This window comes from Pseudomonas sp. CP-1 (assembly GCF_021213715.1).
Classification (GTDB): Bacteria; Pseudomonadota; Gammaproteobacteria; order Pseudomonadales; family Pseudomonadaceae; genus Pseudomonas; species Pseudomonas aeruginosa.
On record NZ_JAJQKY010000001.1, the window covers coordinates 57,672 to 112,671 of the forward strand.

The following is a 55,000-nucleotide window of genomic DNA, read 5'->3' on the forward strand; positions in this document are numbered from 1 at the left end:
ACTCCGGCCGCTCCCCGCTGAACTTCTGGGAATACGACGGGGGTGACTTCCTCGCCCTCAACGACCCGGCACGTGTGTTGGCCGAGGGGAAGTTCGCGAGCGAGCAGCACATCGGCGAAGCGCCCCTGCCGCTGCCTCTGGATATCGATCTGGACCAGTTGGAGCGGGCCTACTCGCTGATGATGTAAGGGAGAGGAACCTTCCGGCTGCGCCTCCACCGAAATCCATGGGGCGCTTCCGATCTTTCCCGGGCTTTAGGCGGGGAAAGCCTGAAAACAGAAAGCCCCTGGCACTGGTTGGTGTCAGGGGCTTTTGCATTGGGATCTGGAGCGGGCGAAGGGAACAGCACCCAATTCCTAACCAGTTGATTAACAACAACTTTCCAACGATGCAAAAACCAAAATGGACTACATCGTGGACTAGATTCTCACACGTCGGTAGCGACCACGTCCAGCCTCGGCTACTAACGTCCAAGCAGATCCAAGCAGGTTCGATGTCATATTGACACCGGGTAGATTGGACGAATCATCATCATCCTTGACCCAAGGCATGAACCCGAACACAGCGCCCTGGTCATCCGTCACCCAGCAACAATCGAATCCGTCTTCAGACTCTTGCACGGCACAACGGCGAGCGACCACATTTTCATTGCTGAAACACCTTACTATCCCGGCAGAACGCCAAGAGCTCCTGATTACTTTTGGCGTTGAGCTTGCGCATCGCGGTCATCTTCTGCGCACTGACTGTCTTGATGCTGCGACGCAGTCGATCCGCGATTTCGGCCAGGCTGTTTCCCTGAACGTAGTAGCGCAAGACCTCGAACTCGCGCGGCGTCAGTGATTCGAAGCGTTCTCGAAGCCCTTGCTCCTGCTGTGAGACGTTCGTCTCCGAGAAAGACGGCGAAGTGTAGGTATTTCCTAGCGACACCAATCGTATGGCCTTGAAGACCTCGGAAGGGTTGTCCTGCTTGAAGACCACGGCTTTGACGCCTGCCTGGTAAAGCGCCTTCACAATCAACGGATTCGACAGCATCGTCAGCACGATGATCTTCAAGCCCACGAACTGCCGCAGCAAATAGCCGATGAACTTAATGCCGTCGCCATACTGCGGATCTGGCATGTGATAGTCGACGATTACAATATCGGGAAGAGACTTCATCAGTTCCGCCACAAGTTCCGTCGAAGAACTGGCAGTGGCGGTCAACGCGACATGGACATCTTGCTTGAGCAGGTCACCGAGCCCCATGAGCACCAGTGGGTGGTCATCCGCCAAGACTATTCGTAGTTTCGTCATGCTTCTCTCAATTTGACCCCAATTCTGCCAACCAAAATCCCGGCTTTTCGAGGCGATTAAAAAAGAGCATCTTGAAGCGCGCTGGCTAACAAATTTTACAACTAGCCAGAACGCGGGCGCCGTCGCGCAAACTTGTGACAAATGTTGCGCTCGCGCGTCCCTTAGTCTCAGAATTTTGTCCTTGCGGTAGGCGACGGGATCAACAACGGCGGAGCTGCAATCATCACTGACGTGCACGCACTCTGAATGGACCGACAAGTCTGATTGATGCCAGTGCGGCCGCTAAACTGCCTGCTCATGACAGTCGAGAATGGAGATTTGTCTGAATGGTAATGGTGATAGAAGCTAGGTTTGCTGATGGACGCGGGGTAGCCAACGCCCTGCGGATGACGTCTGCCCAATGGATGGAGCTTCAAGCGAGCTATCACATGGGTGAATTGCTCATGCCCTGCTGTCCGGCTCCCGCCGTTCCAAAGCTCAGTCCGAACGGCCATCCCTTCTTTGCCCATGCTGGCGGTGCCTGTAGCACCTCCGAAGAGAGCCAATGGCATCTGGCCGCGAAAATCCTGGTACGCAGCGTGCTGGAGAACCTTGGCTGCCGGGCCACCTTGGAGGAGTCTGGAGCCGGAAACTTGGGAGGATGGCAGGCCGACGTTTGGGCGGAGCGCGATGGTGTCAAGCTGGCCGTCGAGATCCAGCGCTCATACCAGTCCTTGCGCGATTATCGCCGTCGTCAGGAACGCTACCGGATCGAGGGTATCAAAGCCTTGTGGTTGATGCGGCGCGACCGCTACATGACCCTGACCAAGAGCATGGCAAAAGAACGCCTGCGCGTAGAGTTTGGAGGCAAATTTCCCCCCGAGGGTGGCATCTGGCCTTGCCTTACGGATCTCCCTGTAGCGCATCTGCAATTGGATCCTGAACCCTGCGTCGGCGGAGCGGGGTTCTTTTCGGCCACCATTCCGCAGTTGCTCGAAGCGGTGCTGACCGACCGCTTCTTGTGCATCGATGGTCTGTGGTGCATCGACAACCTGGACGCCATGCGGCGTATTGCCGAACAATCGCGGGCGCAAGCCGCCACGACGCGTAGCGCGAAGTCCCCGCGGCGTTAGCACCGGCTTCCACGCACGGGCTGTGAGCAGCGCATAAAGAGCCCTACTGGCCTGCTGGGAGTTGCTGCAACCTTGAGTAGCGGAGTGGCGTGGATTGGACCTCTGGCGTCTTGTGCTGATTGCATCCGGCGCAAGTCGTACCCGCCCTGCAGCCCGCCGGCCAGTGATGCTCTTGCCGGTCCAACAAGGAGCTTCTTGCCCCTACGCTGGCGTGGTGCCAGTGGCCCGTGCGTGCGAAAATCCATAGATTCTCAACCGCGAATCGCCGCACTCCAGCCCCGCGCTACGGGCTAGGAACACCCCGCGGCGTGACGACCAAGGAAAGGGACAGGAACGGTGGCACCCAGAGACCCGGTAAAAACGCAGCGCAATCGCCAGATTAACGAACTCACGGCGCAGATAAATGAACTCAAGGAGGACGTCCTTGAAATCACCGGTTATCCCAGCGAGCATTCGTTGAACGCTACTTATGGCGGGAAGCACGCCGAGTACATCGACATCAAGAACGAAGTAATCGATTCGCCCGAGCAGTTCATCGCGCTTTATCTCCGCGGGTTCCTCGAAGTTCTGGAGGGCCTCGGACCTGCCGCACGGCCTGGCAACCCCTATTACGACGCCCACGCGCATATCAAGAACTCCAAGAAGGTGCGTCGTTGGTTCAAGCTTTTCCTCACTCGAACCTACCTGCGTCAGTTCGATGCTCTGGCCCGCAAGCGGCCGGAAGTGGAGGATGCGGAGATATGGATAGGTCAGAAGAATGCGTCCTACGGCATCTTGGTAACCCCCCGGTTCAAGAACGGAGCCTGGGAGAACGACAAGAGTGAAATTCGACATTTCAAACCGAACTACTGGACCATCGGCCACATCCTGCAGACCGGATTCGTGATACCGGATGAGGATGATCGCATGGACTTCCACTCCGTCGACCAATACCTGAAATTTTTCCGCCAGACCTTGGTGCGCAACTCAGGCTCCGAGCATGAAAAGGCGATTGCCAGCCGCTACTGCAATTTCGTGCTCAATAGCGAGAACCCACTGGATGTGCCGCTACTGATTCCAGAGCTGCGCTATGGTGGAAAGGTGGCGCGCCATGAGCATCGCCTCGACTTCACCATCATTGATCCTTTTACCCTGTCAAAGGTCGGATTCGAGCTTTCGCCCTGGTCAACCCATGGCAGGCTGGAGGGCACCCGCGAAAAGACCCAAAAGCAAATCAATGAAGAGGCGCAGGCAAACTTTGAGAAGGAGATGCGCAAGCTCAAGGCCTATTTCCGCAAGCGTGGCATCCCCATCATTGTCTACACAGATACAGACCTGAAGGACCCCGATGCCATCTTTGACGAGATTGCGGCGTACTTGTCTCCCACTCGCAAGGCCAAGCAGTTGGAGTTCCACGCCATGGAGGACTTCCTGGCGTTCAAACCCGGTCGCTAGTGCCCGCACCAGTGTCCTCACCGAACGCGCCACAAGCTGAGGTCCGGCTACTTGCCTTACGGGGTTTCGGCAAATAAGGGCGCTCGCCTTTCGTATGCTTCTCTGACCGCGGAGCAAAGTCCTGTGAAGGCATCGGCTCACTGCACCAGAGAGCCGGCCCAGGCGGCCTTCCTGTCTGTCACAGCGCTTCTGGCGCCGCGCAAAGCGGCTGCAGCACCGCATCCCACGAACGCGGCGGCAGAGGCCGGAGACCGGACATAGTCTGCCTGCCTACGAGAACCTCTGGCTGATACGTCCGGGGCGCTACATGCTCATCGAACCCGTCTTGGTGTCCGAGCCGCTCGACCGCCTGCCCGCTGCCTTTGGCCCATCAACGCCTGGGACCGATATCGAGGGGCACTCTCGCTTCTAACAGGCCAAACCGGCTCTCCCTCGCACCGGTCGGTCCAACGTAAACAATCCGGTCTCTCCAGATTCCTATTGTTTACGGCCGCGGCACGCCTTCTTCCCCACGATCACTCCATTGCTGATCTGACCAGGGGAAGCCTCCCATGCCTGCCACTCGAATCCACTCTACCGCCAGCTGCGTGTGCGTGGTCCTTGCCTCCCTGCTGGCAATGGCGAGCAACGTAGTCGCAGCCCCTCCCGCACAGCGCGAAGACCTGGCAGCCGCCCAACGGCAGCTCGAAGCTCTGGAGCGCATCGTTGAGGATAGTTCGACGGCAGCCTCGGTCGCTCCCGGCGAACGCTATTACTTCGACTACCCCCGTCTGCTCGCTGATCTGGCCCGAGTGCGCGCCGGTATCGAGCAATTCCTCTCTCCCTCCCGTGCCCAACCGCGCGAGCCGGACGAACTGCCCGGTCGGTACCGCGCCGAGTCCCCCTTCCAACCGGAGGAGCGCTCATGACCAACGCACAACTGACCGCATTCCAGGCCAACAGCGGCGTCGCACCTCAGGCCTTGTCGACGGTGTTGCTCGGCGCCGTGCTGGCCGTGCTGCTGCTGTGGGGCGTCTGGGCAATTCGCACCGCCTATGTGGGGTGGGCAGAGAGCCGCATCAATCAACGCCAGTTCCTCGGCGTCATCGTCCGCTTTCTGGCGATGTACGTGGTGCTGACGTACTTCCTGCTGTCTTGATCGAAGGACCTCGTCATGTGGATTCGCCTTTCCCCACGCCAACTCCTGCAGCGCGCTGCAATTGCCGTCAGCCTGACTTCTATGCCGCTGGCATCCGTCGCTCAAGGTCTGCCAGAACTAGAAAACCCTTCGCGTGGCAAGGGCAGCGGCATCATGCAGACGATCCGCAACTACGGGTACGACATCGTGATGCTCGTAGCTCTGCTCGTCGTGGCATCGATGTTCATCGGTGTCTGCTATCACGCCTACGGCACCTACGCAGAGATCCATACGGGCAAGAAGACCTGGGGCCAGTTCGGGCTGACGGTTGCCATCGGCGCCGTATTGCTGGTCATCGGCATCTGGCTGCTGACTGAAGCCACCGGAATCCTGTAAAGGGGGCGTCATGTCCGAACACCACATGGTGCGGGCGGATGGCACCGTGGTCTTCCTGCCCCACCGGCTCAACCGCCAGCCGGTGGTCGTTCGGGGTCTTACTGCGGACGAGCTGTGGATCTGCTGCGGCCTGTCCGGCTCACTCGGGTTGCTGCTCGGCACGCCGCTGTCGCTGCTGTTTTCGACGATTGCCCTCGCACCGACTTTCATCGTGTTGGGCATTGCGCTCGGAATTTTCGTCGGCGGCGGCATTCTGCGCCACCAAAAGCGCGGACGTCCCGATACCTGGCTCTACCGGCAACTGCAATGGCAACTGGCAACGTGGCCGCTGCTGGGAGCCTGGACCGGTGGGACTACCTGCGTACCGAGCTCACCGCGTGGATGAGCGCCACGTCACCCTCTGCCGGAATCAGGCTCTCTGCGGCTACAAGCATCCACTTCGAATTTGGATGGAGCGACAGGGTGAGGCTGCACGAAGCGGCGCTATATCTGCAGATTCAGCATGACAAGCCCTTCCTGGCCCAGTACCGCAAGCAGCGCAAGCGCTCACCACTGATCGACCCGTCCAGCGCAACACCGGGGCAAAACTCGCCACGTCAGTTGCTGCAGGATGCATTGACAAAGGGCATCGAAACCAACAGCCCCCAGTACGCGCGCCTGCCTGCCCCCATCCGCTATCGCGTCACAGGCGCATTAGCCACGTGGCGCTCTTTTCGTCACGGAGCCGGTTCCGACTTAAACCTATCGTCGCTACTTGCCGACGGGGCCATGACAACACTGATCAAGTTCTACGGTGAGATTGTTACCGGGCTGTTCCCAAATGGGGCAGCAGGCTATACCTCGGAAGAATTGGCACTCCAGGGGGTTCATAGCGTCGTGTGGCAGGCGTTCGATGCACGCGGCGGGGTCTTCTACGAACCCAGCGCGTCATTGCACCGATTGCTTGACGCGAGCTACATGGCCGACGACGTCATCATTGGCCAACTTCGGCTACCCGACCAAGCGCTGTGCATCATCCCCGAGCCCAGTCGCTGGACTCAGCCTGGTGGATACGAAGCCATTGTCATTTTCCAAACCGACTCCGCCGTCAATTGCGTGACCTGGACACACGAGAAGAACAAGGAGCGCAGTGTGGTCATGGACATCATCGAACTGTCGCTCGCCAACCCCGAGCGAACAATCCGCGAATTGCTGGACGAGGCCTTCCAAGCGAAGAAGTCCCAGTTCGAACACGTCCTGCAGCACTGGCGGGACGCACTCGACTACGCCATCAAGATGCTGCTCTATCTGGCAGTCCGCGATGCTCATGTCATCCACGATCGAGCCTACAGCGATGCACCCAGAAACTTCGCTGGCCTGGGCAGGCGAAAACGCGAGCAGCGATTGGCGGAGATTGAGGAACTGTATGACCGACATATCGTGGGACCGGCATTGCTGGACGCAATGACGGATCTGTCAGAGCCAGGCACATCTGGGGGGCGTGAGGTATCCAGTCATTGGCGTCGACCGTACTTCAAGATGCAGCACTACGGGCCAGGCTCATCTCAAAGAAGGCTGGTCTTCATCGGCCCCACCATTGTTCGCGCAGACCGGCTCGGCGTGCCGTCGCCGTCACGCGCCTGAAAGGATGCTTCGATGCCCGGCGGTGTGCGCCTATATAGACTTGCCTCCCCGTCGAACTGCCTTGTCAGCCCGGCTCGCTATATTCCTAGCAAGTCCGCCATCAGGACCTCGGGCCCACAGGCATAGCGATCACACCCACTTCCAGTGTGCAACGTTCGCTTTACACATTTCTATCTCTTGGAGCAGAAAACGGACGCTGCTAGTCGGCTACTCTCTTCAATGAGGGCGCATAACAGTTTGTCAAGCTTCCGAGTATCGTAGTTTTCAGACCGTAGTTCTTCTGGAGTTTTATCGAGGAAGGCCTTCGTGTACGTATCCTTGAAATCCAGTGCCCCTTGGTACACCCCTCTTTCCGCTTTGTAATTCGTCCATACGACGGTGGCGGGGCCGTAGTTTTTTAGGTTCAGGTCCAGATAGCACTCAATCGCAGCGGCACGACCATTAATGTCGCATTCTGTAATCCCTTCAGGACCACGAGCGGGAAACTTTCGGAACTCTTCCAAATCGGGCAAGAGTAACGTACGCATATTGTGTGGCAGCTTGAATCGCTGAATTGCTTCGTACGCACCGATCCCCTCGACATCGTTATCAAGGAGGACAATGACTTGATTCTGCACATCAATTTTGGCCAAGCCTTCGGCAAACTTGACCAAGCTGCCAGTACCGGAGAATGGATGGCGTTCACTTACGTCTATGAACCGAAAGAAGTCGGCGACTTCCGGACGCAGCACTTCAATTGCGCGCTTCAATATGTGGACATCGGACGATCCTTCGGTTGCGATTAGGATGGTCTGTTCGCGTCTGGCACAAGGCATGAACTCCGATGCGTCGGCCCAGCCCGCATCAACCAAGTCGCCATAGTTCCAAACCACATTCTGATCCAAGTTGGCAGGATTTTCTGCGAGCAGTCTCAACGCAGCGTAGGGACTTAAAAAGTCGATAAGCCCCCCGAAGTAGCTACGTTCGGAGTAGGCATTCGACGATTGGTCCGGGTTCGCAGGGATGCGCGCGACGCAATCCAAGTCCGCGAATCGCCCTTTTCTCTTTCGCATTCCTCGCTCGTCATATTCGTCAACGAATCGGCCGTCTAGTTCCTGAATCGGAAAGCTGCGCACAAAAGCCAAAAATTCCGAGAAACTTAGAGGCTCCACAATCTCTTGATCTTGATTGTCATAATCGGTCTGGTAGTCTTTCCAGTTCTTTGCCATCTGCTCGTAGATATGGCTGACCGTCTCGATGCGATATCCAAGTAGTTCCAATCTTGGAGCTAGCGTACGCAAAGGTCGCGCAAACACCATTTTTCTATGGCTCGAAGCTGAGTCGGGGTCCTCGTCATCATCGTCGGCCTGCTCAGAATGCAAGCGTTGCCGATCTTGCTCTTGGAACAGAGCGCCATGATCATTGCCTCGGAAGTTCTTGCTCCAATCGACCGAAACATCTCCAACCGTAAGATCAATAATGGTTCCCACTACTGGCTCCTGCGCAATTGCTTGTGTTCATGGCATTCTCAGCATGCCCTAAGGACCGAACTCGGCATACTTACCGACTTCATCCCACGTTCTTGCGAATGACCAGTTCAATCATGGCAAACAATCTGTGATAGAGATAGTCAACCTGTTGGACATCAATGACCGGCTCCTGCCTAACCTCGTGATGGCGAAACAAATGATCGTTTCCAATCCGCGAAAGCTTCTGCGCCTCGTCATCTAACATCGCCCGAAAACGCGGTTCTGTTGCACATTGGTCCAATATCTTGGTGATAGAAGTCAACTTGTCTTTGTCAGCCATGGACTTGATCCGCTCCCACGAGTCGAACAGGCGCTCCAAGGCCTCGCGACGGATCAATGGATTGGGGTCGGAGAATTTCACCCTGCTTTCATTCAGCATGTTGTCTAGCGTCGAATCCCCCGTACGAAAATACGCTCTAGCCAAGGCCTCCCCAATCACGGCAGGTAGCACACGCTGAATCTCGCCATACGCGCTAAGTTTGTAGGCCAGGGCATTTCGCGCAAGGATGAGATTCACTTCCTCGTGAAACTCGGCTCGTCCACTATCTTGGTCAAACATCAAATGATGATGCCGGTAGTAGTCGTGGTACTTTCCGACAGTGATGGGCTTGGCGACCTTTCGCCAGACAAACTCAATGAAGTCGAGCGCAAGCAACGTAGGTGGGCACCAGGGCACCATTTCGCTTCGATAGCTGTTTGGCTCATCCAAGGAGTCCTGCTGGGTCTGCAACGGCCATGAAAGGCCATGAAGCTCGGCCTCAATGGCCCTTTGCAGGCTCTGGACATCGTTGCCACAAACTGCCCCCCCATCTGAGCATTGCTCCGGATAGCTGTGCCCGAAGGCTCCCTTGCTTGCAAGGGCCTCCACCAGCGCAACGATGCCGGCCCATGCTACCGGACACATTTCCTGCTGCGTTCGGGGCCGAGCTCCACGCTCACGGTCACTGAAGTAGTCGGTCATTGGTTCATCCTTGTTCTCGATGGACTTATAGGTCGCACGATCATAGTTCGTGGCAAGTAGCTCGGATATCATCCCGCCATCATAAAAACCGGAGGGAACCGAATTGCCACACCAGATCGCACAATGGACCGAGATTGCCGCTCAGTATCATCGCGGCACGATTCTATTGGGCAATGGAGCAAGCATCGCCGTGTCGCCACGCTTTGCCTACGGCTCATTGCGCGAACACGCCCAGCAAAACGGGCTGCTTACAGAGGATGTGGGCCGCCTTTTTGCTTTCTTCGATACGTCCGATTTCGAGCTCATTCTTCGCCTCGTTTGGCAGGCAACCAACGTCAACAAATCGTTGGACATACCCGACGATCGTACGCATCAAGCCTACTTGCGAGTCAGAGACAGTCTGATTCAGGCCGTTCGAGCGATTCATCCCGAGTACGCCGAGGTGCAAGACTATCTGCCGTCTATGCGTAACTTTCTCAGATCGTTCGACACGGTTTTATCGCTCAATTACGATCTGCTGGTGTATTGGGCGATGACCTATGGGCTAAACCTTCAGGACGGCCATCGCTTCAAGGATTGTTTCGTCGGCAACGCAACATTCGATGATGATTGGCAGAAATTCCGACGCCTCTTGGGAGAGAGAGAACACACTGGTGTTCTATCCGCACGGAAGCTTGGCCCTTTGTCGTGATGCTGTTGAGCAAGAGTTCAAGATCCACGCCGCAGGCGGAAGGCTGTTGCAGACGATCTTGGATAGTTGGCAGAGCGAAGAATACGTACCGTTGTTCGTCAGCGAGGGAACGAAAGCACAGAAAATCGCCTCGATTCGGAGCAGCTACTACCTCTCAACCGTGTATCGGGAAGTGCTGACTTCGGAGCGGCACGCTTTGACGCTTTTTGGCTGGGGTATTGGAGAGCATGACCGGCACTTGCTCCAGCGCATGCGCGACACGGGCATCCAGCGGGTTGCGGTATCGGTGTTCCGCAACGATCAGGTGTACTGCAACTATGCCTACCAGACGATTCAGGATGACCTGCGGCCGATCCAGGATGACCTGGGGCCGATCCAGGTGGACTTCTTCGACTGCGAAAGCCCTGGATGCTGGATTCAACCGATGCCAGAGCAAGGTTGAAGAAGATGGTGCCGCAACCCTTCGACCATGCTTGGTCGAAGGGTTGCCCAGAACGCAGCACGGAAGGTGGCACTAGGAACATACCTTAAGGGAAGGCATTACGAGTGCCCATGCTCAACGAACACGGGTTTCGGCCCATTCGCCCTCTTTGATAGTCGTCGAAACCAGGCTGATCATCCTGTCCAGATTATCGAAGGTCACCGAGTCAATCGCCGAGCGTTTCCGGGAGCCACCACGCGGCGCAACGAGCGCGTGGTAAATGGTCCAGGGCTCTGCGCCCCGATTCACCTTGAGCAATGCCTGGATCAAGGCGTGCTTGGCGGGGTCAAGATGCCAGTCCGGCACGCGCTGCCCACGGTTGCCGATGTTCAATGCCAGCAGGTTGCCCGCTTTGACCTCATAGCTGATCCAGCGGCGGGACTTGCCCGCCAGTTTGGCGAACTCCGCGACGGGGAGATTGTGGGGCGACTCGAAGAGGTCAACCAGCGCCATGCGCTCCCGCTGAACGTCTGAAAGCGCCTCTTCCTGGGCCGCACGTGGCACTGGCACGGCAGGCAGCCTGTGTTCCGATGCCATCACCAACGGCATCGCTTCGGCTGAAGTGCTCACCAGAAGAATCGGGGAGGCATTCGATGACCTGTCCGCAAACGGGCCGGAGTTGGTCCCTGCGGGCTCTGGCACCTGTTCCAGGTGCACGGTAAGCGGAGTGCTGGCAGCTTTGACCTTGTTCTGCTCGAACAGATCGAGCCGGTCAGCCCAGTCCTGCATCATGCGTCGCCGTTGCTCGACGTACTCGGCATGGTTGTAGGTCGCACTGACCTTGTTGGGGTCGACGTGGGATAGCTGTGCATCGACCCACACTTTCGGGTAGCCGATTTCGTTGAGCGCCGTGGACATCGTGGCGCGCATGCCGTGGCCGGTCAGCAGATCCCGATATCCCATGCGTTTCAGCGCACTGTTGAGGGTGTTTTCACTGATGCGGGACTTGATGTCCACGTCACCGTGCAGCAGGTAGCGTTGTGCCGGCTTGAACTCTTCCAACAGGTATCGAACGATTTCGATGGCTTGCACCGACAGGGGCACGATGTATGGCGGGATGTTCTGTGGTAGCTGGCGTTTGCGGCGCATATCGGTCTTGAGCTGCTTGACCACGTTCGCCGGAATGATCCACAAGCCTTGGTCCAAGTCGAACTGGTCGGGAGTCGCCTGCCTCAGTTCGCCTGTGCGCACACCGGTCAGCATCAGGAGCCGAAGCCCCAACTGTGTCCGCAGCCGGCCGCGATACTTACGCACGCGTTGCAGGTACTTCGGTAGCTCGGGCATGCGCAGGAACGGGTTGTGGTTTACCGGCGGCAGCGGCTGGGCCACCACATCCAAGTCAGAGGCAGGGTTCTGCTCAAGGCCGGGCACGACCACCAGCGCGTAGCGGAACATCTGGTTGAACCAGGTCCGGACTTTCTCGGCGACCGACAGCGCCTTGCGCCGCTCGATGTTCCCGATGACTTCGAGCAGGTCTACCCGCCTGATTTCGTAGATGGACCGTTTACCCAGGAGGGGCAGCACATCGTTTGCGAAGATGCGCGGGATCAAGGACTGGGTGGTCTGCCGTCCCTCTTCAAAGGTCAGACCCCGGTGCGCGAGCCATTTTAGGAAGACCGCCTTGAAGGTGTACTCGTTGGTCAGTCGGGCAGTGGCACGCTTGTGCTTGCGATGAGTGTGAGGGTTGGTGCCCTTGGCCAGCAGGGCGCGGGCTTCATCCCGAATGATCCGGGCGTCTCGGAGGGAAAGCTCCGGGTAGGTGCCCAGCGACATTCGCTTCTGCTTGCCAAACCACTGGTAGCGGAAATGCCAGGATTTGCCCCCGCCTGGCGCTACAGCCAGAGAGAGTCCATCAAAATCCGCGAGGGTGTATTCCTTGCCAGTGGCTTTTGCTTTGCGAACGCTGAGGTCGGACAGTGCCATGTTCCAGTTCCTGAATTAGGGTCAGGAACCAGATGCTGATCACGATCGATCCGCACCCCCAGCAACAATCCGAACTCCGCACCGTCCTAAAGATGGACTAAATAATGGACTAAAAAGTCGTGGCTTGGACTGGATTTCTGTGGACGTCACTGGATCGAGTCAGAAGAAAAATTTGTTTATTTTCAACGACTTGAAACGCTCAGTGGACGTTCTTGGAAATCCTTGGATTGATGGAGTGGAGCGGGCGAAGGGAATCGAACCCTCGTCATGAGCTTGGGAAGCTCAGGTAATGCCATTATACGACGCCCGCTCGGACGGCTTTTGCGGCCAGGGCGCCTTTTTACCAGATGCGCGGCGGCAGGTGAAGCCCGGGGCGGGGTTTTTGTTGATTTCGCTGGGTTTTTCCGCCAGGGGAGCGGGGCTCCCCGTGGCGGTGGCGGTTAGCTGGCGAGGGCGGCGAGGGGGACGCTGGCGCCGTTGGGCTGGGGGCGGTAGATCGGGTTGAGCGGCTGCGTGCGCTGCGGGCGGAGGAAGGCCAGCAGGGCGTCCTGGGTCTGTTGCCAGGCGGCCTTGTGCTCGACGTCGATGAAGTGGCCGGCATTGCGGATGGTGTGAAATTCCGCGCCGCGGATCAGTTGGCCGAACTGGCGGGCTTCGTGGGGCGTGGTGTAGATGTCCAGCTCGCCGTTCATGAACAGCACCGGGATCTCGATGCCGGCGAAGCTCTCGGTATAGCTATCGGCGTTCAGGCGCAGCACTTCGCGGATATGGAAGTGCATCTGGTGGTATTCGTGCTCGTCCAGGCTGCTGACGTGGCGGAAGTTGTAGCGCTTGAACAACTGCGGCAGGTAGCGGCCGATGGTTTCGTTGACCAGCTTGCCGACCTGGGTGCGATCGCAGGCGGCGAGGTAGTCGAGGCCGCGATGCAGGTAGTCGAGCATGGCCGGGTTGAGCTGAGGCGAGAATGAGTTGACCACCGCCCTGCGGATCCGTCCGGGACGCTGCGCCAGGGCCAGCAGGGTGGCGACGCCGCCCCACGAGAACGACATCACCACGTCGGCGCGGAAGCGTTCGATCAGTTCCAGCAGGATCCTGGCCTCGCATTCCTTGCTGATCGGCGTGCGGTTTTCGTTATGGGGTTTGGACTGGCCGGCATACGGCTGGTCGTAGAGCACCACGTTGTAATGCGGCTGCAGGTACTTCACGGTCTGGGCGAAGGACGCTGTGGTCGACAGCGAGCCGTTGACCAGGATGATGGTCTGCTGCGCCGAGGGGTTGCCGTAGAACTCGGTGTGAATCCTGTATTGCCCGTGGATCTCGATGATGGCTGTTTCCGGCCTCATGTCGCTTCCTCCTGGAATCGTTCGATGGGAACGCGGCGACCTGCTTGTCGCGGCGAATACAAAATGCTCATGGGCAGATGAAAGCGCCTCCCAATGACAGTTGAATGTCATTCGGATGGATTTAATAAACTTTTAATTTTCAACGACTTACAGGCAAATAGAGTTCGTCCGAAACCCTTTCGGGTCTTGGCGATGCAGCTATTGGCCGGGCAGGAAAGGCCGGCGCCGAAGCGCGGGCAGTCACGCGGGCTTTCTTGGAAGTCGTTTGTGACCGATCGGTCACAACGTGAGCGTCAGTTAAGCAGCCGGCGTGCCGGGCTGCAAGCCCTGTTTCGCTTGTGGATGGGGGAAGAAGGGAAGGAATCCGACGAAATGCCGCCGGGCAAGCGCCGATGCCGCGATTTCGGGGGGCCGGGAAGGAGAGGGGCGGCGCGGCCGCCGCCCCGGCGGTTCACTTGAGCAGGCTGGCGATGACTTCCGGCGTGCGTGCCGCACGTGCCACGGCGCAGCTCTGCGGAGCGAGGAAGCGCGAGGTTTCCAGCCACTTCGGCTGTGGGTAGTAGGCGAACACGTAGCTGCCGCGCTTGAGGGTGTTGATCAGCCGGGCGGCCACGGCCGGGCGTACCGCAGGGCAGCCCTGGCTGCGGCCCAGGCGGCCGAGCCCGGGAACCACCCTGGGATCGGCGTAGGCGGCGGAGTGCATGACGATGGCGCGTTCTTCGCTCTTGTCGTTGAAACCCGGCTCCAGGCCAACCAGGCGCAGCGACTGGCCGTGCTTGCCGGTATAGAGCTGGCCGGTCTGGAACAGCCCGATCGACGACTGGTAGCTGTTCGGCCGGTTGGAGAAGGAGGTGGCAAGGTCATCGCCGCTGTTCTTGCCGTGGGTCACCCACTCTTCGAAGAGCAGCTTGCGGGCCTTCAGGTCGAATACCCAGAGGCGCTTGTCGCGCGACGGCCGCGAGTAGTCGATCACCGTCAGCAGGCCGTTGTCGCCACCCTGGCTCGCACTCGCGCAGGCATAGGCGGTGAGGGCCAGTTCGAGGGTCGGCAGGCTGGCCTGGGGAGCGAGTTTCTGAAGGTCCTTGGCGGAGGGAAGTGACATGGCGAACACCGGCCCGCTGGCCAGTGCGCAAAGGGTGGCGCCCGCCAGGCTCAGCCTGCGCAGGGCGGCACGGAGGAAGGTTGGCATACGAGCAGTATTCCCATCGGTTCAGTGTGGTTTTTACCGGATGAGAGGCATTGTGCTCGATTTTTGAACAACTTGCCGACTACTTTTTAAGCGATTTCGTCGGATTGTTCGGTGTTTCCGTGGCGATCACCGTGAAATCGGAGTCGCTGTGGGTGTCCCGGGTTGAGGCCCAGTCGGTGATCACCAGGGTACTGCCGACGTCCATGGCGCTCAGCATTTCGCGGACGAAGGTCGGGTCCATGCGGATCTTGCCCAGTTGCTCGGAGGGTGTCAGGCCCTGTCCCGGGTTGCTCACCTGGACCACCGACCAGCGCAGGTTCGGCGAGGTCTCGCCGATTTCGTCCAGGGTCGGCTTTTCCAGCAGCGAGAACACTGCCATGCCGGTTTGCGGGCGTGCCGGCAACTGCACCGGTGCGGTGCCTATGCGCAGGCCGCCGCGGTAGACATAGGCGCGCTGGTCGGCGCGGCTGATCAGCACCGACAACGGACCGCGCTCCGCGCCGGGGTCGTTCCAGGCGATCTCTCCGGGCTCTACCGGCAGCGTCACCGGTCGCCCGTCCGCTACCGTCGGCGCCAGCAGGCCGGGGTGGTCGACTTCCTTCGGCGCGCTGCTGGCGTTGGAAATGATTACCGTGGTGGAGCTGAATCCGGTGATGCCGTAGAGCTTCTTGGCGAACGCCATGGGCAGGCGGATGCAGCCGTGGGAGGCGGGATAGCCGGGCAGGTTGCCGGCGTGCAGGGCGATGCCGTCCCAGGTAAGGCGCTGCATGTAGGGCATGGGCGCGCTGTTGTAGAGGTCGGACTTGTGGTCGACGCTCTTTTGCAGGATCGAGAACACTCCGGTCGGGGTCTCCCGGCCCTTCTTGCCGGAGCTGAGGGTGCTGACCCCGATGGCGATACCGTTGCGGTAGATGTAGGCCTTCTGTTCGGTAAGGCTGACCACGATGGTCACCGGTCCCTGCGGGGAAACCTCCGGGTACCAGAGGTACTCGCCGGGCTTCATGCTCTTCAGCCGCGCCTTGATGTCGGCCGGCGGCAAAGGCGCGTTCGCTGGGCTGGCGGGCGCCGCGTGGAGGCTGCCGACGGCGAAGGCCAGCAGCAGTACGGCAAGGGATCTTTTCATCGGCGCTTTCTCTTGCTCCATGCGGGAAAGGCTGTCGCTCCGACAGACGCCATTCAGCTTAGCGTCGCTCGCGACGGCCGGCCAAACCCCTGCGGTCCGGCCTCTTTCGGTGGACAGGCGGCGGGCGGCGGGGTTTCACACCGAACAGATTTCTTCAGCATTCAGGGGGCGCCAGGCACCCGGCGGCAACTGCGGGTCGAGACAAATATCGCCCATGCGCTCGCGGTGCAGGCGCAGCACCTTGTTGTCGAAGTGGCCGAACATGCGCTTGACCTGGTGATAGCGGCCTTCGTGCAGGGTCAGGCGGGCGCAGCGTGGGCCGATCGGTTCGAGCTGCGCGGGGAGGGTGATCAGGTCTTCGAAGCGGAAGTGGAGGCCGGCGGCGAAGGCATCCACGTAGCGTTGGTCGATGGGCGCCTCGGTTTCCACGTAGTAGACCTTGTCGCGCCGGCTGCCCGGCAGGGTCAGGCGGCGCGACCACTGGCCGTCGTTGGTCAGCAGCATCAGGCCGGTGGTGTTGTAGTCGAGACGACCGCCAATGTGCAGGTCGTCGCGCTGGTCTTCCGGGAACAGGTCGAGGACGGTCGGGTGTTGCGGGTCGCGGGTGGCGCTGACGCAGCCCATCGGTTTATGCAGCATGTAGTAGCGCGCCGGCTTGCCAGCCTGGAGCAGCCGCTCGTCCAGTTCCACCCGGCTGAAGACACGCACTTCGTGGGTGCCGTCGCGCACCACCTGGCCGTCCACGCGCAGGCGTCCACCGGCGATCAGCATCTGCGCGTCGCGGCGGCTGAGTTCGGGCAGGTTGGCGAGGAAGCGGTCCAGTCGCATCAGTCGTCGGCGTCGGGCGGCAATAGTTGCGCGCAGCGCGGGCAGAGGCAGGCACGGCGGCGCAGCTCGGCGGGAATCCGCTCCAGCGCGGCCGCATCGATTTCCATGGTGAAGCACCAGCAAGCCTGGGCGGCGCTAGCGGGATCGGCCAGGGTGCAGCGGTTGGATTGCTGGCACAGCGGGCAGCGGCCGGGGTCGATTTCGCTGTTCATGGCGCGGTGGATGGCTGGCGGGTGCCCAGGGTGCAGCGCCCGGCGCGCGGATGCAAGCATCGCGCGCCGGGCGGGGCGTTTCAGCGGCGAACGGCGTTGGTGATCCAGGGCTCCAGGCGCTGGCCGAAGCTGAGGTGCAGTTCCAGCGGCGCTAGCCGGTAGTTTTGTCCGTCGACCTTGGCGAATACCGCGTGCCATTGTCGTGGCACGTTGATTGCGGCGAGGTCGGTACGGCTGATGTAGCCGCCGACCAGCGTCCTGCCTTCGTCGACCGCGGACCAGGGACGCACCCGGCCCTTGACGATGGCGTAGCGCTGGCGCTCGGGGTAGCGCTGGCGCAGGGCGGCCAGGTCGAGGCCAGCGTCGACGATGAACAGTCGGCTGGCCTCTCCCTGCTCATGCTTCAGTTGGTGGCGAGCGGCTTCCATCTGGCTGGACAGCATTTCGTCCTTGGGCAGGGCCTTGCTGCGGGCGCGGGCCTCGGCCAGGCGCTCCTCGGCCAGGCGTACTTCGCGGCGATAGGCCGGGCCGTCGAGCTCCAGGACCAGTAGCACCTGTTTTTCCTGTTGGCGGCGGTAGCGCCGTACGCTCTCTTCGTCGAGCGCGTCCGGGATGCTGAAACCGAGGGCGCGCATCTGCTCGGGCGGCAGCGGGGGCGCGAGGTCATTGGGCGGCTCGCCGTTCGGCGAGCGAAGCTCCAGGCGCAGTTCGACGCCACTGTTCTCTTCGCTCCAGAAGCCGTAGGACCAGTTGCGCTGGAGTTCGCGCTGACTGAGCACCAACTTGCTTTCGGCCTCGCCGGACCGGTTCCAGGCGACGCCACCGAGGGCGGCCAGGTTCGCCGCCAGCAGCAGGAGGCTGCCGGCGACCAGGGCGTTGCGACGGTTGCGATTCATGCGTCAGTCCTCGCGGCGATGCCCAGGGGCGTGCGCAGGCGGCGCAGGACCAGCAGGATCAGCAGGGCGCTGAGGCCGAGCACCAGGAAGAACAGGTACTTCGGCATCGCTTCCCACCACCAGTCGAAGAACTTGGTGTAGAGGAAGATGACGAAGAAGGTGATCCCGGTATTGCTCACGTCGGCCCAGTTGCGTCGCGCGCCGAGCCAGATCACCAGGGCGGCGGCGACGAAGCCGGCGACCTGGTAGAGCCCCTCGATGAGCGCCGACGGTAACGCCAGGTAGCTGCCTGAGCCCCAGTTGGCCAGCACCAGCATCGGCAGGAACAGGCCGAGCAGGGCGAACACCCGGTAGATCACGGCGAAGCCGCTGAAGTTGCGCTGCTCGAAGCACAGCGGCACGGCGAAGATCAGCGCGGCGGCGGGGAAGAAGTTCTCCGGTCGCTCGCCTACGCTCAGCCAGTAGCCGCCGCCCCAGGTGCCGACGCGCGCGGCGATGAAACCCATCACGCAGAGGATCGCCGCCGCCAGCAGCAGGCGGGCGTTGCACAGGTAGGCCAGGAGCAGGGCGTAGAGCGCCCAGGGCACCAGGGCCAGGTCGCTGGGGGTGACGTTGAATATCTGCCCGAGCATGGTCAGGTCGAGGACGAAGCAGGCGAACGCGACCATCGCCGCCAGCTTGCTGAAGTAGCCAGAGGTGTCCTTGGCCTGGACCCAGAGTGTGGCGAAGAACGCGACGAAGGCGCTGCCGACCAGGATCGCCACCTGGGCGACGGTAGGGAACAGGCCCCAGAAGCGATAGAACAGCAGGAACACGCTGGCGGCGAAGGCCAGGGCGCCGAAGAACGAGGCCACCCGCATGCCCAGCGAAAGTTGCTGGCTGCGCAGGTCGTGGTCGATGTCGAAACGGTCGCGGTAGCTGTCCAGCAGGGCCAGGTGATAGTCGGCGAGTTGCCGGGCCTGGGTCGGTTCGAGGCGGAACGCCTGCTCCTGGTCGAGGCGTTGCAGCTCGCGCTGGAACACCAGGATGTCGTTGGCGCGCTGCTGTGCCTGGGCGCGGTCGATGGGTTGCATGCATGCTCCTTGAGCCTTGCCGGCGGTGCCGACAGTCCTTGATCCGCGCACTCTACCGAGAAACGCCGGCGGCGGTCACGCCCTGGAGGGGCCTGTCGTTGGTCGGATTCAGGGAATTTCCGTTTTTCCCTTCGGTCTCTAGTGCAGCCGGGTTGCAACCGCCGCAACCGGCTTCCCGCTCCATCGGGATCTTGTCCAGGCGTGGTTCGGCTGCGTTCTGCGATGAAGGAGAATGCTGATGGTCATGCGATTGATCGGGCTGCTGCCGGCGGCCTTCCTGGGGAGCGGTTGCAGCGGGGGGCCGGGCGCCTGCGTCGAACTGGACTTCGACCAGGGTTACTACGGCTACCATCGCGGCGGCCCGCCCCATTGTCCTCCAGGCCAGGCCAAGAAAGGCTGGTGCTGAGCCCGCTCCCTTTTCCCGAGTCTTCACGTCGTATGCGCGCCTCGTAGCGTCGCCGGTCGTCCGGCTGGCGGCGGGGCCGCAGGAGGCTGCCATGTGGCGCACATTCCTGAGAGTCCCGCTTCTTCTGCTTCTCGCCAGCCTGGGTGGCTGCGCGGTGTATGACTACGACTACGATGACGGCGACTGGCGCCGCTATCGCGGCCAGCCCTACGCCTACGAAGTGCCACGCTATCGCGTCTACGACGATGGCTGGCGTAGCGAACGGCGCTACTACTCGACGCGCTACTACGACCAACGCTACTACCCGGCGCCACGCCGCTACGATGGCCACCGCGACTACCGGCGCGAGCAATATCGCTACCCGCAGCGCCACCACGAATCGCGCCCGGCCCATCGCGGCGAGCGGCATCCGGGCAACTGGCAGCGCGGTGGCCAGCCGCAATGGCGCGGGCATTCTCCGCAACGCTGGCAGCAACACGGTGGGCAGGATCGTCCGCGGCACCGGGGCCAGCAGGGCGGGGCGCCTCGCTGGCGCAACTGAGGTGCGCAAGCAAAGACGGCGCCTGCGGGCGCCGTCGTGCTTTCCAGTCGAAAGTGCGGACCCTCTTGGCGCATTTGCTCGGCACACTCTGCCGATACCGAAACGAGGAGGTTCCCATGAGTCATTTTCTGTCGTTCGCCAAGGGCGCCCTGGCGATGTTCTGGCTCGTCGCGCTGGTCAACCTGGCCTACCCGCTGGGCGAGTTGCATCGACCGATCCTGCTGTTGTCCGGCGTGCTGGTGCTGGTCCATGCCGCCGAGATCCTGCTGCTCAACGGGCGTCTCAAGGCGCGCCCGGCACCTTGGCTGGAGCGCCTCCAGGTGCTGCTGTTCGGCGTCCTGCACCTGCGTAGCCTCGGCTGATTTACCCAGGCTTTACTCTCGCCGCGGGCACCGCCCGCGCGCCGCGCAGTCCGATGTGCAGGTTCCGGAACAGGCAATCCTCCCGCATCCGCAGGAGAGGCCGGAACCGCACAGGAGGCGCCATGCGTCGTTTGCTTTCCCTGCTGATCCTCGTCCTGCCGCTGTCGGCCTGCGTGGTCTACGACCGCGACGACCACCGGCATCGTCCCGACTACCGCTACGAGCGCTATCACGACCGCGACCGTGACAACCGCGGGCGCGACTGGAACCGTTCCTGGCAGGAGCGCCGCGACGACGCTCGCTGGCGCTGAGCCTCAGGTGGCGGCGAAGCGCCGGTCCTGTTCCAGCACCCGCTCGACGAACACTGCCGCGGCCGGCGACAGGCTGCGGCCGGCGCGGCTGACCAGACCGTAGGCGGAGCCCTTGGCGCGGGCGGGCTCGGCGCCGGCGGGCCAGGGCAGCAGCGCCAGGCGGCCGGCCTCGACGTCGGCGGCAACCACGTCCCAGGGCGCCAGGCTGATCAGCTCGCTGGAGCCGACCAGGCCCTTGAGCATCAGCACATCGTCGCACTGTATGCCGAGCGGTTCGTCGCGTTGCAGCAGGCGCGCCAGGTCGCCGCGGACTTCCGCGGGCAGACGCGGGCCGGCCAGCGGGTAATCGGCCAATTGCCCGGCGCTCGGCCGCTCCAGACCCAGCAGCGGATGGCCGGGGCGGCAGAAGAGTACGCCGGGATGCTCGCGTAGCGGGTGGATGCGCAACTGCGGATCGCCTTGCAGCTCGCGGATATCGGCGACGAAGAGTTCGACGGCGTCATCCAGCAGGCGCTGGCGCAGGGTCTGCCAGTCCTCGATGAGCAGTGCGACGCGCACGCGTGGGTGGGCGCTGGAGAAACCGGCCAGTGCCTCGGGCAACAGCCGTGCGGCGGGGAAGGGACCGCCGCCCAGGCGTAGCTCGCCGCTGTCGAGATTGCCCAGTTGGCTTACCGCGTTGTGCAGTGCGCGATGCCCGGCCAGCAGGCGCCGAGCGTGTTCCAGCACCAGCCGGCCGTGGGCCGTGAGGGCCACGCCGCGGCTGCCGCGCTCCACCAGGGTGCAACCCAACTGTCCCTCCAGCGCCTGGATGCTGCGGGACAGCGCCGGCTGGCTGAGATTCACCGCTTCGGCGGCGCGGGCATAGTGGCCGTGCTCGGCGAGGGCGACGAAGTGGCGGAACTGGCGTAGATCGCTCATGCGGACTCCGCATCGAATATCGGCCTGGAATGCATTGGAATTATTGTCGTGCCGCTCGGCATAGTGCCAGCCGAACCTCACAACAATAAAACGGAGCATCCGATGAGCCGTCTGCTCGCACTCCTGGCGCTCGCCCCGCTACTCGCCGGCGCCGCCGAACCCTCCGCGTCCAAGCCGCCCAGCGCCTTCACCGTCGAGGCCCAGCGGCGGGTCGAAGCGGAATTGCCGTTCGCCGACCGTGCCGACTTCGAGCGCGCCGAACGCGGCCTGATCCGGCGCCCGGAGCGGGTGCTCATCCGCAACCCTGACGGCAGCGTCGCCTGGCAGCTCGGTGGCTACGACTTCCTCCTCGACGGCAAGCCTCGCGACAGCATCAATCCCAGCCTGCAACGCCAGGCCCTGCTCAATCTCAAGTACGGCTTGTTCGAGGTTGCCGAGGGTATCTACCAGGTGCGCGGCTTCGACCTGGCCAACATCACCTTCATCCGCGGCGACAGCGGCTGGATCGTGGTCGACACCCTGACCACCCCGGCCACCGCCAGGGCGGCCTACGAGCTGGTCAGCCGCGAGCTGGGCGAGAGGCCGATCCGTACGGTGATCTACAGCCACGCCCACGCCGATCACTTTGGAGGCGTGCGCGGTCTGGTCGAGCCGCAGCAGGTCGCCAGCGGCGCGGTGCAGATCATCGCTCCGGCCGGCTTCATGGAGGCGGCGATCAAGGAGAACGTCCTGGCCGGCAACGCCATGATGCGCCGCGCCACCTACCAGTACGGCACGCAACTGCCCAAGGGGCCGCAGGGGCAGGTCGACATGGCCATCGGCAAGGGATTGGCGCGCGGACCGCTGAGCCTGCTGGCGCCGACCCGCCTGATCGAAGGCGAGGGCGAGGACCTGGTGCTGGACGGCGTGCCGTTCACCTTCCAGAACACGCCGGGCACCGAGTCGCCGGCGGAGATGAACATCTGGCTGCCGCGGCAGAAGGCCCTGCTGATGGCCGAGAACGTGGTCGGCACCCTGCACAACCTGTACACCCTGCGCGGCGCCGAGGTACGCGATGCGCTGGGCTGGAGCAAGTACATCAACCAGGCGCTGCATCGTTTCGGCAGGCAGGCCGAGGTGATGTTCGCGGTGCACAACTGGCCACGCTGGGGCAACGCGGAGATCGTCGAGGTGCTGGAGAAGCAGCGCGACCTGTACGGCTACCTGCACGACCAGACCCTGCACCTGGCCAACCAGGGCGTGACCATCGGCCAGGTGCACAACCGCCTGCGCCTGCCGCCCAGCCTCGACCAGGAATGGTACGACCGCGGCTACCACGGCTCGGTCAGCCATAACGCACGGGCCGTGCTGAACCGCTACCTGGGCTACTACGACGGCAACCCGGCGAGCCTCGACCCGCTCAGCCCGGAGGACTCGGCGGGCCGCTACGTGGAATACATGGGCGGCGCCGAGCGCCTGTTGGAGCAAGCGCGGGCGTCGTACGCCAGGGGCGAATACCGTTGGGTGGTCGAGGTGGTCAACAGGCTGGTCTTCGCCGAGCCGGATAATCGGGCCGCGCGCGAGCTGCAGGCCGACGCCCTGGAGCAGCTCGGCTACCAGGCGGAGAACGCCGGCTGGCGCAACAGCTACCTCAGCGCCGCCTACGAACTGCGCCACGGCGTACCGCGCGACCAGCCGACGATGAAGGCCGGCAGCGCCGATGCCCTGGCGGCGATGGACACCGGCCTGCTGTTCGACTATCTCGGCGTGCGCCTGGACGCCGGCGCTGCGGAAGGCAAGGCGCTGAGCATCAACCTGCGCCTGCCGGACATCGGCGAGAACTACCTGCTGGAACTGAAGAACTCGCACCTGAACAACCTGCGCGGCGTGCAGAGCGAGGACGCCGGGCAGACCGTGAGCATCGACCGCGCCGATCTCAACCGGCTGCTGCTCAAGGAGGTATCGGCGGTACGCCTGGTCTTCGAGGGCAAACTGAAGAGTTCCGGCAATCCGCTGTTGCTGGGGCAACTGTTCGGCATGCTCGGCGACTTCGACTTCTGGTTCGATATCGTCACGCCGGCGGCGAAGTCCGAAGGCTGACGACGAAGGCGCCCGAGAGGGGCGCCTGGTCTTTTCAGTAGGCCACGGTGAAGCGCTGGCGATGATGACGGGGCTGCTCGGCCTCGTCGAGCATGGCTACCGCCAGGTCTTCCAGGGAAATCCGGCTCTCGCCCTTGGCGTCGAACAGGACCTGGTCGCCGCCGAGGCGGAACTTGCCGCTGCGCTGGCCGGGTTCGAGGAGCATCGCCGGGCTGAGGAACACCCAGTCCAGTCGTTGCTCGCCGCGCAGTTGGTCGAGGGCGTCGGCGGCGCCGAGGGCGCCCTGTTTCCACTGCTCGGGGAATTCCGGGCTGTCCACCAGGCGCTGGCCGGGGGCGATCTCCAGGCTCCCGGCGCCGCCGAGAACCAGCAGGCGCGGCACGCCGGAGCGTTTCACGCCGTCGAGAATGGCCTGGCTGCCGGCGGCGTGGCGGGCGCGGAGGTCGGCGCTGCCCCAGCCGCCGTTGAAAGCGCTGATGACCACCTCGTGGCCTGCCACGGCGCTGGCCACCTGGGCCGGGTCGCTGACGTCCGCCTGCACTACGCCGAGGCCGTCGCGCGCCGCCAGCTTGCTCGGGTCGCGGACCAGGGCGGTTACCGCGTGGCCGCGTTGCAGGGCTTCGTTGAGGAAATAGTGGCCGACGTGGCCGGTGGCGCCGATCAGGGCGATTTTCATGCTGCACCTTCCGTTCGAGAAATGCCGCAGAGCGGCGTCGATCAGCATCATCCGCCCTGCGCTTGCCGGGATAAACCGCTGCGAGGGGGATGCACTCGTTAGCCCAGCTTAATAATCAGACCTCCTCGCTGTCGCTCATCAGGGTCAGGCTGCGGGCCACGGCGAGGGCGATGAACAGGACCCCGATCACTCCTTCGCTGCCGGCCAGCAGGCGCGCCAGCGGGTTGATCGCCTGGATGTCGCCGTAGCCCACGGTGGTCAGGGTCACCAGGCTGTAGTAGACGAAGGTATCCAGGCCGAGTGCGCCATGGCTGGCGATGAAGCTGGCCGGCTGCATCTGTTCGACCATGTAGTAGGCGAGAGCGAAGGCCAGCGCCATCTGCAGGTAGAGCGCGCAGAGTCCGTAGAGCAGCTCGTGGGTCACCGGGCGCTCCTGGGTGACGCGGCGGAACAGCGCGGCGAACAGGGTCAGATACAGCAGGATCAGGCTCAGCCCGCGCAGCAGGCCGGGCGGCAGGCTGGAGTAGGGACTGCTGAAGTCCGCAGTGGTGTACAGGGCCAGGCTGAACAGGCCGAAGAAGGCCGTCAGGTAGACCAGCGGACTGCGTCTGCGCAAGGTGTTCATCCCGGCCAGCACCAGCAGCAGGAGGCTGCCGAGCACCCGTGGCTTGGTGCTCGACGGCAGGCCGAGGATCGCCGTGAACAGCACGGTGGAAAAGAACAGCAGGCGGAAACGGTAACGCAGCAGCAGGGCGTTCAAGGCGGGCTCCTCGCATCGTCGAATCGACCAGCCTGGGCGCGGACCCGCCTGCCTGTCTATTGGCCTTGGGTCGGATCGAACAATTTCTGCACCACGGAAAAGTCCCGCTCCGCATAGCCCTGCTTCAGCAACAGGCGGTACAGGCTCAGCGCCAGGCTGCCCATCGGCGTGCTGCTGGCGCTGGCCTGGGCGGCTTCCTGGGCCAGCCCGAGGTCCTTGGCCATCAACTGGGCCATGAAGCCGCCGCTGTAGTCGCGCGACGCCGGAGCGTTCTCCATCACCCCCGGCCAGGGGTTGTAGACTTCCAGCGCCCAGTTGCCGCCGGAGCTGCGGCGCATGATCTCGGCCAGCACCTTCGCCTCGAGGCCGTTGGCCACGCCCAGGGCCATGGCTTCTGCGGTACCGATCATCAGCACCGCGAGGAGCTGGTTGTTGCACACCTTGGCCACCTGGCCGGCGCCGTCGGGGCCGGCATGGAAGATGTTGCGACCCATGGCCTCGAACAGCGGCCGGGCCTTCTCCAGGGCTTCGGCGTCGCCGCCGACCATGAAGGTCAGGGTGCCGGCTGCCGCGCCGGCAGTGCCGCCGGACACCGGCGCGTCGAGCATCGCCAGGCCGCGCTCGCGGGCGGCGGCGTGGACCTTGCGCGCCGAGGTCGGGGCGATGGTCGAGCATTCCAGCACCAGGGTGCCGGGGGCGATGTGCGCGAGCAGGCCATCGTCGTCGAGGTACAGGCCTTCGACGTGCTGGCTGGCCGGCAGCATGCTGATGACCACGTCGGCGCCCTGCACCGCGTCGCGGGCGCTGCGGGCGGCGCTGGCGCCGGCGGCGACCAGGCCGTCGACGGCGCTCTGCACCAGGTCGAAGACGTTCAGCAGGTAGCCGGCCTTGAGCAGGTTGGTGGCCATCGGCGCGCCCATGTGGCCGAGGCCGATGAAGGCGATCTGTTTCATGGAGCTCCTCCTATGGTGGCCGCGAGGCCTCTTGGGGATGCTGTGAAACAGCTTAGACGCTATGGACGTGGCGGGCCCGCGCCCTCCTTCGGCAGAGGGCGGCGCGGCGGATCAGAGCCCCGCCAGCGGATGCTCGCCCTCCCAGGTCGGCTCGAAGTGCGCCTCGATCACCGCCTGCGGGATCGATTCCACCTGCGGCCAATGCCAGTTCGGTGCGTTGTCGCGATCGATCAGCCTTGCGCGTACCCCCTCGGCGAAGTCCGGATGGCGCGTGCAGTTCAGGCTCATGGCGTATTCCAGGCGGAACACCTCGGCCAGCGACAGGTAGCGCGCACGCTCGATCTGCTGCCAGACCAGATGCGCGGTCATCGGGCAGCCCTCGGCCAGGGTCTTCGCGCCACGCGCAAGCAGCGGGTCGGCGTCGTCGCGCAGCGCCACCAGCGCCTGCCAGGCGCTCGCCAGGTCCGGCTGGTCGAGCAGTGCGTCCAGGCGCGGCCGGCGCGGGAGCAACTGGGCCTCCGGCAGTTCGCCGCGGGCCTCGTGTTCGAGGGCGCGAAGCAGGCTGTGAAGTTGCACCTGGGGCGACTCGTTCCAGTTCATCTGCACCAGGCCGGCGAGCAGGGCGTCCTGCTGGTCGTCGAGAAGGAAGCGGTCGGCCAGGTCGAGGTCGAGAGCGTCGCGGGCGTTCATCTGCGCCGCGCTCAGGCCGAGGAACAGGCCGAGCCTGCCGGGCAGGCGGGCGAGGAACCAGCTGGCGCCGACGTCCGGGTACAGGCCGATGCCGATCTCCGGCATCGCCAGGCGGCTGGACGGGGTGACGATGCGAATCCCGGCACCCTGCATCAGCCCCATGCCGCCGCCCATTACATAGCCGTGGGCCCAGCAGATGAAGGGTTTCGGGTAGGTGTGGATGCGGTAGTCGAGGCGGTATTCATCGGCGAAGAAGCGTCGCGCCAGGGCCGGTACCTCGCCGGGTTGCTCACGGCAGGCGTCCACCAGCTTGCGCACGTCGCCGCCGGCGCAAAAGGCCTTGGCGCCGTTGCCGCGCAACAGCACGCAGGCGATGCCGGCGTCTTCGGCCCAGGCGTCGAGTTTCGCCGCCAGGGCCTCGATCATCGGCAGGGACAGGGCGTTCAGGCTCTTTTCCGCATCCAGGGTGGCAATGCCGATGCGGAAGCCATGCAGGCTCGGGCGTTCTTCGAAAAGCACGTTCATGTCGGGGCTCTCGGCTCGGGCGGGCTGTGGCGCAGCCCGCCGGGTTCGATGGGAAGGCTCAGCAGTTGCGCCACTTGGGATCGCGCTTCTCGAGGAAGGCGTTGACCCCTTCGCGGGTGTCCTGGGCGTCGAACAGATCGACGAAGCGCTCGCGCTCCTCCGGCAGCCAGGTGTTCGGCGCGCGTTCGCGGGCACCCTGGATCAGCGGCTTGATGGTGCGGATCGCCACCGGGCTCTGGCGTGCCACCTTGGCCGCCAGCAGCAGGGCGGCGCCGCGCGCCTCGCCGCTGTCCACCACCTGTTCGACCAGGCCGATGCGCAGGGCGGTTTCCGCGTCCACCCGCTCGTTGCAGAGGATCATCCGCTTGGCCCAGCCTTCGCCCACCAGCCAGGGCAGCGCCTGGGTCCCGCCGGCGCAGGGCAGCAGGCCCACCGCGGCCTCCGGGAGGGCCATCTGCGCCTGGCGCTCGGCGATGCGGATGTCGCAGGCGAGGGCGCACTCCAGGCCGCCGCCCATGGCGTAGCCGTTGATCGCCGCGATCGACACCCCGCGGAAATCGCGCAGCGCCTCGAAGGCCTCGCCGAAGCGGCGGGCCATCTCGCGAGCGCGGGCCTTGTCGCCGTCGGCGAACATGTTCAGGTCGGCGCCGGCGGAGAAGAACTTCGGCCCCTGGCCGGTCACTACCAGGGCGTAGATATCGTCGTCGCGGTTGAGGTGCTCGATCAGTTGGCGCAGGCCGATCAGCGAGTCGCGGTCCCAGGTGTTGGCCGGCGGGTGGTTGATGGTGATCAGCGCGGTGTGCCCGTGCTTTTCCACGGTGAGCTTGTGGGTCAGGTCGAAGGAGGAAGCCTTGTAGGGTTCGACGGCAGTGTTCATGAAGTCCCTCACTGGATCATGGGCCGGGGCGTCCCGGCACTATCGGATGCGATGGTTCGCGGCGTTCACAGCAGGCGATCGAGCATGCCGCCCTGCTCCAGCAGGCGGCGGGCGACGATCACCCGCATGATTTCGTTGGTGCCTTCGAGGATCTGGTGCACGCGGGTGTCGCGTACCCAGCGCTCCAGCGGATAATCGTTGAGATAGCCGTAGCCGCCGTGCAGTTGCAAGGCCTCGTTGCAGACATCGAAGCAGCAGTCGGTGGCGAAGCGCTTGGCCATTGCGCAGTACAGGGTCGCCTCGGCGTCGCCGCGGTCCAGCCGATGGGCGCCGAGGCGGACCATCTGGCGGCTGGCGGTGAGTTCGGTGAGCATGTCGGCGAGCTTGAACTGCAAGGCCTGGAAGGTCGCCAGCGGCTTGCCGAACTGCTCGCGCTCCTCGACGTAGCGCATCGACTGCTCCAGCGCCGCCTGGGCGGCGCCCAGGGAACAACTGGCGATGTTCAGGCGGCCGCCGTCGAGGCCTTTCATGGCATAGACGAAGCCCTGGCCCTCCGGGCCGATGCGGTTGCCGGCGGGGATGCGCACGCCTTCGAAGGTGATGGTGCGGGTCGGCTGCGCGCGCCAGCCCATCTTGTCCTCGTTGCGGCCGTAGCGGATGCCGGGCGCGTCGGCCGGCACCAGGAAGCAGGAGATGCCCCTGGCGCCGTCCTCGCCGGTGCGCGCCATGACGATCAGCACCTGGGTGCTACCGGCGCCGGAAATGAAGCACTTGCTGCCGTCCAGCACGTATTCGTCGCCCTCGCGGCGGGCACGGGTGCGCAGACGCGCGGCGTCGGAGCCGGCATCGGGCTCGGTGAGGCAATAGGAAGCGAGCGACTCGCCGCCGATCAGGCCGGGCAGCCAGGCCTCCTTCAGCGCCGCGTCGCCGAACGAGGCGAGCATCCAGGCGGCCATGTTGTGGATGCTGATGTAGGCGGTAGTGGCCACGCAGCCGGCGGCCAGTTGCTCGAAGATCAGCGAGGTGGACAGCCGCGACAGGCCCAGGCCGCCGTCTTCCTCGGCGATGTACAGGCCGAGGTAGCCCTGTTCGGCGGCGGCGCGGATGACTTCCACCGGGAAGTGATGGTCGCGGTCCCAGTCGGCCGCCTTCGGCGCCAGTTCGTGGCGGGCGAAGGCGCGGGCGCTCTCCACCAGCAGGCGTTGTTCTTCGGTGAGGTCGAAATCCATAGGTCCTCGGGTCACTTGAGATGGATGGTCATGTTCGGGCCGGCCGACGATTCGGCGGTCGTCGGTTCATCGTCGAACCAGCGGCTGGTGACGGTCTTGGTCTCGGTATAGAAGCGCACCGCCTGCTTGCCATAGGCGTGCAGGTCGCCGTAGAAGGAGCCCTTCCAGCCGGTGAAGGAGAAGAACGGCAGCGGTACCGGGATCGGCACGTTGATCCCCACCTGGCCGACCTGCACCGCGTGCTGGTAGCGCCGAGCGGCGCCGCCGGAGCGGGTGAACAGGCTGGTGCCGTTGCCATAGGGATTGGCGTTGACCAGGGCGATCGCCTCTTCCAGGGTATCGACCTCCAGGCAAGCCAGCACCGGGCCGAAGATCTCCTCGCGGTACAGGCCCATCTTCGGCGTCACTGCGCGGAACAGGGTGGGACCGAGCCAGTTGCCGTTGGGATAGCCTTCGACCTGGCACTGCGAGCCGTCGAGCAGGCACTCGGCGCCTTCCGCCTTGCCTTCGGCGATCAGGCGCAGCACGCGCTGGCGCGCCTGCGGACTGATCAGCGGACCATAGGCGGCGTCCGGGTCCTGCCAGTGGCCGGGGCGCAGGGCGGCCATCCGCTCGGCCAGCTCGGGAATCCACTCGCGCGCCGCGCCGACGAACACCGCCGCGCTGATCGCCATGCAGCGCTGGCCGGCGGCGCCGCAGCTGGCGCCGACCAGGTTGCCGAGGACCTGGGCCTTGTTCGCGTCGGGGAGGATCACCATGTGGTTCTTCGCCCCGGCGAAGGCCTGCACCCGCTTCAGGTGCGCGGTGCCGGTGCGGTACACGTGCTGGCCGACGGCGACCGAGCCGACGAAGGAAATCGCCCGGATGTCCGGGTGGGTGAGGAGGGCATCGACCTGCTCGCGGCCGCCATGGATCACCTGCAGCACGCCCTTCGGCGCGCCGGCCTCGAGGAACAGCTCGGCGAGGCGGTTGGGTGTCAGCGGATCCTGTTCGGAGGGCTTGAGGACGAAGGTGTTGCCGCAGGCGATGGCCAGTGGGAACATCCACAGCGGGATCATCGCCGGGAAATTGAACGGGGTGATCCCGGCGCACACGCCGAGGGGCTGGATCCAACTGGCGGTGTCGATCTCGCGGGCGACGTTTTCCACCGTCTCGCCCATCATCAGGCTGGCCACGTTGGCGGCGTGTTCGACCACCTCGATGCCGCGCCACACGTCGCCCTTGGCATCGGCGAGGTTCTTGCCGGTCTCCCGGGCCAGCAGTTCGCCGAGTTCGTCGTGGTGTTCCTTGAGCAGGTGCTGGTAGCGCAGCATCAACCGCGCTCGCTCGGGAGCCGGGACTTCGCGCCAGGTCTCGAAGGCGCGCTGGGCGCTGGCGATGGCCTGCTCGATCTCGTCGGCGGTGGCCTTCGGCGCCAGCGCGAGGACGTCCTGGGTCGCCGGATCGGTGACTTCGATCAGTTCGCGGGAACGGCTGCCGCGCCATTCGCCGTCGATCAGCTGGGGGATTGCCTTGGCCATCGTCGCCTCCGCTTCCCGGTGGACCGGGATGTTGTTTTGAGTCGTTATAGCCGGCCGCAAGCCGCCTGTGGATTGACGATCTTGCGCAAGGGATGGACGATCTTGGGATTCAGACTACCGAGTCGCGTCGCCGTGAAGCGTTCCGTACAGACCTCCGCCTGGCCCCTGCCCAACCAGGGGGTGCGTTTCATCACGCCGCCCCGCCTGCGTCGCGCCCTGGCCCGCCATCCGCTCGGCCAGGCCTGCTACCCGCTGGCCCTCGGTTACTACCCGGAGGCACATGGCCACCACATGCAGCGGCGCGCGCCGGACGACCATCTGTTGATCTACTGCCGTGCCGGACGCGGCTGGCTGGAGTGCGCCGACGAGCGCGTCGAGGTCGGCGGCGGTGACCTGCTGGTCCTGCCCAAGGGCCTGGAACATGCCTACGGCGCCGACCCGCAGCGGCCCTGGAGCATCTACTGGGTACATTTCGAAGGCCTCCTGGCGGAGGACTTCCTGCGTCCGCTGGGCAGCGCTCCGCGCCTGCGCCTGGGCATGCAGCCGCGCCTGCTGGCGGAGTTCGACGCGCTGCTGGCGCTGCGCCGCCAGGGCCTCAGCCTGCCGCACTTCATCCATGCCGCGCACCTGTTGCAGGGCCTGCTCACCTCGCTGGCGGTGCGTCCGGCGCGGGCCAGCCTGAAGTCCGGGCGGGTGCTGGACATCGATGCGGTGCAGGCGCTGATGCGCGCGCACCTGCACGACAGCCTCAACCTCGACGAGCTGGCGGCGCAGTTCAAGCTGTCGCGCTTCCATTTCGCCAAGACCTACCGCGCCCTGACCGGCCAGGCGCCGATCCAGGACTTCATCCAGATGAAGATGGCCCACGCCTGCCGCCTGCTCGACGAGGGCGCGCTGGAGGTGCGGCAGATCGCCGAGCAGCTCGGCTACGCCGATCCCTATTACTTCTCGCGGCTGTTCCGCAAGGTGGTGGGCATGGCGCCCAGTCACTACCGGGCGCTGCACCAGGGCTAGTGCTCCGGGCATAATGCTGCCTCCGGCCCGTGGGCCGAGACCGACAAGGATCGTCGATGCGCAAACCCCTATCGCTCTACCACCCCTGGCTCTACTGGCTGCGGGTCTGGCAACGACGTCTCTGGCGGCACTGCCGCTGGCGTCTTGGCGGCCGTCGCTACGTGCGGCTGCCATCGGTCGACGAGCGCCTGCCGTACCGCTACATCAAGCACACCTCGAAGTTGATCCGCCGCCTCGGCGACAGCGACCTCGCCCTGCAACGCAACAAGGTGGTCAACCTGCGCCTGGCGGTGGACTGCATGAACGGCGTGCGCATCGGCCCCGGCGAGTACTTCTCGTTCTGCCGGCTGGTCGGTCGGCCCAGCGCCCGGCGTGGCTTCGTCGAAGGCATGGAGTTGTCCTTCGGCGAGGCGCGCAGCGGAATCGGCGGCGGCATCTGCCAACTGAGCAACCTGATCCACTGGATGGCCCTGCATTCGCCGCTGCGCGTGGTGGAGCGGGCCAACCACAGCTTCGACCCGTTTCCCGACGAGGGACGGATCCTGCCGTTCGGCTCGGGCGCGGCGATCTTCTACAACTTCATCGACCTGGTGCTGCACAATCCGACGGCGGATACCTTCCAGTTGCGCTTCCATATCGCCGCCCACCAACTGGAAGGCGAACTGCTGTGCAGTGCGCCGCGCCCTGTGCGCTACCACGTCTACGAGAGGGCCCAGCGTTTTGTCCGCGACGGCGAGGCAGTGCTGAGGCTCAACGAGATCTGGCGCGACATCCGGGAAAAGGGCCAGGCCGGCACCTTGCTGGCCAGCGAGTGCCTGTACCGCAACCGGGTGCGCGTGAAGTATCCGCTGGAAGAGGCCCGCCTGTCCCGAGATTGACAAGCGCGGCGCGCTTTTCTACGGTTCCGCGGCCACAGGCTGTCGGCGACCTTCTGAAAAAGGCCGGACGACTTTTTCAGTACCGAGACAGGGGGTTCCATGACCGATAACGACGACCGCATCAAGCTCGAGGCGAGCTGGAAGGAAGCGCTGCGCGAGGAATTCGACAAGCCCTACATGAAGCAACTGGGCGAGTTCCTGCGCCAGGAGAAAGCCGCCGGCAAGGCGATCTTCCCGCCCGGGCCGTTGATCTTCAACGCGCTGAACACCACGCCGCTGGAGAACGTCAAGGTGGTGATCATCGGCCAGGATCCCTACCACGGGCCGGGCCAGGCCCACGGCCTGTGCTTCTCGGTGCAGCCCGGCGTGCCGACGCCGCCGTCCTTGCAGAACATCTACAAGGAACTCAACCGCGACCTGAACATCCCGATTCCCAACAACGGCTACCTGCAGCGCTGGGCGGAGCAGGGCGTGCTGTTGCTCAACACCTCGCTGACCGTCGAGCAGGCCAAGGCCGGCTCCCACGCCAATGCCGGCTGGCAGCCGTTCACCGACCGCGTCATCGAGGTGGTCAACGAGCGTTGCGAGCGCCTGGTGTTCCTGCTCTGGGGCAGCCACGCGCAGAGCAAGCAGAAGCTGATCGACCCACAGCGTCACCTGATCCTCAAGTCGGCGCACCCGTCGCCGTTGTCGGCCTACCGCGGTTTCCTCGGCAACGGTCACTTCAGCCGCACCAACAAGTTCCTCGAGCAGAACGGCAAGACGCCTATCGACTGGTCGCTGCCGGACCTCTGACCACTGTCGCCCAGCTCTTCACATGGCGGGCGCCGCTGTGTGCCCTCTGGCCGCGCGCGGAATAAAAAAGCCCGCACGAGGCGGGCTGGAAAACGCCACACATCCAGTGTGGCGGCGTGGCTCGATCAGCCGGCGCGCTTCCTCCAGTAGCGGAAGCACGGCTCGGCGAGGAACAGCACCAGCAATAGCCGCAGCACCTGCAGGGCGGTGACCAGCGGCACCGAGAGCTGCAAGGCTTCGGCGGTCAGGCTCAGCTCGGCGATGCCGCCGGGCATCATGCCGAGCATCAGCGACTGGTGGTCGAGGGTGGTCAGCCAGCCGAGCAACTCGGCGGCGAGCGCCGCGGCGAACATCATCCACAGCGTGCAGACCAGGGTGCGACTGACGAAGGCCGGAGCGCTGCGGAAGAAACTGCGGTTGAAATGGCAACCCAGGGCGCTGCCGATCAGCCATTGGCCGACGCCGCTGGAACCGGCCGGCAGGCCGATATGCAGGTCGAAGCCGAGGCTGACGCTGGCCGCCAGCAGCAGCGGGCCGAGTAGCCAGGGATTGGGTTGGCGCAACTTCTGCCAGCCCAGCGCGACCAGCGCCCCGGCCGGGAACAGCAGGGCCAGCCAGCGCCAGTCCACCGGCGCGGCCTGGTGCGGGCCCGGCTGGCCGCCGCCGAGCAGGTACTGGAACGCCGCCGGCACCAGCAGCACCACCAGCAACAGGCGCAGGCTCTGCGCTGCGGCGACGCGGCTGAGCACCGCGCCGTGGCGCTGCCCGAGGTTGACCATCTCGCTGGCGCCGCCGGGCATGCTGGCGAAGAACGCGGTGGCGCGGTCCTCGCCGCTGCGGCGCATGAAGGCGATGGCCAGTACGCTGGAAAGCGTGGTGGCCACGGCGCCGAAAACGATGATCGCGCTGTGCGCCAGCACTTGCTCGATCACTGCCGGAGTGAAGTGCAGGCCGATGCCGATGCCGACGATCCATTGCCCGCACTTGCGTGCCCCCGGCACTTCGGCCAGCGGCAGGTCGGCCAGGCAGCGCACCAGCATCACCGCCAGCAGCGAGCCGATCATCCACGGCAGCGGCCAGCCGACCAGGCTTGCCAGCCAGCCGCCAAGGGCGCCGACCAACGGCGTCGCCCAGTACAGCCTCCAGGTGACGCGCTCAGGCATCGGCCAGCCCTGTCGTGCGACGGGCCGCGCGGCGGCGCCAGGCGCGGACCAGCGGCAACAGCAGCATCACCACCACCAGGGCCCAGGTCACCAGGCTGATCGGGCTCGACCAGAGGATGCCCAGTTCGCCGTTGGAGATCGACAGCGCGCGGCGCAGGTTCTGTTCCATCAGCCCGCCGAGGATGAAGCCCAGCAGCAGCGGCGAGAGCGGGAAGTCGAGCTTGCGCAGGATGTAGCCGAGCACGCCGATGCCGACCATCAGGAACAGATCGAAGGTAGTCGCGTGCACGCCGTACACGCCGATCCCGGTGATGATCGCGATGGCCGGCACCAGGGCCCAGTTCGGCACCGCGAGGATGCGGGTGAACACACGGACCATCGGCACGTTGAGGATGATCAGCATGACGTTGGCGATGAACAGCGAGGCGATCAGGCCCCAGACGATGTCCGGTTGCTGCTGGAACAGCAGCGGGCCGGGAGTGATGTTGTACAGGGTCAGGGCGCCGATCATCACCGCGGTGGTGCCCGAACCGGGCACGCCGAGCGTCAGCATCGGCACCATGGCGCCGCAGGCCGCGCCGCCAATGGCGGTCTCCGGGGCGGCGAGGCCGCGCATGTCGCCCTTGCCGAACTCGCCCTTGGCGCCGGCCAGCTTCTTCTCGGTCATGTAGGCCACGGCGCTGGCCAGGGTCGCGCCGGCGCCGGGCAGCACGCCCATGACGAAGCCGAGCACGCCGCAGCGCAGGTTGACCAGGAATACGCTGGCGGCTTCCTTGAAGTTGAACATCATCCGCCCGGTGGCCTTGACCGCTTCCTGGCCGTGGTGGGTCTTTTCCAGCAGCAGGAGAATCTCGCTGACCGAGAACAGACCCAGTACCAGGACCACGAACTGGATGCCGTCGGCGAGGTGGATGCTGTCCCCGGTGAAGCGGTACACGCCGCTGTTGGCGTCGATCCCGACGCAGGACAGGAACAGCCCGAGCAACGCCGCCAGCAGCGTCTTCAGTGGCTTGTCGCCGGCCATACCGCCGAGGCAGACGATGGCGAAGACCATCAGTACGAAGTATTCCGCCGGACCGAAGGCGATCGCCCACTTGGCCAGCAGCGGGGCGAACAGGACCATCCCGCAGGTGGCGATGAAGGCGCCGATGAAGGAACTCCAGGCCGACAGCGACAGGGCCACGCCGGCCAGGCCCTTGCGTGCCATCGGGTAGCCGTCGAGGGTGGTCATCACGGTCGAGGCTTCGCCGGGGATGTTGAGCAGGATCGAGCTGATCCGCCCGCCGTACTCGCAGCCCAGGTACACGGCGGCGAGCAGGATCAGCGCGGTTTCCGGCGGCAGGCCCAGGGCGAAGGCCACCGGGATCAGCAGCGCCACGCCGTTGATCGGGCCGAGGCCCGGCAGCAGGCCGACGATAGTGCCGATCAGGGTGCCGATCAGCGCGGTGATCAGGTTGGTCGGGGTCATCGCGACGCCGAAGCCCTGGCCGAGGTAGTTCAAGGTTTCCATCGCGAAGTCCTCACAGCGGCAGGAAGTCGAGAACGCCCAGCGGCAGCGGGACGTCCAGGGCGCGGTCGAACAGCCAGTAGAGGCCGATCCCGAGCAGGCTGGCGGTGATCACCGCGGGCAGTGGCCGGGCGCCGTAGAGAATGGCCATGCAGGAGCCGACCAGGGCGGCGCTGAGGATGAAACCGAGCGCTTCGAACAGACCGGCGAACACCAGCAGCAGGGCGATGCAGGCGAGCACCTTGAGCAGCACGGCGCCGCTCAGCGGCTGTTCGTCCTCGGCGTGGCGGATCGGCGTCGGCCGCACGATCAACCAGGCCAGGCCGGCGCCCATCAGCGCCAGGCAGAGCAGCGGGTAGGCGCGCGGGCCGACCGGTTCGTAGGAAAACGGCGCCTGGTAACGCCAGCCGGCGACCGCCAGGCCGACGCAGGCGAGCAGCCAGAGCCCGGCGAACAGGCGCTGGTACAGGTTGGAACGGGTCATGGGACTATCCTCGTGGCGCGGCCGTGGCCCGGCCGCGCGCGGGCTGGCTTACTGGATCAGGCCGAAGTCCTTGGCCAGTTGCTTGTACTGCTGGACCTGCTGCTTCACGTAGCCGTCGAGTTCCTCGCCGGTCATGGCGAAGGGGAACAGCTCGCGCTGGTCGCGCAGCTTGGCGAAGTCCTCGGAGGCCAGCAGTTGGTCGAAGGCGTTCTTCCACCAGGCGTAGTCTTCGTCGCTGACCTTCGGCCCGAGGTAGAACCCGCGAACTACCGGCCAGACGATGTCGTAGCCCTGTTCCTTGGCGGTGGGGATGTTGGCCATCGCCGCCTCCGGCAGGCGTTCTTCGGAGAACACCGCGAGCAGGCGCATGTCGCCGCTGAGGATGTGCGGCATGGAGTCGGAAATGTCGGTGCTGCCGACCTGGATGTGCCCGCCGAGCAGCGCGGTGGCGATCTCGCCGCCGCCTTCCAGGGCCACGTAGCGCAGGTCGCGCGGATTGATCCCGGCGGCCTTGGCGATCAGCGCGGTCTGCATCCAGTCCTGGCTGCCGACGGTGCCGCCGGAGCCGATCACCACCTTGCTCGGGTCGGCCTTGAGCGCCTTCACCAGGTCGTCGAGGTTCTTGTAGGGCGAATCGGTGCGCACCGCGATGGCGCCGTAGCTGGTGCCGATGGCGGCCAGCCATTTCACCGCGTTCTCGTCGAAGCGGCCGAACTTGCCCTGGGCCAGGTTCAGCAGCGAGCCGCTGGAGAAGGCGGTGATGGTGCCGGCGTCGCCCGGGCGTTGGGCGACCACCGCGTTATAGGCGACCGCGCCGACGCCGCCGGGCATGTAGGTGACGCGCATCGGCTTGCTCAGCAGCTTGGCCTCGACCAGGGCGCTCTGCGCCAGCTTGCAGGTGAGGTCGAAACCGCCGCCGGGGGACGCCGGGGCGATGCATTCGGGACGCTTGGGTTCGGCCACGGCGGCGCCGGCCAGCAGCAGGCCGGCGGCAACCAAGGCGAGGGGACGAAAAGACAGTTTCATCATCATCGGTGCTCCTGTGGAGTTCTTGTTCTGGCTTACCAGATCGGCAGGGTATAGCTGACGATCAGGCGGTTCTCATCGATGTCGCGGGTGAAATTGGAACGGAAGGTCGCGTTGCGCCAGCGGATTCCGAGGTTCTTCAGCGCGCCGCTCTGGAACACGTACTGCAGTTCGGTGTTGCGTTCCCACTCGCGGCCTTCGCCGCTCTGCCCGGCGAGTTCGACATTGTCGCCCTTGACGTAGCGGGTCATGAAGGTCAGGCCGGGAATGCCGAGGCCGACGAAGTCGTAGTCGTAGCGCAGTTGCCAGGAACGCTCCTTGGGGCCGGCGAAGTCGTTGACCTGGACGAAGTTGACCAGGTACGGGTTGCTGCCTTCCAGGTAGGGGAAGGCGTCGTCGCCATTCATTCGCTGCCAGGCCGCGCCGAAGGCATGGTTGCCAAGGCTGTAGGTGAACATGCCGTTGAGCGACTTGTTGTCGATGCCGCCGGCCTTGGCCGAGCCGCTGTCGGTGCTGCGGGCGAAGCGCAGGTCGCTGGTCAGTTCGCCGGGACCGATCGGCCAGCTGTGCAGCAGGCCGACGAAGTGCTGGCGGTAGACGTCCTGCAGGTTGCTGTAGTGATAGCTGGCGGTGAGTTGGTCGGTGAGCTTGTAGTCCAGTCCGCCGAGGTCGAAGTGATCGGCGCTGACCCCGGCGAAGCGGCCGTTCTTGTCGTTCAGCGCGAGGTCCTCGGAGTCGCTGGAGTCGCGGATCTTGGTCTTTTCCAGGCGCCCGGCGGTGAAGCCGAGGTCCTTGATCTCCTTCGAGGTGAGCAGTGCACCTTCGAATATCTGCGGGAAGATCCGCCCGTTGTTCGGTTGTACCGATGGCAGCTTCGGAATCAGCGTGCCGACCTTCAGCTCGCTCTGCGAGACCTTGACCTTGGCGGTCAGGCCCAGTTTCGAGTAGGTGTCCGGCGCGCGGCCGTCGGAATCCTTCGGCAGCAGTCCGGTACCGCTGCGGCCGCGGCCGGAGTCGAGCTTGACGCCGAGCATGCCCATGGCGTCGAGGCCGAAGCCGACGGTGCCCTGGGTGTAGCCGGACTGCAGGTTGAGGATGAAGCCTTGCGCCCACTCCTCGCGCTTGGACTGGCCGGGGCCGTCGCGGAAGTCGCGGTTCATGTAGAAGTTGCGGGTTTCCAGGCTGGCCTTGCTGTCTTCGAGGAAGCCGGCGGCGTTGCCCAGGGGCGCGATGCCGGCGAGCACGACGGCGGTGGTGGTCAGGGTGGTGCTGCGGGACAAACGTACAGACCTTGCGGCCTGCGGCAGGGAAGTCGACATGCAGTGGTCTCCGATTCTTGTTCTTGTACGCCGAGCACCACGCTGCAGGGCGTTTTGGCGGACGATCTGCGCCGTCCATCGACTGATCCTAAGACGCCAAGCTTTCGCCAGGCTTTCAGCAATCCCCGGTGGCAGAGAAGCCATTTACCGGAGGGTTTTCCCCGGTACACTTCGCCTCTTGTGCCCTCATCCGGTGGTGGAGAACCGTCCATGCGCATCCTTCTGGTGGAAGATCATCCGCAGCTCGCCGAAAGCGTGGTCCAGGCGCTCAAGGGCGCTGGCTGGACGGTAGACCTGCTGCAGGACGGGGTGGCCGCCGACCTGGCCCTGGCCAGCGAGGAGTACGCCCTGGCGATTCTCGACGTCGGCCTGCCGCGGATGGACGGCTTCGAGGTGCTGGCGCGCCTGCGCGGGCGCGGCAAGACCTTGCCGGTGCTGATGCTGACTGCGCGCGGCGAGGTGAAGGACCGGGTGCACGGCCTCAATCTCGGCGCCGACGACTACCTGGCAAAGCCTTTCGAACTGTCCGAGCTGGAGGCGCGGGTCAAGGCCCTGCTGCGCCGCAGCGTGCTCGGCGGCGAACAGTTGCAGCGCTGCGGCGCCCTGGTCTACGACCTCGGCACTCGGCGCTTCAGCCTCGACGAGCAGCCGCTGACCCTGACCTCGCGGGAACAGGCGGTGCTGGAAGCGATGATCGCCCGTCCGGGGCGGGTGATGAGCAAGGAGCAACTGGCCGCCCAGGTCTTCGGCCTGGACGAGGAGGCCAGCGCCGACGCCATCGAGATCTACGTCCACCGCCTGCGCAAGAAGCTGGAAGGCGGCGCCGTGCGCATCGTCACCTTCCGCGGCCTCGGCTACCTGCTGGAGGCGCAGGGTGACTGATGCCGGCAGTCTGCGCGGACGGCTGCTGCTGTGGCTGGCCCTGCTCCTGCTGCTGGTGCTCCTGGCGAGCGGCCTGAGCGCCTACTGGAACGGCCGCGAGGTGGCCGACACCGCCTACGACCGGACCTTGCTGGCCTCGGCGCGGGCGATCGCCGACGGGCTCTACGAGAAGGACGGCACCCTGCGCGCCGACGTCCCCTACGTGGCGCTGGATACCTTCGCCTACGACAGCGCCGGGCGGATCTTCTACCAGGTCAACGACATCCATGGTCGGATGATCTCCGGCTACGAGAATCTTCCGGCAGCACCCGCCGAGACCCTGCGCACCGACGACTACCCGGCCTTGGCGAAGTTCTACGACGGCGTCTACCAGGGCGTCGACGTACGCGTGGTGAGCCTGCTGCAGCCGGTCAGCGAACCGAGCATGAGCGGCATGGCGGAGATCCGCGTGGCCGAGACCGAAGGCGCCCGCGAGCGCATGGCGCGCAGCCTGATGACCGATACCCTGTTGCGCCTGGGCGTCCTCGGCGTCGGCGCGCTGGTGCTGGTGTGGCTGGCGGTGAGCGCCGCGCTGCGTCCGCTGGATCGCCTGCGCCGCGAGGTGGAAGAGCGCCAGCCGGACGACCTGCGGCCGTTGCCGATGCTCGAGGTCCAGCATGAATTGCGGCCGCTGGTGGAGTCGCTGAACCACTTCACCCAGCGCCTGCGCAGCCTGTTCGAGCGGCAGTCGCAGTTCATCGCCGATGCCGCCCACGAGTTGCGCACCCCGCTGGCGGCGCTCAAGGCGCGCCTGGAACTGGGCCTGCGCGAGCAGGAGCCGGAAGCCTGGCGTTCGACCCTGGAGACCACGGCGAAGAACACCGACCGACTGATCCACCTGGCCAACCAGTTGCTCTCCCTGGCGCGCATCGAAAGCGGCGCCCAGGCCATCGCTGAGGGTGGCGCCGAGCGTATCGACCTGACCGCCCTGGCCCGGGAACTGGGCTTGGCGCTGGCGCCGCTGGCCTATGCGCGGGGAGCCTCGCTGGCGCTGGAAAGCGCCGGGCCGGTGTGGATCCAGGGTGAACCGACGCTGCTCAACGAATTGCTCAGCAACCTCCTGGACAACGCGCTGGCGCACACCCCGCAGGGCGGCAACGTGATCCTCAGGGTGCTGGAGGGGGGCGTGCTGGAAGTGGAAGACGATGGTCCGGGAATTCCCGCCGCCGACCGCGAGCGGGTCTTCCAGCGCTTCTACCGGCGCGGCGACAGCCCCGGCAGCGGCCTGGGGCTGGCGATCGTCGGCGAGGTCTGCCGGGCGCACCGGGCGCAGATCCAGCTCGACCAGGGCGAACTGGGCGGCTTGCTGGTGCGGGTGCGCTTCCCGGCGGAGTAGGGCGGGCCTATTGCAGCATGCTGGTGGCGGCTTCCAGGGCGCTGGAGAGGTCCTCGTCTTCCTTCATGTCGACGGTCGGTTCGAGGCCGAGCTTGGCGAACGCCGGGATCTGGCTCCAGTCCAGGCGGGTATAGGGATGCTCGCTGCCAAGGTAGCTCTGCAGGGTGGCGACCTGGACCAGGTCGGTATAGTCGGCGCGCGGCGAGTTGCGGGTGAAGTCCAGGTGCTGGCGCGGGACCTCGGCGATCGGCGCGGGGAAATCCCAGGCTTTGAGGATGCGCTCGCCGATCAGCGGATGGATGCGCTCGATCACGTGGCTCAGGCTGATGGAGTCCGACAGCAGCTCGTTGTGATCCTCGGCGTAGGTGAGGATCGGCAGCACGCCGATCTGGTGCACCAGCCCGGCCAGGGTCGCCTGGTCCGGCGCCAGGCGGGTGTAGTGACGGGCCAGCACGTGGCAGATGCCGGCGATCTCGGTGCTCTTGTTCCAGACTTCGCGCATCTTGCGGTCGACCACGTCGGTGGTGGCCTGGAACATCTGCTCCATGGCCAGGCCGGTGGCCAGGTTGCAGGTGTAGTTGATGCCCAGCCGGCTGATCGCCATCTGCAGGTCGGTGATTTCCTTCGGGCTGCGCAGCAGCGGACTGTTCACCACGCGGATGATGCGCGCGGTCAGCGCCGCGTCGTTGCCGATCACCTTGCTCAGGGCCTGGATGCTGACATCCGGGTCCTCCGCCGCCTCGCGGACCTGCAGGGCCACCTCGGGCAGGGTCGGCAGCACCAGTTCATCCTGATCGATGGCGCGGATCAGGTCCTGTTGGACTTTGTCGGCAAGCTTGCTCATGGCATTTCCTTTGAAAACGCAATGGCCGGAGCACGCTCTACGTGCACCGGCCATGGGAATACTGGCGGGCCGTCCGCGGACGGCGAGGCACAGTTTACGGTCAGCGCTGGATTTCGCGGTCGCTGTCCAGCGTGTAAGGCAGATTGAGGAGGACGAGCGGCGCTCCTTCGGCGCTTCCGAGGCTGATCCGGCCGTCGGCGACGGCGTCGTCTTGCAGCACGGCGAGCAATTCCACGCTGTTCTCCGGCGTACGGGCGGCCAGTACCACTTCGCCGACGCTGGTGGAATGGACCGGCGAGAACAGCCCGGTGCCGGGCGCCGGCACCTCGTCTCCGCCCAGCGCCAGGCGATACAGGCGGCGCTTGAGGCGGCCGAGATACTGCATGCGGGCGACGATTTCCTGGCCGGTATAGCAGCCCTTCTTGAAGCTGACCCCGCCGACCGCCTGCAGGTTGATCATCTGTGGGATGAACAGCTCGCGGGTAGCGCCGAACACCTGGCCGACGCCGGCGCGCACCTGGCCGAGCAGCCAATCGTCAAGCGGCGCCTCGCGGCTGTGCTCGCGGAGCGTGGCAAGCACCGTCTCGGCGCGCTGCGCCGGAATCCACAGCTCGACGCGGGCGTCGCCCAGGGCGACGGCGAGCAGGTCGCCGTGGCGGGCGATCCTGCCGCTCTCCGCCGGGGTGTCTATCCCCAGGGCGCGCAGTGCCTCGCTGGCGTCGCGCAAGCCTATGCGGAGCCAGGCCGCGCTCTCGTCGGCAAGGCTGGCCTTGGAGAATACGGCGTATTTCTTCAGGTCCGCCAACTGGGCCTCGAGCAGCTCGCCGGCCATCGCCAGCAGCAGGCCGTCGCCCTCGGGCAGGATGCGGAAGCTCGATAGCAGGCGGCCCTTGATGTTGCAGCGGCCGCCGAGGCTGGAGGTCTCGTCGTTCAGGTAGGCGAGGTTGCAGGTCAGCTGGCCCTGGAGGAACTTGGCGGCGTCCGGGCCGCGGACGGCGAGGATGCCTTCATGGACTAGCGGGGTGTGGAAAGCGGGGTCGGCCATTGCGATGCTGCGCGGTCAGTCAGTCAGGACCGTCATCATAGAACTCGGTCCGAGGCTTGTCAGCGGGCACGAATGCCTGGCGCATCCGCCTTGACGGTTGTCGGACACTTCCGAGGCCGCCGTCGGCATGGGCCTGCGTCCCGCGCGGATACCCTTGGTTTGCCGGGCAATACGACCAAGGGCGGACGCCGGCGGAGCGACGCCTCGTCATCGGGCCGCGCCATTCGAGCGCAACCGCCCTATAATGCCGGGCGTTTTCGAGGAGCCCGAACATGGCAGATGAAACCGAACTGAAACGACTCTACTGGCACAGCCGTCGCGGCATGCTGGAACTGGATGTGCTGCTGGTGCCTTTCGTGCAGGAGGTTTACCCGGGCCTGGACGCCGAGGACCAGGCGCGCTTCCGCAAGCTGCTGGAGTGCGAGGACCAGGACATGTTCGGTTGGTTCATGCAGCGCGGCGAGCCGGAAGACGCCGACCTGCGGCGGATGGTGCGGATGATCCTGGACCGTGTCCAGCCGGATTGAGCCGTTCGAATGCCGCTGGCGGGTCTCTCCGATCCTGCTGGCGGCGAGCCTGGCACTGTGGGCCCTGGCGCTGCTGTCGATCCTGCTGGCGGCGCTGCCGGTCTGGCTGAAGCCGCCGCTGGCGCTGGTCTGCCTGGCCTACGGTGCCTGGGGGCTGTACCGCCAGGTACTGCTGCGCGGCTCGCGGGCCTTCCGTGGGTTGCGCCATGACGAGCGGGGCTGGCAGCTGTGGAGCGCCGGAAGCGGCTGGCAAGCGGTGCAATTGCGCCCTGACAGCCTGGCGCTGCCCTGGCTGATCGTACTGCGCGTGCGCCTGCCGGGCCGCTGGCGCATCCTTGGCTGCTGTATCCCGGCCGATGCGTTGGGCGCCGACAACCATCGGCGCCTGCGTGTCCGCCTGCGCTTCAGTCGCCGTAGATGGGCGGCACCAGGATAGTGTCGCGGGCTTCGGGCAGCAGGTCCGGATAATCCAGCGTGTAGTGCAGGCCCCGGCTTTCGCGGCGCTGCATGGCCGAGCGGATGATCAGTTCGGCGACCAGCGCCAGGTTGCGCAACTCGATCAGGTCGCGGCTGACCTTGTAGTTGCTGTAGAACTCGTCGATCTCGCTGAGCAGCAGGCGCACCCGGTGCTGGGCGCGCTGCAGGCGCTTGTTGGTGCGCACGATACCGACGTAGTCCCACATGAAACGCCGCAGTTCGTCCCAGTTGTGCGCGATGATCACGTCTTCGTCGGAGTCGGTGACCTGGCTGGCGTCCCAGCTCGGCAGGCTTTCCGGCAGGGGCGTGCCGGGCAGGCGCTGGAGCATGTCGGCGGCGGCAGAGCGGGCATAGACGAAGCATTCCAGCAGCGAATTGCTGGCCATGCGATTGGCGCCGTGCAGGCCGGTGAAGGTGGTCTCGCCGATGGCGTAGAGGCCCGGCACGTCGGTATGCCCGTGCTGGTCGACGAGCACGCCGCCGCAGGTATAGTGCGCGGCCGGCACTACCGGGATCGGTTGCTGGGTAATGTCGATGCCGAAGTCCAGGCAGCGCTCGTAGACGGTGGGGAAGTGCGCCTTGATGAACTCGGCCGGCTTGTGGCTGATGTCCAGGTAGACGCAGTCGATCCCCAGGCGCTTCATTTCATGGTCGATGGCGCGGGCCACGATGTCCCGGGGCGCCAGTTCGCCACGCGGGTCGAAGCGCGGCATGAAACGCTCGCCATTGGGCAGGCGGAGCAGGGCGCCTTCGCCGCGCAATGCCTCGGTGATGAGGAAACTCTTGGCCTGCGGGTGGTACAGGCAGGTCGGGTGGAACTGGTTGAACTCCAGGTTGCCGACCCGGCAGCCGGCGCGCCAGGCCATGGCGATGCCGTCGCCGGAGTTGCCGTCGGGATTGCTGGTATAAAGGTAGACCTTGCTCGCGCCGCCGGAGGCCAGCACGCTGAAGCGGGCTCGGAAGGTATCGACTTCGCCGCTTTCCCGATTCAGCACGTAGGCGCCCAGGCAGCGCTTGCTCGGCAGGCCGAGCTTGCGCTCGGTGATCAGGTCGACCGCCACCCGCTGCGACAGCAGTTCGATGTTCGGTCGCCGCCGGGCCTGGGCCAGCAGGGTATTGAAGATCGCGGCGCCGGTGGCGTCGGCGGCATGGATGATGCGCCGGTGGCTGTGCCCGCCTTCGCGGGTCAGGTGGTATTCGAAGCTGCCTTCCTCGTGGTTGTGCTGCTCGTCGCGAGTGAAGGGCACCCCCTGTTCGATCAGCCACTGGATCGCTTCGCGGCTATGCTCCACGGTGAAGCGCACCGCGTCCTCGCGGCACAGGCCGCCACCGGCGACCAGGGTGTCCTCGACGTGGGATTCCACGGTGTCGGTATCGTCCAGCACGGCGGCCACGCCGCCCTGGGCCCAGTAAGTCGAGCCCTGCGACAGTTCGCCCTTGCTGAGGACGGCGATGCGCAGGTGTTCCGGAAGGGTCAGGGCCAGACTCAGGCCGGCGGCGCCGCTGCCGATGACCAGTACATCGTGTTGATAATGTTGGCTCATGCCCGCATTTCCCCGTGGTGGAGCCCTAGTATATAGAAGGGCCTGGCGGCACAATAGCGCACCCCCGCTGCCGGTCCGGCGGATGAGCTGCGGGCCTGTCATCGGCAGGCGTCATCAGAGCGGGGCGATGTAGTGCTGGAACTTTCTTAGACGCATCGGTTCCAAAGCAGGATGCCTGAAGACCTCGTCCGGTTGGCCTACCCAGCGGCACAGAGGCCGGGCTCTGAGCCCGATGCAATCCATTTTCGCGGGGCCCGGACACGATGTCCGGGGCCGCACGTCACGAGCGAGGAAAAAACTCGTGACGCATGCTTGGAGGGGAGAACTTTTGCAAGAAGCCCGAGTCTATCTTGGCAAGACGATTCGCTGGGACGCTCGAAGCTCCTCCAGGTTCGAAGAGGAGCTTTCATGCTAACCCAGGAACAGGATCAGCAACTGGTTGAACGGGTACAGCGCGGAGACAAGCGGGCTTTCGATCTGCTGGTACTGAAATACCAGCACAAGATACTGGGATTGATCGTGCGGTTCGTGCACGACGCCCAGGAAGCCCAGGACGTAGCGCAGGAAGCCTTCATCAAGGCATACCGCGCGCTCGGCAATTTCCGCGGCGATAGTGCTTTTTATACCTGGCTGTATCGGATCGCCATCAACACCGCGAAGAACCATCTGGTCGCTCGCGGGCGTCGGCCACCGGACAGCGATGTGACCGCAGAGGATGCGGAGTTCTTCGAGGGCGACCACGCCCTGAAGGACATCGAATCGCCGGAACGGGCGATGTTGCGGGATGAGATCGAGGCCACGGTGCACCAGACCATCCAGCAGTTGCCCGAGGATTTGCGCACGGCCCTGACCCTGCGCGAGTTCGAAGGTTTGAGTTACGAAGATATCGCCACCGTGATGCAGTGTCCGGTGGGGACGGTGCGGTCGCGGATCTTCCGCGCTCGTGAAGCAATCGACAAAGCTCTGCAGCCTTTGTTGCGAGAAGCCTGACACAGCGGCAAATGCCAAGAGAGGTATCGCTATGAGTCGTGAAGCCCTGCAGGAAACTCTGTCCGCTGTGATGGATAACGAAGCGGATGAACTCGAGTTGCGGCGGGTGCTCGCAGCTTGCGGCGAGGATGCCGAGCTGCGTTCCACCTGGTCGCGCTACCAGTTGGCGCGGTCCGTCATGCACCGCGAGCCTACCCTGCCGAAGCTGGATATCGCTGCGGCGGTCTCGGCTGCCCTGGCCGACGAGGCCGCTCCGCCGAAAGCGGAGAAGGGGCCGTGGCGGATGGTCGGTCGCCTGGCGGTCGCTGCCTCGGTGACCCTGGCGGTGCTGGCCGGCGTGCGTCTGTACAACCAGAACGACGCCCTGCCGCAGATGGCGCAACAGGGGACCACCCCGCAGATCGCCCTGCCGCAGGTGAAAGGCCCGGCCGTGCTGGCCGGCTACAGCGAAGAGCAGGGGGCGCCGCAGGTGATCACCAACTCCTCGTCCAGCGATACCCGCTGGCATGAGCAGCGTCTGCCGATCTACCTGCGTCAGCACGTGCAACAATCCGCCGTCAGTGGTACAGAGAGCGCGCTGCCCTACGCTCGGGCAGCCAGCCTGGAAAACCGCTGAGGAGAGACATGCGCACCACCTCCCTGTTGCTTTTGCTTGGCAGCCTGATGGCGGTTCCCGCCACTCAGGCTGCCGACGCTTCCGACTGGCTGAATCGTCTCGCCGAGGCCGATCGCCAGAACAGTTTCCAAGGCACCTTCGTCTACGAGCGCAATGGCAGCTTCTCCACCCATGAGATCTGGCATCGCGTGGAGAGCGATGGCGCGGTTCGCGAGCGCCTGCTCCAGCTCGACGGCGCGCGCCAGGAAGTGGTCCGGGTCGATGGGCGCACCCAGTGCATCAGCGGCGGCCTTGCCGACCAACTGGCCGATGCCCAGCTGTGGCCGGTGCGCAAGTTCGATCCTTCCCAACTGGCTTCCTGGTACGACCTGCGCCTGGTCGGCGAATCCCGTGTCGCCGGCCGCCCGGCAGTGGTCCTCGCGGTGACCCCGCGCGACCAGCATCGCTACGGCTTCGAGCTGCACCTGGACCGCGACACCGGCCTGCCGTTGAAATCGCTGCTGCTGAACGAGAAGGGGCAGTTGCTTGAGCGCTTCCAGTTCACCCAGTTGAATACCGGCGCGGCACCTGCCGAAGACCAGTTGCAGGCGGGCGCCGAATGCCAGGTCGTCGGCCCGGCCAAGGCCGACGGCGAGAAGGCCGTGGCCTGGCGCTCGGAGTGGCTGCCGCCAGGTTTCACCCTGACCCGCAGTTTCATGCGTCGCAGTCCGGTCACCCCCGATCCGGTCGCCTGCCTGACCTATGGCGATGGCCTGGCACGATTCTCGGTGTTCATCGAGCCGCTGCACGGTGCCATGGTTGGCGACGCGCGCAGCCAGCTCGGCCCGACCGTGGTGGTTTCCAAGCGCCTGCAGACCGATGACGGCGGCCAGATGGTGACCGTCGTCGGCGAAGTGCCGCTGGGCACCGCCGAGCGGGTGGCGCTGTCCATCCGGCCCGAGGCCGCCGCCCAGAAATGATCGAGGAGCAGGGGCGAGTGGTGGCGACCGAGCCGGGAGCGGTATGGGTCGAGACCGTGCGCCGCAGTACCTGCTCGTCCTGCTCGGCCAATGCCGGTTGCGGCCAGGGGCTGATGCAGCGCCTGGGCGTCGGCGCGGGGCGTGCCCGGGTGCGCGCGTTGAGCGACCTGAGCCTGCGGGTCGGCGATGCGGTCGTCCTAGGAATTCATGAAGACCTGTTGTTGCGCGCCTCCGTCCTCTTCTATCTTTTCCCTCTGCTCGGGTTTTTCGTGGCAGCATTGCTGGCGACCCGGGCGGGCCTTGTCGAACCTCTGATCATCGTGTCCGGGCTGGCGGGTTTGCTGGCGGCCTGGCTATTGGTGCGTCGGCATGCTCGTCGTCATGCCGATGATCCAGCCTCGCAGCCGGTGGTTCTGCGAGCGCTGATTTCCGGGCCGTCCGATTCGGCCTGAGTCTTTCTCTTCCCTCGAACATCACGGGAGCTGTAGTCGATGCATACCCTAAAACGCTGTATGGCTGCGATGGTGGCCTTGCTGGCCTTGAGCCTGGCGATGACGGCCCGGGCAGAACTGCCGGACTTCACGCCTTTGGTCGAACAGGCGTCGCCGGCGGTGGTGAATATCAGTACGCGGCAGAAGCTGCCGGATCGCGCCATGGCGCGCGGGCAGCTGTCGATCCCCGACCTCGAAGGGCTGCCGCCGATGTTCCGCGACTTCCTCGAGCGCAGCATCCCGCAGGTTCCGCGCAATCCGCGCGGCCAGCAGCGCGAGGCGCAATCGCTGGGTTCCGGCTTCATCATCTCCAACGACGGCTACATCCTCACCAACAATCACGTCGTGGCCGATGCCGACGAGATCCTGGTGCGCCTGTCCGACCGTAGCGAGCACAAGGCCAAGTTGATCGGCGCGGACCCGCGCAGCGACGTGGCGGTGCTGAAGATCGAGGCGAAGAACCTGCCGACCCTGAAACTGGGCGATTCGAACAAGCTGAAAGTGGGCGAATGGGTCCTGGCCATCGGTTCGCCGTTCGGCTTCGATCACTCGGTCACCGCCGGTATCGTCAGTGCCAAGGGGCGTAGCCTGCCGAACGAGAGCTACGTACCCTTCATCCAGACCGACGTGGCGATCAACCCGGGTAACTCCGGCGGTCCGCTGCTGAACCTGCAGGGCGAAGTGGTCGGCATCAACTCGCAGATCTTCACCCGTTCCGGCGGCTTCATGGGCCTGTCCTTCGCCATCCCGATTGATGTCGCGTTGAACGTCGCCGACCAGTTGAAGAAAGCCGGCAAGGTCAGCCGCGGCTGGCTGGGTGTGGTGATCCAGGAAGTGAACAAGGATCTCGCCGAGTCCTTCGGCCTCGACAAGCCGTCCGGCGCGCTGGTGGCGCAGCTGGTGGAAGACGGTCCGGCGGCCAAGGGCGGCCTGCAGGTGGGCGATGTGATCCTCAGCCTGAACGGCCAGTCGATCAACGAGTCCGCCGACCTGCCGCACCTGGTGGGCAACATGAAGCCGGGCGACAAGATCAACCTGGACGTGATCCGCAACGGCCAGCGCAAGTCCCTGAGCATGGCGGTAGGCAGCCTTCCGGACGACGACGAGGAAATCGCCTCGATGGGCGCTCCGGGCGCCGAGCGCAGCAGCAACCGCCTGGGCGTGACCGTCGCCGACCTGACCGCCGAGCAGCGCAAGAGCCTGGATATCCAGGGCGGCGTGGTGATCAAGGAAGTCCAGGACGGTCCGGCCGCGGTCATCGGCCTGCGTCCGGGCGATGTCATCACCCACCTGGACAACAAGGCGGTGACCTCGACCAAGATCTTCGCCGACGTGGCCAAGGCCCTGCCGAAGAACCGTTCGGTTTCGATGCGGGTATTGCGCCAGGGGCGCGCCAGCTTCATCACCTTCAAGCTGGCCGAATAAGCCGGCTGGCGAAAAAAGGGCGGTTTCCACCGCCCTTTTTCATGCCCGTCAATCCGTTACCTGCGTGACGCCTTGCCCGAGCATCAGGTAAACTCCCCGGCTATTTTTCGGCGGATTGCCGCCCTTGCCCTTTTCGAGTGTGTTGAGCCGTGAGCGACCTGAGCCATATCCGCAATTTCTCCATCATTGCCCATATCGACCATGGCAAGTCGACGCTGGCCGATCGCTTCATCCAGATGTGCGGCGGTCTCTCCGATCGCGAAATGGAGGCCCAGGTCCTGGACTCCATGGACCTGGAACGCGAGCGCGGGATCACCATCAAGGCCCACAGCGTGACCCTGCACTACAAGGCGCAGGACGGTAAGACCTACCAGCTCAACTTCATCGATACCCCCGGCCACGTCGACTTCACCTACGAAGTCAGCCGCTCGCTGGCCGCCTGCGAGGGCGCGCTGCTGGTAGTGGACGCCGGCCAGGGCGTCGAGGCGCAGTCCGTCGCCAACTGCTACACCGCCATCGAGCAGGGGCTGGAAGTGATGCCCGTGCTGAACAAGATGGACCTGCCCCAGGCCGAGCCGGAGCGGGTGAAAGAGGAAATCGAGAGCATCATCGGCATCGACGCCACCGACGCCGTGGCCTGCAGCGCCAAGAGCGGGATGGGCGTGCTGGAGGTGCTGGAGCGCCTGGTGACCGCCATCCCCGCCCCGGAAGGCGAGATCGAGGCGCCGCTGCAGGCGCTGATCATCGACTCCTGGTTCGACAACTACCTCGGCGTGGTCTCGCTGGTGCGGGTGAAGAACGGCCGGGTGAAGAAGGGCGACAAGATCCTGGTGAAGTCCACCGGCAAGGTCCACCAGGTGGACAGCGTCGGGGTATTCACTCCGAAGCACACCGAGACCGTCGACCTGAAGGCGGGCGAGGTGGGCTTCATCATCGCCGGTATCAAGGATATCCACGGCGCGCCGGTGGGCGATACGCTGACCCTTAACAACACGCCGGACGTCGAGGTCCTGCCGGGCTTCAAGCGGGTCAAGCCGCAGGTCTACGCGGGCCTGTTCCCGGTCAGCTCGGACGATTTCGAGGACTTCCGCGACGCCCTGCAGAAGCTGACCCTCAACGACTCGTCGCTGCAATACGAGCCGGAAAGCTCCGAAGCACTGGGCTTCGGCTTCCGTTGCGGCTTCCTCGGCATGCTGCACATGGAGATCATCCAGGAGCGCCTGGAGCGCGAATACGACCTGGACCTGATCACCACCGCGCCCACGGTGGTCTTCGAGATCGTGCAGAAGAACGGCGAGATCATCTACGTCGACAACCCGTCCAAGCTCCCGGACCTGGCGTCGATCCAGGAAATGCGCGAACCGATCTGCCGCGCCACCATCCTGGTGCCCAAGGACCACCTGGGCAACGTGATCACCCTGTGCATCGAGAAGCGCGGCGTGCAGCGCGACATGCACTTCCTCAGCGGCCAGGTGCAGGTGGTCTACGACCTGCCGATGAACGAGGTGGTGCTCGACTTCTTCGATCGCCTCAAGTCCACCAGCCGCGGCTATGCTTCCCTGGACTACAGCTTCGATCGTTTCGAGCCGTCCAACCTGGTTCGTCTCGACGTGCTGATCAATGGCGAGAAGGTCGACGCCCTCGCCCTGATCGTCCACCGCGACAACGCCCCCTACAAGGGCCGCCAGCTGGTGGAGAAAATGAAGGAACTGATCCCGCGGCAGATGTTCGACGTGGCGATCCAGGCAGCCATCGGTGGGCAGATCATCGCCCGCTCGACGGTCAAGGCGCTCAGGAAGAACGTGCTGGCCAAGTGTTACGGTGGCGACGTGAGCCGTAAACGCAAGCTGCTGGAGAAGCAGAAGGCTGGTAAGAAAAGGATGAAGCAGGTCGGTAGCGTGGAAATTCCCCAGGAAGCCTTCCTCGCCGTGCTCAAAGTGGATAGCTAGAACCCATGACACTCAATTTCCCGTTGTTGCTGGTCATCGCCGTGGCTGTATGCGGCGCCCTGGCCCTGGTCGACCTGGTGCTGTTCGCGCCGCGTCGGCGGGCCGCGATCTCTTCCTACGAAGGGCAGGTGAACGAGCCCGATCCGGCGGTGCTGGAGAAGCTCAACAAGGAACCGCTGCTGGTGGAGTACGGCAAGTCGTTCTTCCCGGTGCTGTTCATCGTGCTGGTGCTGCGTTCCTTCCTGGTCGAACCGTTCCAGATTCCCTCGGGGTCGATGAAACCTACCCTCGAGGTCGGCGATTTCATCCTGGTCAACAAGTTCGCCTACGGCATCCGCCTGCCGGTGCTGGACACCAAGGTGATCCCGATCGGTGATCCGCAGCGCGGCGATGTCATGGTGTTCCGCTATCCCAGCGAACCGAACATCAACTACATCAAGCGCGTGGTCGGCCTGCCCGGCGACACCGTGCGCTACACCAGGGAAAAGCGCCTGTACGTCAACGGCGAGCTGGTGGCGGAGAAACTGGTCGGCGAGGAACCGGGCACCCTGGGCAGCGTGACCCTGTACCAGGAGAAGCTGGGCCAGGCCGAGCACCTGATCCGCAAGGAAATGAGCCGCTATCGCATCGAGCCCGACCGCCAGTGGACCATTCCCGCCGGCCACTACTTCATGATGGGCGACAACCGCGACAACTCCAACGACAGCCGCTACTGGAACGATCCGAAGATCCCCAAGGATCTGCTGGGCATGGTTCCGGACCGCAATATCGTCGGCAAGGCCTTCGCCGTGTGGATGAGCTGGCCCGATCCGAAGATGAGCAACCTGCCGAACTTCTCCCGGGTCGGCGTGATTCACTGACCTGTGCGCAGGTTCGCCACGCGGAAGGGCGCTCCTGCTGAATAATCGCGAAGCGGGGCTGCTCCCGAGGGCAGCCCCGCTTTCACTTCCGCGAACGCCGCCGCAGGGCCCTGCCCGATGGCGTTACCGCTCGCTGGACGGAATAACTACACTGACATGAGGTCCGACATGAGGTTCGCGCGTTCGCAGAAGGGGATGTCCCTGCTGGGGTGGCTGGTGGTGTTGGGCGTGGTGGCGTTCTTCGCCAGCGCCGCATTCAAGATCATCCCGCACTACATGGATTACTACTCGCTGGAGAAGGTGATCACTTCCGTGGAGACCGACAAGGCGGCCGAGGTGCGTTCCGTGCCGGAGTTCTACAGCTACGTCGGCAAGGGGATGCAGATCAACGGCATCCGCAACCTGGACCTGGAGAAGGCCCTGGAGGTGCAACTGGAAGACAACCAATTCCGGGCGCACCTGAAATATGAAAAACGCGAGCCACTGATCAGCAACATCGACCTGGTGGTCCACTTCGACAAAGAATTCCGTGTACGCATGCCGTGAGTAATTCGCTGGACCGACTCGAGCGCAAGCTCGGCTATACCTTCAAAGACCGGGACCTGATGGTCCTGGCCCTGACCCATCGCAGCTACGCCGGGCGCAACAACGAGCGCCTGGAGTTCCTCGGTGACGCCATTCTCAACTTCGTCATCGGCGAGGCGCTGTTCCACCACTTCCCGCAGGCTCGCGAAGGCCAGCTTTCGCGCCTGCGCGCGCGACTGGTCAAGGGCGAGACCCTGGCCCTGCTGGCGCGCGGCTTCGAGGTGGGCGACTACCTGCGGCTGGGCTCGGGCGAGCTGAAGAGCGGCGGGTTCCGCCGCGAGTCGATCCTCGCCGATGCGATGGAAGCCCTGATCGGCGCCATCTACCTGGATACCGGCATGGACTCCGCGCGCGAGCGGATCATCGCCTGGCTCGGACCGCAACTGCGCGAGCTGACCCCGGTGGACACCAACAAGGACCCCAAGACCCGCCTGCAGGAGTTCCTGCAGTCGCGTGGCTGCGACCTGCCGCGCTACGAGGTGGTGGATATCCAGGGCGAACCCCATTGCCGGACCTTCTTCGTCGATTGCGAAGTGGCCCTGCTGAGCGACAAGACCCACGGGCACGGCGGCAGCCGCCGCATCGCCGAGCAGGTGGCCGCGGCCGCCGCGCTGGTGGCCCTGGGCGTGGAGAATGGCCATGACTGACATGCACGACGACATCCCCGCCGGCAGCCGTTGCGGCTACGTGGCGATCGTGGGCCGCCCCAACGTGGGCAAGTCCACCCTGCTCAACCACATCCTCGGGCAGAAGCTGGCGATCACCTCGCGCAAGCCGCAGACCACCCGCCACAACATGCTCGGGATCAAGACCGAGGGCGAGGTGCAGGCCGTCTACGTCGATACGCCCGGCCTGCACAAGAGCGGCGAGAAGGCCCTCAACCGCTACATGAACCGTACCGCCAGCGCGGCATTGAAGGATGTCGACGTGGTGATCTTCGTGGTCGACCGCACCCGCTGGACCGAAGAGGACCAGATGGTCCTGGAGCGCGTACAGTACGTCAGTTGCCCGGTGCTGATCGCGGTGAACAAGACCGACCGCATCGAGGAAAAGGCCGACCTGCTGCCGCACCTCGAATGGCTCACCCAGCAGTTGCCGAAGGCCGAGGTAGTACCGATCTCGGCGCAGCACGGGACCAACCTGGACGTGCTGGAGAAGCTGGTCGCCGAGCGTCTGCCGGAAAGCGAGCACTTCT

The 55,000-nt window shown here is 64.7% G+C and carries 57 protein-coding genes, 1 tRNA gene and 1 pseudogene (2 of these 59 only partly in view); 31 read left to right on the plus strand and 28 right to left on the minus strand.

Annotated elements, in window-relative coordinates; genetic code table 11:
- Positions 1-188, plus strand: the end of a protein-coding gene (locus tag LT948_RS00235; protein ID WP_023434603.1) for a hypothetical protein. Its footprint begins 289 nt before the window's first position; the window shows 188 of its 477 coding nt (coding positions 290-477); its start codon lies off the left edge, out of view; its stop codon occupies positions 186-188.
- A 457-nt stretch (positions 189-645) separates the two neighbouring features.
- Here LT948_RS00235 and LT948_RS00240 read toward each other — a convergent pair whose 3' ends face one another.
- The gene (locus LT948_RS00240) at positions 646-1,293 is read right to left on the minus strand and encodes a response regulator transcription factor (RefSeq protein ID WP_033995209.1); all 648 of its coding nucleotides are present in this window, start codon (positions 1,291-1,293) and stop codon (positions 646-648) included.
- A 428-nt stretch (positions 1,294-1,721) separates the two neighbouring features.
- Here LT948_RS00240 and LT948_RS00245 point away from each other — a divergent pair, with 428 nt between their 5' ends.
- The 7 genes from LT948_RS00245 to LT948_RS00275 all read left to right on the plus strand — a co-directional run bounded on the left by LT948_RS00245 (position 1,722) and on the right by LT948_RS00275 (position 6,975).
- A complete protein-coding gene (locus LT948_RS00245) occupies positions 1,722-2,405 on the plus strand; it encodes a competence protein CoiA (protein WP_232197070.1) in 684 nt (227 codons plus the stop codon).
- 336 nt (positions 2,406-2,741) lie between these two features.
- Positions 2,742-3,839: a hypothetical protein gene (locus LT948_RS00250; RefSeq protein WP_033995207.1), complete on the plus strand. Its 1,098-nt coding sequence runs from the start codon at positions 2,742-2,744 to the stop codon at positions 3,837-3,839.
- 551 nt (positions 3,840-4,390) lie between these two features.
- A complete protein-coding gene (locus LT948_RS00255; protein ID WP_052150773.1) occupies positions 4,391-4,747 on the plus strand; it encodes an integrative conjugative element protein, RAQPRD family in 357 nt (118 codons plus the stop codon).
- The gene (locus tag LT948_RS00260) at positions 4,744-4,977 is read left to right on the plus strand and encodes a TIGR03758 family integrating conjugative element protein (RefSeq protein ID WP_033995205.1); all 234 of its coding nucleotides are present in this window, start codon (positions 4,744-4,746) and stop codon (positions 4,975-4,977) included. Before LT948_RS00255 ends, LT948_RS00260 begins: the two co-directional genes overlap by 4 nt.
- 15 nt (positions 4,978-4,992) lie before the next feature.
- Entirely contained in the window at positions 4,993-5,352 is a 360-nt protein-coding gene (locus tag LT948_RS00265) for a TIGR03745 family integrating conjugative element membrane protein (protein ID WP_033995203.1), read from the plus strand.
- Positions 5,353-5,362: 10 nt separating this feature from the next.
- Positions 5,363-5,737, plus strand: coding sequence for a TIGR03750 family conjugal transfer protein (locus LT948_RS00270; protein ID WP_033995201.1), 375 nt, complete (start codon positions 5,363-5,365; stop codon positions 5,735-5,737).
- Between the two features lie 77 nt (positions 5,738-5,814).
- Positions 5,815-6,975 (plus strand): hypothetical protein, encoded by a 1,161-nt coding sequence (locus LT948_RS00275; protein WP_052150772.1) that lies wholly within the window; start codon positions 5,815-5,817, stop codon positions 6,973-6,975.
- A 170-nt stretch (positions 6,976-7,145) separates the two neighbouring features.
- On the opposite strand, the gene LT948_RS00280 is transcribed toward LT948_RS00275, so the two are convergent.
- Positions 7,146-8,444: a HEPN/Toprim-associated domain-containing protein gene (locus LT948_RS00280; RefSeq protein ID WP_033995195.1), complete on the minus strand. Its 1,299-nt coding sequence runs from the start codon at positions 8,442-8,444 to the stop codon at positions 7,146-7,148.
- 79 nt (positions 8,445-8,523) lie between these two features.
- On the minus strand, positions 8,524-9,444 hold the full coding sequence (locus tag LT948_RS00285; protein WP_033995193.1) for an AbiJ-NTD4 domain-containing protein: 921 nt from the start codon (positions 9,442-9,444) through the stop codon (positions 8,524-8,526).
- A gap of 190 nt (positions 9,445-9,634) precedes the next feature.
- On the opposite strand from LT948_RS00285, the pseudogene LT948_RS00290 reads away from it, so the two are divergent.
- Positions 9,635-10,577: pseudogene (locus tag LT948_RS00290) on the plus strand (DUF4917 family protein).
- Positions 10,578-10,691: 114 nt separating this feature from the next.
- Here LT948_RS00290 and LT948_RS00295 read toward each other — a convergent pair.
- The 9 genes from LT948_RS00295 to LT948_RS00335 form a co-directional block, all read right to left on the minus strand.
- Entirely contained in the window at positions 10,692-12,539 is a 1,848-nt protein-coding gene (locus tag LT948_RS00295; protein WP_033995190.1) for a tyrosine-type recombinase/integrase, read from the minus strand.
- Between the two features lie 236 nt (positions 12,540-12,775).
- A tRNA-Gly gene (locus LT948_RS00300) sits at positions 12,776-12,849 on the minus strand.
- Positions 12,850-12,979: 130 nt separating this feature from the next.
- Entirely contained in the window at positions 12,980-13,882 is a 903-nt protein-coding gene (phaG, locus tag LT948_RS00305; RefSeq protein ID WP_033989648.1) for a (R)-3-hydroxydecanoyl-ACP:CoA transacylase, read from the minus strand.
- A gap of 451 nt (positions 13,883-14,333) precedes the next feature.
- Positions 14,334-15,071, minus strand: coding sequence for a murein L,D-transpeptidase catalytic domain family protein (locus tag LT948_RS00310; protein WP_021264273.1), 738 nt, complete (start codon positions 15,069-15,071; stop codon positions 14,334-14,336).
- Positions 15,072-15,150: 79 nt separating this feature from the next.
- Entirely contained in the window at positions 15,151-16,194 is a 1,044-nt protein-coding gene (locus LT948_RS00315; protein WP_021264274.1) for a L,D-transpeptidase, read from the minus strand.
- Between the two features lie 135 nt (positions 16,195-16,329).
- Positions 16,330-17,022, minus strand: coding sequence for a pseudouridine synthase (locus tag LT948_RS00320; protein WP_015503463.1), 693 nt, complete (start codon positions 17,020-17,022; stop codon positions 16,330-16,332).
- The gene (locus tag LT948_RS00325) at positions 17,022-17,234 is read right to left on the minus strand and encodes a cysteine-rich CWC family protein (RefSeq protein WP_023112330.1); all 213 of its coding nucleotides are present in this window, start codon (positions 17,232-17,234) and stop codon (positions 17,022-17,024) included. Before LT948_RS00325 ends, LT948_RS00320 begins: the two co-directional genes overlap by 1 nt.
- A gap of 80 nt (positions 17,235-17,314) precedes the next feature.
- A complete protein-coding gene (locus tag LT948_RS00330; RefSeq protein ID WP_015503461.1) occupies positions 17,315-18,130 on the minus strand; it encodes a DUF4824 family protein in 816 nt (271 codons plus the stop codon).
- A complete protein-coding gene (locus LT948_RS00335; protein WP_003085464.1) occupies positions 18,127-19,203 on the minus strand; it encodes a DUF2157 domain-containing protein in 1,077 nt (358 codons plus the stop codon). Before LT948_RS00335 ends, LT948_RS00330 begins: the two co-directional genes overlap by 4 nt.
- A 232-nt stretch (positions 19,204-19,435) precedes the next feature.
- Between LT948_RS00335 and LT948_RS00340 the strand changes: the two genes are divergently transcribed.
- The 4 genes from LT948_RS00340 (at position 19,436) to LT948_RS00355 (ending at position 20,823) form a co-directional block, all read left to right on the plus strand.
- Positions 19,436-19,609 (plus strand): hypothetical protein, encoded by a 174-nt coding sequence (locus LT948_RS00340; RefSeq protein ID WP_009878032.1) that lies wholly within the window; start codon positions 19,436-19,438, stop codon positions 19,607-19,609.
- A gap of 91 nt (positions 19,610-19,700) precedes the next feature.
- The gene (locus LT948_RS00345) at positions 19,701-20,150 is read left to right on the plus strand and encodes a hypothetical protein (protein WP_003085474.1); all 450 of its coding nucleotides are present in this window, start codon (positions 19,701-19,703) and stop codon (positions 20,148-20,150) included.
- Between the two features lie 116 nt (positions 20,151-20,266).
- Complete coding sequence (locus LT948_RS00350) at positions 20,267-20,512, plus strand: DUF1145 domain-containing protein (RefSeq protein ID WP_003085479.1); 246 nt, start codon at positions 20,267-20,269, stop codon at positions 20,510-20,512.
- 122 nt (positions 20,513-20,634) lie between these two features.
- Positions 20,635-20,823: a hypothetical protein gene (locus LT948_RS00355; protein WP_003085482.1), complete on the plus strand. Its 189-nt coding sequence runs from the start codon at positions 20,635-20,637 to the stop codon at positions 20,821-20,823.
- Positions 20,824-20,826: 3 nt separating this feature from the next.
- Here the strand turns inward: LT948_RS00355 and LT948_RS00360 are convergent, their stop codons facing one another.
- Positions 20,827-21,741 (minus strand): LysR family transcriptional regulator, encoded by a 915-nt coding sequence (locus LT948_RS00360; protein ID WP_022579822.1) that lies wholly within the window; start codon positions 21,739-21,741, stop codon positions 20,827-20,829.
- A 102-nt stretch (positions 21,742-21,843) separates the two neighbouring features.
- On the opposite strand from LT948_RS00360, the gene LT948_RS00365 reads away from it, so the two are divergent.
- Positions 21,844-23,820, plus strand: coding sequence for an alkyl/aryl-sulfatase (locus tag LT948_RS00365; RefSeq protein WP_017148764.1), 1,977 nt, complete (start codon positions 21,844-21,846; stop codon positions 23,818-23,820).
- 34 nt (positions 23,821-23,854) lie between these two features.
- On the opposite strand, the gene LT948_RS00370 is transcribed toward LT948_RS00365, so the two are convergent.
- The 7 genes from LT948_RS00370 to LT948_RS00400 all read right to left on the minus strand — a co-directional run bounded on the left by LT948_RS00370 (position 23,855) and on the right by LT948_RS00400 (position 31,050).
- Positions 23,855-24,496 (minus strand): NAD(P)-dependent oxidoreductase, encoded by a 642-nt coding sequence (locus LT948_RS00370; protein WP_003098346.1) that lies wholly within the window; start codon positions 24,494-24,496, stop codon positions 23,855-23,857.
- A 115-nt stretch (positions 24,497-24,611) separates the two neighbouring features.
- Positions 24,612-25,256, minus strand: coding sequence for a potassium channel family protein (locus LT948_RS00375; protein ID WP_003085490.1), 645 nt, complete (start codon positions 25,254-25,256; stop codon positions 24,612-24,614).
- A 56-nt stretch (positions 25,257-25,312) separates the two neighbouring features.
- On the minus strand, positions 25,313-26,209 hold the full coding sequence (mmsB, locus tag LT948_RS00380; protein ID WP_003116513.1) for a 3-hydroxyisobutyrate dehydrogenase: 897 nt from the start codon (positions 26,207-26,209) through the stop codon (positions 25,313-25,315).
- Between the two features lie 111 nt (positions 26,210-26,320).
- Positions 26,321-27,424, minus strand: coding sequence for an enoyl-CoA hydratase/isomerase family protein (locus tag LT948_RS00385; RefSeq protein WP_003114169.1), 1,104 nt, complete (start codon positions 27,422-27,424; stop codon positions 26,321-26,323).
- A 58-nt stretch (positions 27,425-27,482) separates the two neighbouring features.
- Positions 27,483-28,301, minus strand: a complete 819-nt coding sequence (locus LT948_RS00390; protein WP_003085498.1) for an enoyl-CoA hydratase — start codon at positions 28,299-28,301, stop codon at positions 27,483-27,485.
- 65 nt (positions 28,302-28,366) lie between these two features.
- Positions 28,367-29,530, minus strand: a complete 1,164-nt coding sequence (locus tag LT948_RS00395) for an isobutyryl-CoA dehydrogenase (RefSeq protein ID WP_023097960.1) — start codon at positions 29,528-29,530, stop codon at positions 28,367-28,369.
- 11 nt (positions 29,531-29,541) lie between these two features.
- The gene (locus LT948_RS00400; RefSeq protein WP_023097959.1) at positions 29,542-31,050 is read right to left on the minus strand and encodes a CoA-acylating methylmalonate-semialdehyde dehydrogenase; all 1,509 of its coding nucleotides are present in this window, start codon (positions 31,048-31,050) and stop codon (positions 29,542-29,544) included.
- 132 nt (positions 31,051-31,182) lie between these two features.
- On the opposite strand from LT948_RS00400, the gene LT948_RS00405 reads away from it, so the two are divergent.
- The 3 genes from LT948_RS00405 (at position 31,183) to ung (ending at position 33,737) form a co-directional block, all read left to right on the plus strand.
- On the plus strand, positions 31,183-32,064 hold the full coding sequence (locus LT948_RS00405; RefSeq protein ID WP_010793852.1) for an AraC family transcriptional regulator: 882 nt from the start codon (positions 31,183-31,185) through the stop codon (positions 32,062-32,064).
- A gap of 56 nt (positions 32,065-32,120) precedes the next feature.
- Entirely contained in the window at positions 32,121-32,942 is an 822-nt protein-coding gene (locus tag LT948_RS00410; protein ID WP_003085508.1) for a VanW family protein, read from the plus strand.
- Between the two features lie 99 nt (positions 32,943-33,041).
- Entirely contained in the window at positions 33,042-33,737 is a 696-nt protein-coding gene (gene ung / locus LT948_RS00415; protein WP_003085510.1) for a uracil-DNA glycosylase, read from the plus strand.
- A 125-nt stretch (positions 33,738-33,862) separates the two neighbouring features.
- Here ung and LT948_RS00420 read toward each other — a convergent pair whose 3' ends face one another.
- The 5 genes from LT948_RS00420 to LT948_RS00440 are packed head-to-tail and all read right to left on the minus strand — an operon-like array spanning position 33,863 to position 39,236.
- Positions 33,863-34,900 (minus strand): AbrB family transcriptional regulator, encoded by a 1,038-nt coding sequence (locus tag LT948_RS00420; RefSeq protein WP_003134364.1) that lies wholly within the window; start codon positions 34,898-34,900, stop codon positions 33,863-33,865.
- On the minus strand, positions 34,893-36,410 hold the full coding sequence (locus tag LT948_RS00425; protein WP_003110251.1) for a tripartite tricarboxylate transporter permease: 1,518 nt from the start codon (positions 36,408-36,410) through the stop codon (positions 34,893-34,895). Before LT948_RS00425 ends, LT948_RS00420 begins: the two co-directional genes overlap by 8 nt.
- A gap of 10 nt (positions 36,411-36,420) precedes the next feature.
- A complete protein-coding gene (locus LT948_RS00430; RefSeq protein ID WP_003085516.1) occupies positions 36,421-36,891 on the minus strand; it encodes a tripartite tricarboxylate transporter TctB family protein in 471 nt (156 codons plus the stop codon).
- Between the two features lie 48 nt (positions 36,892-36,939).
- Positions 36,940-37,923 (minus strand): tripartite tricarboxylate transporter substrate binding protein, encoded by a 984-nt coding sequence (locus LT948_RS00435; protein WP_003085519.1) that lies wholly within the window; start codon positions 37,921-37,923, stop codon positions 36,940-36,942.
- A 29-nt stretch (positions 37,924-37,952) separates the two neighbouring features.
- Positions 37,953-39,236, minus strand: a complete 1,284-nt coding sequence (locus LT948_RS00440) for an OprD family porin (protein WP_003140943.1) — start codon at positions 39,234-39,236, stop codon at positions 37,953-37,955.
- Positions 39,237-39,446: 210 nt separating this feature from the next.
- Between LT948_RS00440 and LT948_RS00445 the strand changes: the two genes are divergently transcribed.
- Complete coding sequence (locus tag LT948_RS00445) at positions 39,447-40,118, plus strand: response regulator (protein WP_003085524.1); 672 nt, start codon at positions 39,447-39,449, stop codon at positions 40,116-40,118.
- Complete coding sequence (locus LT948_RS00450; RefSeq protein WP_003085526.1) at positions 40,111-41,493, plus strand: sensor histidine kinase; 1,383 nt, start codon at positions 40,111-40,113, stop codon at positions 41,491-41,493. Before LT948_RS00445 ends, LT948_RS00450 begins: the two co-directional genes overlap by 8 nt.
- 7 nt (positions 41,494-41,500) lie before the next feature.
- Here LT948_RS00450 and LT948_RS00455 read toward each other — a convergent pair whose 3' ends face one another.
- The gene (locus LT948_RS00455; protein WP_003085528.1) at positions 41,501-42,337 is read right to left on the minus strand and encodes an HDOD domain-containing protein; all 837 of its coding nucleotides are present in this window, start codon (positions 42,335-42,337) and stop codon (positions 41,501-41,503) included.
- Between the two features lie 100 nt (positions 42,338-42,437).
- Positions 42,438-43,382, minus strand: a complete 945-nt coding sequence (gene ygfZ / locus LT948_RS00460) for a CAF17-like 4Fe-4S cluster assembly/insertion protein YgfZ (RefSeq protein ID WP_033990008.1) — start codon at positions 43,380-43,382, stop codon at positions 42,438-42,440.
- A gap of 272 nt (positions 43,383-43,654) precedes the next feature.
- On the opposite strand from ygfZ, the gene LT948_RS00465 reads away from it, so the two are divergent.
- The gene (locus LT948_RS00465; RefSeq protein WP_003085532.1) at positions 43,655-43,909 is read left to right on the plus strand and encodes an FAD assembly factor SdhE; all 255 of its coding nucleotides are present in this window, start codon (positions 43,655-43,657) and stop codon (positions 43,907-43,909) included.
- Positions 43,893-44,345, plus strand: a complete 453-nt coding sequence (locus tag LT948_RS00470) for a protein YgfX (RefSeq protein ID WP_023092191.1) — start codon at positions 43,893-43,895, stop codon at positions 44,343-44,345. Before LT948_RS00465 ends, LT948_RS00470 begins: the two co-directional genes overlap by 17 nt.
- Here the strand turns inward: LT948_RS00470 and nadB are convergent.
- On the minus strand, positions 44,314-45,930 hold the full coding sequence (gene nadB / locus LT948_RS00475; protein ID WP_003110247.1) for an L-aspartate oxidase: 1,617 nt from the start codon (positions 45,928-45,930) through the stop codon (positions 44,314-44,316). The two genes, LT948_RS00470 and nadB, sit on opposite strands and share 32 nt — an antisense overlap.
- Before the next feature lie 408 nt (positions 45,931-46,338).
- Between nadB and rpoE the strand changes: the two genes are divergently transcribed.
- The 10 genes from rpoE to era form a co-directional block, all read left to right on the plus strand.
- Positions 46,339-46,920 carry an RNA polymerase sigma factor RpoE gene (gene rpoE, locus LT948_RS00480; RefSeq protein WP_003085543.1) on the plus strand — a complete coding sequence of 194 codons (582 nt, stop codon included), beginning with the start codon at positions 46,339-46,341 and terminating at the stop codon, positions 46,918-46,920.
- Positions 46,921-46,951: 31 nt separating this feature from the next.
- Positions 46,952-47,536: an anti-sigma factor MucA gene (gene mucA / locus LT948_RS00485; RefSeq protein ID WP_003101958.1), complete on the plus strand. Its 585-nt coding sequence runs from the start codon at positions 46,952-46,954 to the stop codon at positions 47,534-47,536.
- 8 nt (positions 47,537-47,544) lie between these two features.
- Positions 47,545-48,495 carry a sigma factor AlgU regulator MucB gene (mucB, locus tag LT948_RS00490; protein ID WP_003085548.1) on the plus strand — a complete coding sequence of 317 codons (951 nt, stop codon included), beginning with the start codon at positions 47,545-47,547 and terminating at the stop codon, positions 48,493-48,495.
- Positions 48,492-48,947: an alginate biosynthesis regulator MucC gene (gene mucC, locus LT948_RS00495; protein WP_003110245.1), complete on the plus strand. Its 456-nt coding sequence runs from the start codon at positions 48,492-48,494 to the stop codon at positions 48,945-48,947. The genes mucB and mucC overlap by 4 nt, the downstream gene beginning before the upstream one ends.
- 39 nt (positions 48,948-48,986) lie before the next feature.
- Positions 48,987-50,411, plus strand: coding sequence for a serine protease MucD (gene mucD, locus LT948_RS00500; protein ID WP_022579820.1), 1,425 nt, complete (start codon positions 48,987-48,989; stop codon positions 50,409-50,411).
- Between the two features lie 149 nt (positions 50,412-50,560).
- The gene (gene lepA, locus LT948_RS00505; RefSeq protein WP_003085555.1) at positions 50,561-52,360 is read left to right on the plus strand and encodes a translation elongation factor 4; all 1,800 of its coding nucleotides are present in this window, start codon (positions 50,561-50,563) and stop codon (positions 52,358-52,360) included.
- A gap of 5 nt (positions 52,361-52,365) precedes the next feature.
- On the plus strand, positions 52,366-53,220 hold the full coding sequence (gene lepB, locus LT948_RS00510) for a signal peptidase I (protein WP_003085558.1): 855 nt from the start codon (positions 52,366-52,368) through the stop codon (positions 53,218-53,220).
- A 168-nt stretch (positions 53,221-53,388) separates the two neighbouring features.
- Positions 53,389-53,766 carry a DUF4845 domain-containing protein gene (locus tag LT948_RS00515; RefSeq protein WP_003085562.1) on the plus strand — a complete coding sequence of 126 codons (378 nt, stop codon included), beginning with the start codon at positions 53,389-53,391 and terminating at the stop codon, positions 53,764-53,766.
- A complete protein-coding gene (gene rnc, locus LT948_RS00520; protein WP_003085565.1) occupies positions 53,763-54,452 on the plus strand; it encodes a ribonuclease III in 690 nt (229 codons plus the stop codon). The genes LT948_RS00515 and rnc overlap by 4 nt, the downstream gene beginning before the upstream one ends.
- Positions 54,445-55,000: the 5' portion of a GTPase Era gene (gene era, locus LT948_RS00525; RefSeq protein ID WP_003085566.1), read on the plus strand. It continues 362 nt past the right edge of the window; 556 of the gene's 918 nt are visible here — the first part of the coding sequence; its start codon is at positions 54,445-54,447; the stop codon falls past the right edge of the window. Before rnc ends, era begins: the two co-directional genes overlap by 8 nt.

Bases quoted from the DNA above. Each gene is read 5' to 3' on its own strand.
- LT948_RS00340 (WP_009878032.1), top strand. From the start codon at position 19,436: ATGCTGATGGTCATGCGATTGATCGGGCTGCTGCCGGCGGCCTTCCTG.
- phaG (WP_033989648.1), bottom strand. From the start codon at position 13,882: ATGAGGCCGGAAACAGCCATCATCGAGATCCACGGGCAATACAGGATT.
- LT948_RS00435 (WP_003085519.1), bottom strand. From the start codon at position 37,923: ATGATGATGAAACTGTCTTTTCGTCCCCTCGCCTTGGTTGCCGCCGGC.
- LT948_RS00350 (WP_003085479.1), top strand. From the start codon at position 20,267: ATGAGTCATTTTCTGTCGTTCGCCAAGGGCGCCCTGGCGATGTTCTGG.
- mucC (WP_003110245.1), top strand. From the start codon at position 48,492: ATGATCGAGGAGCAGGGGCGAGTGGTGGCGACCGAGCCGGGAGCGGTA.
- ung (WP_003085510.1), top strand. From the start codon at position 33,042: ATGACCGATAACGACGACCGCATCAAGCTCGAGGCGAGCTGGAAGGAA.
- LT948_RS00360 (WP_022579822.1), bottom strand. From the start codon at position 21,741: ATGAGCGATCTACGCCAGTTCCGCCACTTCGTCGCCCTCGCCGAGCAC.
- LT948_RS00345 (WP_003085474.1), top strand. From the start codon at position 19,701: ATGTGGCGCACATTCCTGAGAGTCCCGCTTCTTCTGCTTCTCGCCAGC.
- LT948_RS00265 (WP_033995203.1), top strand. From the start codon at position 4,993: ATGTGGATTCGCCTTTCCCCACGCCAACTCCTGCAGCGCGCTGCAATT.
- LT948_RS00310 (WP_021264273.1), bottom strand. From the start codon at position 15,071: ATGCCAACCTTCCTCCGTGCCGCCCTGCGCAGGCTGAGCCTGGCGGGC.
- LT948_RS00515 (WP_003085562.1), top strand. From the start codon at position 53,389: ATGAGGTTCGCGCGTTCGCAGAAGGGGATGTCCCTGCTGGGGTGGCTG.
- rpoE (WP_003085543.1), top strand. From the start codon at position 46,339: ATGCTAACCCAGGAACAGGATCAGCAACTGGTTGAACGGGTACAGCGC.
- ygfZ (WP_033990008.1), bottom strand. From the start codon at position 43,382: ATGGCCGACCCCGCTTTCCACACCCCGCTAGTCCATGAAGGCATCCTC.
- mmsB (WP_003116513.1), bottom strand. From the start codon at position 26,209: ATGAAACAGATCGCCTTCATCGGCCTCGGCCACATGGGCGCGCCGATG.
- mucA (WP_003101958.1), top strand. From the start codon at position 46,952: ATGAGTCGTGAAGCCCTGCAGGAAACTCTGTCCGCTGTGATGGATAAC.
- LT948_RS00320 (WP_015503463.1), bottom strand. From the start codon at position 17,022: ATGCGACTGGACCGCTTCCTCGCCAACCTGCCCGAACTCAGCCGCCGC.
- LT948_RS00255 (WP_052150773.1), top strand. From the start codon at position 4,391: ATGCCTGCCACTCGAATCCACTCTACCGCCAGCTGCGTGTGCGTGGTC.
- LT948_RS00315 (WP_021264274.1), bottom strand. From the start codon at position 16,194: ATGAAAAGATCCCTTGCCGTACTGCTGCTGGCCTTCGCCGTCGGCAGC.
- LT948_RS00285 (WP_033995193.1), bottom strand. From the start codon at position 9,444: ATGACCGACTACTTCAGTGACCGTGAGCGTGGAGCTCGGCCCCGAACG.
- LT948_RS00445 (WP_003085524.1), top strand. From the start codon at position 39,447: ATGCGCATCCTTCTGGTGGAAGATCATCCGCAGCTCGCCGAAAGCGTG.
- LT948_RS00385 (WP_003114169.1), bottom strand. From the start codon at position 27,424: ATGAACGTGCTTTTCGAAGAACGCCCGAGCCTGCATGGCTTCCGCATC.
- LT948_RS00240 (WP_033995209.1), bottom strand. From the start codon at position 1,293: ATGACGAAACTACGAATAGTCTTGGCGGATGACCACCCACTGGTGCTC.
- LT948_RS00465 (WP_003085532.1), top strand. From the start codon at position 43,655: ATGGCAGATGAAACCGAACTGAAACGACTCTACTGGCACAGCCGTCGC.
- LT948_RS00335 (WP_003085464.1), bottom strand. From the start codon at position 19,203: ATGCAACCCATCGACCGCGCCCAGGCACAGCAGCGCGCCAACGACATC.
- LT948_RS00270 (WP_033995201.1), top strand. From the start codon at position 5,363: ATGTCCGAACACCACATGGTGCGGGCGGATGGCACCGTGGTCTTCCTG.
- LT948_RS00395 (WP_023097960.1), bottom strand. From the start codon at position 29,530: ATGGATTTCGACCTCACCGAAGAACAACGCCTGCTGGTGGAGAGCGCC.
- LT948_RS00390 (WP_003085498.1), bottom strand. From the start codon at position 28,301: ATGAACACTGCCGTCGAACCCTACAAGGCTTCCTCCTTCGACCTGACC.
- LT948_RS00355 (WP_003085482.1), top strand. From the start codon at position 20,635: ATGCGTCGTTTGCTTTCCCTGCTGATCCTCGTCCTGCCGCTGTCGGCC.
- mucB (WP_003085548.1), top strand. From the start codon at position 47,545: ATGCGCACCACCTCCCTGTTGCTTTTGCTTGGCAGCCTGATGGCGGTT.
- LT948_RS00425 (WP_003110251.1), bottom strand. From the start codon at position 36,410: ATGGAAACCTTGAACTACCTCGGCCAGGGCTTCGGCGTCGCGATGACC.
- LT948_RS00440 (WP_003140943.1), bottom strand. From the start codon at position 39,236: ATGTCGACTTCCCTGCCGCAGGCCGCAAGGTCTGTACGTTTGTCCCGC.
- LT948_RS00295 (WP_033995190.1), bottom strand. From the start codon at position 12,539: ATGGCACTGTCCGACCTCAGCGTTCGCAAAGCAAAAGCCACTGGCAAG.
- LT948_RS00430 (WP_003085516.1), bottom strand. From the start codon at position 36,891: ATGACCCGTTCCAACCTGTACCAGCGCCTGTTCGCCGGGCTCTGGCTG.
- LT948_RS00370 (WP_003098346.1), bottom strand. From the start codon at position 24,496: ATGAAAATCGCCCTGATCGGCGCCACCGGCCACGTCGGCCACTATTTC.
- LT948_RS00365 (WP_017148764.1), top strand. From the start codon at position 21,844: ATGAGCCGTCTGCTCGCACTCCTGGCGCTCGCCCCGCTACTCGCCGGC.
- LT948_RS00325 (WP_023112330.1), bottom strand. From the start codon at position 17,234: ATGAACAGCGAAATCGACCCCGGCCGCTGCCCGCTGTGCCAGCAATCC.
- LT948_RS00410 (WP_003085508.1), top strand. From the start codon at position 32,121: ATGCGCAAACCCCTATCGCTCTACCACCCCTGGCTCTACTGGCTGCGG.
- LT948_RS00245 (WP_232197070.1), top strand. From the start codon at position 1,722: ATGGGTGAATTGCTCATGCCCTGCTGTCCGGCTCCCGCCGTTCCAAAG.
- LT948_RS00400 (WP_023097959.1), bottom strand. From the start codon at position 31,050: ATGGCCAAGGCAATCCCCCAGCTGATCGACGGCGAATGGCGCGGCAGC.
- LT948_RS00330 (WP_015503461.1), bottom strand. From the start codon at position 18,130: ATGAATCGCAACCGTCGCAACGCCCTGGTCGCCGGCAGCCTCCTGCTG.
- LT948_RS00455 (WP_003085528.1), bottom strand. From the start codon at position 42,337: ATGAGCAAGCTTGCCGACAAAGTCCAACAGGACCTGATCCGCGCCATC.
- LT948_RS00260 (WP_033995205.1), top strand. From the start codon at position 4,744: ATGACCAACGCACAACTGACCGCATTCCAGGCCAACAGCGGCGTCGCA.
- mucD (WP_022579820.1), top strand. From the start codon at position 48,987: ATGCATACCCTAAAACGCTGTATGGCTGCGATGGTGGCCTTGCTGGCC.
- lepB (WP_003085558.1), top strand. From the start codon at position 52,366: ATGACACTCAATTTCCCGTTGTTGCTGGTCATCGCCGTGGCTGTATGC.
- nadB (WP_003110247.1), bottom strand. From the start codon at position 45,930: ATGAGCCAACATTATCAACACGATGTACTGGTCATCGGCAGCGGCGCC.
- LT948_RS00420 (WP_003134364.1), bottom strand. From the start codon at position 34,900: ATGCCTGAGCGCGTCACCTGGAGGCTGTACTGGGCGACGCCGTTGGTC.